This is a genomic window from Erwinia sp. V90_4 (assembly GCF_029967685.1).
GTDB lineage: Bacteria > Pseudomonadota > Gammaproteobacteria > Enterobacterales > Enterobacteriaceae > Erwinia > Erwinia aphidicola.
Map to the genome: position 1 here is coordinate 285,005 of NZ_JASCAQ010000001.1, position 56,550 is coordinate 341,554.

Genomic DNA, 56,550 nt, shown 5'->3' on the forward strand with positions numbered 1-56,550 from the left:
CGCTGTCGGTACTCGTACGCGCCTGCACGCTGCCGGTTGAGAACGAAGCGGATTTACAGGGGCGGATGGCGCTGATTGATGTACTGTACTCGCACGCCAGTGACGTAGAGCACTTTGCCGCTCAGTGCGCCGAACGGGTCAGCGACCGGGTGTATGAGTATGAGATGAAGCAGCTGCAGGTTCCCAATGTTACGCCCGGCGAAGCGCTCTCAATGCTGATGAAAGCACGCAAAATCCGCCAGGCTGACCTGCGCCAGATTGCCACGCAGAGCGTTATTTCAGAGGTGATCCACGGCAAACGATCTCTCACCGTTGAGCAGATTAAAGCACTGGCAAGATTCTTCCGCGTGCCGCTGGAAACCTTTATGGGGCAGCCCTGAAGCGGCGCGGTTTTTCACGGCGGAACCCCAGCCCGATGATCCAGCCAAACACGTAGGGCAGAAACGGGTAGCGTTTAATGATGCGCGGCAGCGGACTGGTTTGCCCCGCCGGGCGCTGCTTGCCGCTCATTTTTATCTGGATAAACTGCGTGGCGCTGGTTGGGAACTGACGGCGTTTTTGCACCTTATTGAGCTGGCGCAGGCTGACGCTGCCTTTCAGCAGGCTGGCGGTAAGCAGCCTGGCGCTGGCGACCGCGTCCTGAATCGCCAGGTTGACGCCGACCCCACCGATTGGCGACATCGCATGGGCGGCGTCGCCGATGCACAGCAGGCCCGGTTTGGCCCAGCTGTCCAGCCGGTCAATGCGAATGTCGAGCAGCCTGAACTGCTGCCAGTCGGTCAGATCGGACATTCGCGTGATGGGGAAGGGCGCGACGTCGGCAATCTGCTGCTTAAACGGCTCCAGACCGTTCTCCCGGATGGCAGCAAATTGCCCTTTGGTAATCGAGTAGCCGCACTGCCAGAAGCTGCCGCGATCGAGCATGATAAAGTTCTGTCGCGGCCCCTTGTGGCCGGTATTCCACTCCGGATCGTCCTCACGTTTATCAAGCTGGAACCACAGCACGTCGCGCGGTGAGCCGAACGATCGTCCGCTCAGGCCAGCCTGCTGCCGCACCGCAGAGTGCCGCCCGTCACAGCCCACCACCAGCTGCGCGCGAATTTCCAGCTTGCCGTCAGGTCCGCTGGCCGTGACGCCGCGCACGACGCCGTCCTCAGTGATTAATTCCTCAAGGGCAGTCGACTGGCGCAGCTGGAAGCCGGGCAGGGCAGAAGCTTTGCCGGCAAGAAAATTCAGAAAGTCCCACTGCGGCATAAACGCCATAAAACGGCACTTCACCGGCAGGCGGGTGAAATTCGCCAGCGTGACCTCTTCGCCGCCCAGCTCCGCCTGCAGGCGCGGCACGCGCTGGTGCGGCAGGCTCAGCAGCTCGTCCAGCAGGCCAAGGTGGTGCATGATTTGCAGCGTGGAGGGGTGGATAGTGTCACCGCGAAAATCACGCAAAAAATCCGCGTGCTTCTCAATCACTACCACCTGCACACCGGCACGCGCCAGCAGATAGCCGAGCATCAACCCGGCCGGGCCGCCGCCGACGATGCAGCAGTCGGTGGTTAATCGTTCAGGTGCCAAAGAGTGCATGAAAACCTCGCGCCAAAAAAACAGATGATAATAATTATCATTATCTGACCGTTTGCGCCAGCGCGGGAGGAATTAATGCACCTCGACCGCGTACTTTTCCACCGGGGTGATCTTCTTGATGAGCTGGTTATCAAACAGGAACTGCTCGTAGGCCTGATAGCGCTGGTCGTCGAGCTGCGCCGGATTTTTGGCAAACAGCGGCAGCGTTTTCTGCCATGCAACGTGGTTCAGCTCGGTGTTCAGTTCGGGATGCGCTTTGGCAAACGCCTGCCAGCTCTCTTCCGGATGCGCCAGCAGATAGTCGGTGCCTTTCTGCAGCGCGGCGAGGAATTTCTTCACCTTCGGCGCATTCACCGCGTCGCGATTGGCAACAATCACCAGCTCGTCATAGGCCGGAACGCCATAATCCTCAACGTTAAACACCACCGGATTTTTCCCCTGTAGCCTCAGCTCCTGCGCTTCAATATTGCGGTAGCCGCCAATCACCGCATCCACCTGGCCTGCCAGCAGCGCGCTGGTCAGCTGGAAGTTGACATTAATCAGCTTAATGTCCTGCGGATTAACGTTTTCATGCTTTAGCATAGTACCGAGCGTTGCCTGCTCTATGCCGCTGACCGAGTAGCCGATCTTCTTGCCTTTCAGCCCGGCGGGCGAGGTGATGTTTTCATCCAGGGTCATCACCGTGTTCAGCGGTGAGTCGATCAGCGTGCCGACGCGCACCAGCGGCAGGCCTTCATCGGCAAAGAAGTGTAATTGCGGCTGATAGGTGATGGCGAGATCGGCCTGTTTAGCCGCCACCAGGCGCGGCGGCAGTGACGGATCCGAAGGCGGGACGATCTTCACGTCCAGCCCCTCCGCTTTAAATGCGCCAATCTGTTCGGCCACCATAATCGGCGCGTGATCGGGGTTAATGTACCAGTCGAGGATCAGCGTCAGCTTTTCAGTAGCCTGGGCGCTGCACGCGGCGCCCAGCAGCAGTGCGCAGAGGGTTTTTTTGAACATGGTTATGACCTTTTATAGTGTGTTAGTGGTTTTCAGGTGCCCAGTTAATCAGGCGCTGCAGCAGCGCATCGACCGCCAGCCACAGCAGAACCGTCATCAGGACCAGGATAAACAGCGCGGCAAAGCACTGAGCGGTCTGCATGCGGGCATTGGCATTCAGCATCACGTAGCCCAGTCCTTCGGCGGAACCGACCCACTCACCGATAATGGCACCGATAGGGGCTACCGCCGCGGCCATGCGCAGGCCGGAAGCGAACGCGGGCAGCGCGGCCATCAGGCGGATGTGGCGCAGCTGTGCCCAGCGTGAAGCGCCCATGGTGCGGGCCAGGTCGAGCCAGTCACGGTTAACGCGCCGCAGCCCGTCATAAAATGCAGAGGTGACCGGGAAGAAGATCACCAGTACCGCCATCGCCACCTTGGCGCTGATGCCGAAGCCGAACCACAGCACCAGCAGCGGAGCAAGCGCAAAGACCGGGATTGCCTGGCTGGTCAGCACCAGCGGCATCATCCAGCGCTGTAAACGCGGCGAGAAGGTCATCGCCAGCGCCAGCAGTGAACCGAGTAGTACGCCGATCGCCAGCCCGCTGAGCACCTCCGACGCGGTGATCAGGCTGTGCCAGGCCAGAAACGCCCGGTCGTTCCACAGCGCGCTTGCCACCGCAACCGGCGACGGCAGCAGAAAGGCAGGGATGTCCGTCAGCGTCGCCAGCCACCACAGCAGCATCAGCCCGGCGAAGATCGTCAGCCCGCGCAGGCTGCGGGCGCGTTTTCCTGCGCTGCGCGCCCTCATACCACCGCCCTCAGCAGCTGTTGCAGCAGCTCACCCTGGCTTTTCAGCAGATTGGGATCGTCCGGCGCGCGCGGTGGCTGCCCGCCGATAGCGTGGCCGTCATCAATTCCCGCCGGGAAGCCGGAGAGGACAAGCAGCTGGTGGCTGAGGCGACAGGCTTCCATCGGATCGTGAGTGATCAGCAGCACGGTATGGTCGCTGAGCAGGTCGGCGGCCAGCGTCTGGATCCTGGCACGCGTCAGGGTGTCCAGCGCTGAAAACGGTTCATCCATCAGCACTACCGGGCGCCGCTCGTACAGCGTGCGGGCAATCGCCGCGCGCTGGCGCATGCCGCCGGAGAGCGCAGCCGGACGCTCGGTTGCCTGCTCAGCCAGCCCGACCCGCTCCAGCAGATGCTGCGCCCAGGGCAGGTCGGCTTTTTCGCCGCGCAGGCGCGCGCCGAGCGTGATGTTGTCTATCACCGACAGCCACGGAAGCAGCAGATCCTTCTGGCCCATATACGCAATGCGCCCCGCCAGCGGCAGGCCATCGCTGCCGCACACCTGGCCCGCATCGGCGGTAGCCAGACCGGCGATGATCTTCAGCAGGCTGGTTTTGCCACAGCCGCTGGCGCCCAGCAGCGCCGCAAAGCTGCCGCCTTTGATGTCAAAATTGAGGTGTTGAAAGATAGTGCGCCGGCCAAAACTCAGGCTGAGGTCGCGCACGGCAATACCAGGGGGCATCATGGTGCGGGCACCGCATTCAGCCCCATCTGCCAGAAGGCCGCTTCCAGCCGGGTGGCGGTGGTGAAGATCTCGCTGAGGCTGGCGATGCGGCTCTCTGCTGCGCGCTGCTGACCCACCGTTTCCAGCAGCCCAATCGCCGCCTGCACGCCGCGAAGATAATCGGCATCGCCGTAGTTACGGATCCACGAGGCATACGGGCTGCCGTCGAGCCGGGTTTGCGGGTCGTTGAGCAGGCGCAGGCCGATTTCGGCATAGCCCGCCACGCACGGTAGCAGAGCGGCCAGCAGCTCCAGCGCATCGCCGGAGTGGCCGATATCCAGCACGTAGCGGGTGTAGTTCATGGTCTCCGCCGCTTCCGGCTCGGCTGCCATCTGTGCTTCACTCAGCCCCCAGCTTGCGCAGTAGCCAACGTGCAGCGGCAGTTCATTGACGATAGCGTTGAGTGAGGCGGTGGCGGCGCGCATTTCCGGCAGGGTACGCAGCTTGGAGACCAGCAGGGCATAGGCGCGGGCGAAGTGGATCAGGAACAGATAGTCCTGGGTCAGGTAGCGGCGAAACGCACTGTCTGGCAGGGTGCCATCGGCCAGCTGCTGCAAAAAAGGGTGCCCGACGTAGTGCTGCCATTCAAGGCCCGCCTGCTGGCGTAAACGGCCGTACAAACCCTGGCTGAAATCGATGTGGGAAACGGGATGAGACACGGGACCTCCATAAATTCAGTGGAGATCCGGGCACGCAGAGGTATGAACAGGCATATGATCGATGCCAACCCGTCCCTTCGCTGGCATGACCCAGATCAGGTTCAAAGGGTTCGGCTTACGCCATCTCAGCCCATTACAGGACACCCCTCGGAGCAGCCTGTTATACGATATTTCATTTTTGATTACAATCCTTGCTTAGTCAGGTACGGCGAGTTAGGAATAGTATTATCCCCACGCAATTTCCACTCAGGAAAACCCTATGAAAAGTATTGGATTTCTGTCGTTTGGTCACTGGACACCTTCGCCGCAGTCCGGCACGCGTTCTGCTGCCGACGCGCTGTTACAATCCATCGATCTGGCGGTAGCTGCCGAAGAGCTTGGCGCAGACGGCGCTTACTTTCGCGTGCATCACTTCGCCCGCCAGCTCAGCTCTCCGTTCCCGCTGCTGGCCGCCGTTGGCGCGAAAACCCGTCGTATTGAGATCGGCACTGGCGTCATCGATATGCGCTATGAGAACCCGCTGTACATGGCTGAAGATGCCGGTTCCGCCGATCTGATCTCCGGCGGGCGCCTGCAGCTCGGCATCAGCCGCGGTTCGCCGGAGCAGGTGATCGACGGCTGGCGCTACTTTGGCTATCAGCCCGCCGAAGGTGAGAACGAGTCGGATATGGCGCGCCATCACACCGAGGTGCTGCTCGACGTGCTGCGCGGCGAAGGCTTCGCTAAACCGAACCCGCAACCGATGTTCCCTAATCCCCCCGGCATGCTGCGCGTGGAGCCTTACTCGGAGGGGCTGCGCGAGCGCATCTGGTGGGGCGCAGGCTCCAATGCCACAGCGGTGTGGGCAGCGAAGCTGGGAATGAATCTGCAAAGCTCAACGCTGAAGGATGATGAAACCGGTGAGCCGTTCCATATTCAACAGGCGAAGCAGATCCGCGCCTACCGTGAAGCCTGGAAAGCGGCTGGGCATACCCGTACGCCGCGGGTTTCCGTTAGCCGCAGTATTTTTGCGCTGGTAAACCAGCAGGACCGCATGTATTTCGGCAACAGCGGTAAGGAAGCGGATCAGGTCGGCTACCTCGACGAGAAAACCCGCGCCATCTTTGGCCGCAGCTACGCCGCCGAGCCGGATGTGCTGATTAAACAGCTGGCAGAAGATGAAGCCATCGCTGAAGCCGACACGCTGCTGCTGACCGTTCCGAATCAGCTGGGCGTGGATTACTGCGCGCACACCATCGAGGCGATACTGAAGCACGTTGCTCCAGGGCTGGGCTGGCGGGAGTAAGCGTTAAAAAAGCCCGCCTGGGGAAACAGGCGGGCTCAGGCGGAGGCTGAAATTGTGCAAGCGGTGCCTGCACAATTGTCGGTTATGACATACGGCAGCGTTATTTAGCCAGTAGCTCTTTACGGATGATCTCGGCACCCGCGCTCAAGGCATCGAGCTTGCCTCTTGCCACGCCACGCGGCAGCGGAATCATGCCGCAGTTGGTGCAAGGGTAAAGCTTGTCAGCGTCAACAAACTGCAGCGCTTTGCGCAGCGTCGCGGCGACCTCTTCAGGGGTTTCAATGTTATTGGTTGCCACATCAATGGCACCGACCATCACTTTCTTACCGCGGATCAGCTCCAGCAGCTCCATAGGAACATGCGAGTTCTGACATTCGAGTGAGATAATGTCGATATTCGATTTTTGCAGCTTCGGGAAAATCTCTTCGTACTGGCGCCACTCGGAGCCCAGCGTCTTTTTCCAGTCGGTATTCGCTTTGATGCCGTAGCCGTAGCAAATATGCACAGCCGTTTCGCACTTCAGCCCTTCGATGGCCCTTTCCAGAGTGGCGATACCCCAGTCATTCACCTCATCAAAGAAGACGTTAAACGCTGGCTCATCGAACTGGATAATATCCACACCCACCGCTTCCAGCTCTTTCGCTTCTTCATTCAGGATCTTAGCGAATTCCCACGCCAGTTTTTCACGGCTTTTATAGTGATTATCATACAGGGTATCGATCATCGTCATCGGACCCGGCAGGGCCCACTTAATTGGCTTGTCAGTCTGCTGACGCAGGAACTTAGCATCCTCGACAAAGACCGACTTTTTGCGGCTTACCGGACCCACGACGGTCGGCACGCTGGCGTCGTAACGATCGCGAATCTTAACGATTTCACGCTGCGCGAAATCCACGCCTTCGAGATGCTCAATAAAGGTGGTGACGAAATGTTGGCGTGTCTGTTCGCCATCGCTGACAATATCAATGCCCGCCTGCTGCTGGTCTTCCAGGCAGAGACGCAGAGCGTCTTTCTTGCCGTCAATCAGTTCCTGATCCTGCAATTTCCACGGCGACCATAAAACTTCAGGCTGTGCCAGCCAGGAGGGTTTAGGTAAGCTGCCAGCAGAGGAAGTGGGTAATAACTTTTTCATAATAGGTGACCTTGTAATTTCTGAATCAAAGAACGGTATCTGCAGACCATTGCTTAAGAACATTCTGGTAAGGCTTGATGAATTTCTCTTCAGTCAATTTGCCCTGCTCAACGGCCAGCTGGCTGCGTTCTTCGCGATCGTAAACAATTTTAGTTAATGCATAATCCTGACTGTTCAGGCTTGGCTGATACTCTTGTCCCGCGACTGAATTCGCGTTGTAAATTTCAGGACGGTAAATTCTCTGGAACGTTTCCATCGTACTGATGGTGCTGATCAGCTCAAGATCCGTATAGTCGTTAATTAAGTCACCGGAGAAATAGAAGGCCAGAGGCGCGACCGCATTTGGCGGCATAAAGTAGCGCGCCTCTAAACCCATTTTCTTGAAGTAGTGATCGGTCATGGACAGCGCATTCTGCCGATATTCAACGCCCAGTACCGGATGCTGATAGTCGGTGCGGTGATAGGTATTTTTGCTGGACACGCTCAGGCAGATAACCGGCTGCTTCTTGAAGTTTTCTTTGTAGGTGTTTGAGTTAACGAAAGATTTAAACAGATTCCCGTGCAGCGCACCAAAATTATCCGGCGTGCTGAAGCTGGACCGGTTTTTGTTATGCTCTAACAGCACCACGCTGAAGTCATAATCACGCACGTAAGAAGAGAAGTTATTGCCGACAATCCCCTCAATGCGCTGATTGTTTTTACGATCGACGATATGGGTTTTCAATATTTCAATCACCGGGAAGGGAACGCCTTTGCCTTCCACATCCATCTCAACAGAGACGATCTCAAGCTCCACGGCGTAACGATCGCCGTTGGGATTATCCTCGCGCGCCAGGCTATTAAAACGATCGTCAATCATCGTCAGGGCATTACGCAAGTTTTCCTGACGCATCTCACCGCGCGCTAAATTAGCGAAGTTGGTGGTAATACGAGTATTCTCAGAGGGGTTATAATTCTCATCGAAAGTGAGGCTTTTAAGCGTAAATTTTAATTTATTATTCATGGCGATGAAGTATCCTGATTTCTGATATAAAACCTGAATTATTTATTCAGTGCTTTCAAATTTTCTTTTCTGGTTTTATTATTCAGATGGTCTAAATAAAATAGCAGTAGGTACTTTATGCCAGAGTCACTGATTGAGGAAAAGTGATTTAATTTCATTGCTGCATGAGCCATCTTCATGATCGCACCAAGGGCAGGAGGGTCATGAGGTAACTGCATGAATTTATTGTTATTATGATAAAATCTGGCACAGGATCTGCGCCAGAAGCGGGTATCGCAGCGATTACTTCTTTTTATCCAGCCGCGACTTTAAATCGGCAAACGGATTATAGGTGGCTGCGCCTACATCATTCTGCGCATCTTCCCCGGCGACCACGCGGGTGCCGTACTGGTCGGCTTCCGTATATTTCTCATGTTCGTGGTCGTGGCAATAGAGGCACAGTAACTCCCAGTTACTGCCGTCTTCCGGATTATTGGTATGATCGTGGTCGATATGGTGAACCGTTAACTCACGCAGGTTTGAATACACAAACTCGCGCGCGCAGCGTCCACAAACCCAGGGATAGATTTTCAGGGCTTTTTCACGATAGCCGGGTTCCAGCCGCGCATAGTTTTTGGGGATCAGAGCCATTGCCGAGGTTACCTGCATAAAAAGGTGAATAATGAGAGTGCGGCTAATATATCCCACAATGCCACAGAACAAGAAACAGGAAATCAGTTTTGCGGGTTTAATCCCGCAAAGTGCGCGGGTATGTTCGGCCCCCCTGCCACAGCCTCAGAAGCCCTCTCACGAAATCCTATTCCATGGCATTTTTAACAAAATGGTCGCCATCCCACAAAAACCAGTTAAGCCTGCAAAAAGGAGTCCTGCACCGACAAAGCCTGATAAAAGGAATAGGCTGCTGTCAACGGCGTATCCTAAAACAACAGCGGTAAGAACAAGTGTGCCAGCAACAATCTGGACTTGCCTCATAACAGGCAGTGGTTGCTTTTTGTCTTCGATTGTCGGAAGGCCGACGCTCTTCCACGAGTTAATGCCACCTGACATAAGTAAAACTGGCGCAGGGCTTGCGAAATTGGTCAGCGCGTTAGCATTTTGAACCGTGCGTATTCCTGCCTGGCAGTGAAAAATGACAGGCTGTCGCGCCGCATTTTCCACAGTTTTACCTGCCGTAATCTCAGTGAGAGGAAGTGAGTTCGCATGTGGTATATGCTCACGCAAGTATTCAGCGCGTTCCCGGATATCAATGAGCACAGCGCCTGTTTCAATAAGCTTTTGGGCTTCTTGCGGTGAGACTGATTCTGGTGTCATTTTAACAATCCTCAGGACAGTAAATGTCTTTTAAGGTGGAGATAACTTTTTTCACCGCATCGTTTTTGATGAAGTAGTTTACTTTTTGCGCGACCCTTTTTGACTCAATCAAACCCTCGTCTTTCATTTTCGCAAGATGTTGAGAGGTTGCAGAAGGTGTTAAACCGGTCAGTTTCCCCAGTTCACCCGAAGAGGTGCCTGGTTTATCAATGAGAATACACAGGATTAACAGACGACTGCTGTTACTCATCGACTTAAGCAGCGTGGTTGCCCGCAAGGCACCTTCTTGTATTTGAAGTAGACTCGTTTCTTTCATTCTTATTTTAGTTTTTTCTAAATTTAGTAAAATCTAAATTAAATGATGCTCACGTGCAATCAAAGATTCTAAGTGCAGCAGGAAATCTGCCGTTCGTTGATTGCAGGCGGTGTTCAACTTAGCTGTCCGCTTTGTGCCAGAAGCAGACATTTACTTTCGCATCTAAACAGGCCGGAGATTACCTACGCCGCTCAGCTTCCTGATGATATGTAACGCCAGCTGGCGTCAACATGCTGCTGATAAGGCATGTTTGACTGCCTTATTTACTGGTTTTGTTCACCAGAACAGCTTATCCGGGATCACGCAGCTCGTGAAAAATGCGACTTTGGTTGCTTTAGTCTCTTTTGTAGGTAGACTGGTCTACCTACAAAAGATGTAAAAGAGGCTGATCATGAGATCTTTATCTGCAGGTTCTGAAACCGCCTACGAAAAACTGCTCGGCGCTGCGCGCGTGCTTTTTTACAACCACGGCATTAACGGCACGGGAGTTGACGCCATTGTAAAGAGGGCCGGCGTTGCTAAAAAAAGCCTGTACAACAATTTTGCATCCAAAGACGAACTGGTGGCGACCTACCTCAGGGTAAGGCATGAAGAATGGCTTTCGTTGTATAAAAACCGGCTGGAAGTGTCCATGACGCCCAGAGAGAGGGTTATGGCCGTTTTCTCTGCCTATGAAGACCATGCTGAATATGCCTATGAGAACGGTTTTCGCGGCTGCGGCCTGCTGAACGCAGCGGCAGAACTTCCCGCCGGGGCACCTGGCCGTCAGGCCGTTCGTGAGCACAAAGAGGAAGTGGAAGCGATTCTGGCTGCGCATCTGACTGAGCTGATGAAGGGAAAGGCTGAAAGCGCACGCAGTCTGGCAAGACACTTTGCCTTTCTGCTGGAAGGCAGCATCTCACGGGCCGGACTTGAAGGTAACAGTGACTGCGTGACGCAGGCCGGCAACATTGCCGAGCAGATGATGGAGGCGTACTGATGCTTTCTTCGGGACCACGCCTTGGAGGCATGGCGGGTGTGTTAATCGCAGCCGTTCTCTGGGGAACGACAGGCACGGCGGCGACCTATGCCCCCGGGCTCAGCCCGCTGGCCGTAGGGGCGGTGGCGATGGGTATTGGTGGCCTGCTGCAGGGGCTTATAGCTACGGCAACCATAATCCGTCAGCGCGTGCTGATAACCAGGAACTGGCATTTCCTGCTGACCGGAGCAGTAGCGGTGGCGGTTTACCCTCTCGCTTTTTATGCCTCCATGCGTTACGCCGGTGTTACGGTCGGCACGGTTATTTCCATAGGCTCTGCGCCAATCCTGTCGGCCCTGATTGAATACCGACTTGACGGTCTTCGACTGACCAGGCAGTGGATGTGCGGAGCAGGCGTTGGCGTTGCGGGCATGGTGCTGCTCTGTCTGGCAGAAAGCAGCGGAAACAGTACAGCAAATGACCATGCTACGACAGGGATTTTTCTGGGCCTGCTGGCTGGCTTCACCTATGCCTTTTACTCGTGGTCAGCGCGACGGTTAATGCAGGCAGGGATGGCCTCCCGCGCCGCCATGGGCGTTACCTTTGGTGCAGGCGGTATTCTGCTTATACCTGTACTTCTCATGACGGGAGCACCGCTTCTGATGGCATGGAACAACGCCGCCGTCGGTATTTATATGGCGCTGGTTCCGATGTTTCTGGGTTATGTCTGCTATGGCTACGGGCTTGCCCGCATTCCGGCCAGTATGGCAACCACGATTACTCTGCTGGAGCCGGTTATAGCCGCGGTGCTGGCAGTTGTGCTCGTTGGCGAAAGGCTGCCGCCTTCCGGATGGGCAGGCGTCGGTATGATAGTTGCGTGTCTGGGGATCATTACCGTTCCGGCAGAAAAGTTACGTTTCAGTCTGCTCCGGCAACGGAAAGAAAATTTTGAAATCGCAGAAAGGAAAGAATCATGAAAGATAAAGCGTCATTTGACTCATTTTCGGCACTCGATATGCGTGCCGGTACCATCATCAGGGTTGAGGGGAGTAAAACATCAAAGCCCACCTGGCGGATGACGATTGACCTGGGACCCGAACTGGGAACCCGCGTGTCATGCGGTGCGTATACAAACTATGCAGCCGGGGAATTGCAGGGAAAACAGGTAATCTGCATCATCAATCTGGGTACCATGAAGATGGGACCTGAAAAGTCAGAGGTTCTGGTACTTGGTGTGTCTGACGGTTCAGGCGGGACCATCCCGCTGACGACAGAAAAGCGCGTCAGTAACGGTGAATGCGTTTTCTGAAACCTGGCAACATTATATGGCGTCGCGCTGCAGGTATACCCCCCTCTGTCCGTCAAGTTCACAGCCAGATAAAGCCAGACAGGGGCAAAAAAAGGCTTCCGATAGCTTTCAGTAAACATGTCCGCTTCGTGCCAAGAGCGGAATCTGAAGCGCCAGAGGTCCTCTAAAAATTGATGGTTCGTTTTGCAGGGATACTTACAGTAGAGCATCTAGCTTTTCAGCAGGAATTATATGTCCTAAGATTGATGAAATTTTTAACTCGAGCAAACGTTATGACAAAAACGCTAGAGCAATGGAAAATACACTTACCGTTGAGAAAATTGTAGAAGGCATGAATGCTGCATCATCTAACGCACGAAGGCTTCTGAACGATGCCTCTGCTTTGTTTGATTTAGAACGCTATCCCTCTGCTACCTCTCTAGCAATCTTGGCTATAGAAGAAGCAGGAAAGGTGTCAATACTTCGAGAGATGTCGCTGTTGAAAGATGGCAAAGATATCAAACAGATTTGGCACAGGTATCGCTCACATACTGCAAAAAATATGATGTGGGTGTTTCTTGATGCAGTTAAAAAAGGCGCTAGGAATCTCAACGATTTTGCACCAATTTTCAGCGATGAATCAGAACATCCCTTTGCATTGGATCAATTAAAGCAAATATCATTTTATACGGATTGTCTTGGTAAGGCACATTGGTCGATACCAGACAATGTAATCGATAGAGATACAGCTTAAAAAAACAGACGTGGTGTGATTTTAAAAGTGGATCCCTTAAACTACATCGTGCCGTTCACCGCCTCTGAGCTATGCCTTCAGCGGGACCGGAAAGGGTGATTAGCCGTTAATGCCAGGGAAGTAAAAATGCTTTTGTCAGAGTGGAGTTTTACCAAAACAGTATGCCAACCGTTGTTTCAGCGATGAGCCGTCAGCTGTTTGTCTCTCTGGATGGCCCCAAGGGCGCGGGTAAAACCACCTTGCTGGAAGCCATGACCACCGTACTCAGGGCGGACAACAAGAAGGTGATCCGGCTTTGCGAGAAAAAAAGCGATCCCTGCAGAGGGGAAACCATGGCTCTGGTCAACAAGCTGGCCAGAAATCCCAGCCTGGATTTGGAACGGGAAGTTTGTCAGCGACTGGCGGATAGCCGGGCATGGATTTCCCGGCATGTACTGACGAAACAGCCAGCGGACTGCATTATCCTGATGGATCGCTGGTACCCCTCTGATGCGGCTTTTCGCCGCATGATGCCATTCGACGACATTCTGAAGCTTAATCTTGAGCGAAACGTACGCGCGCCAGACCTGCATGTCGGCGTTGTTACCGCGCCAGAAATTTCATGGGCGAGAGCCGCGGCCCGGGCGCGTGGGTTGAGCAGTACGGTGATTTCTAAGCTGGCAGAGCATGTCTCCTGTACCGAGGCGTTCGAGCGGGAAATTGCCGATCGCGGCTGGATTTTATGCCGTAATGAAGGAACGATAGAGGAGGCAACGATGCAGCTGATTGCTGAGATTAACAACGTGCTGAGATTTCCAAGATGACCACCTTTTATCAACATAGTGCCATCAGCCTGGGCGGCCAGCTCAACTCGATGGCCGACTACGCTGGCAAGCTGGTTCTGGTGGTGAACACCGCCAGCCATTGTGGATTCACGCCACAATACGCAGGCCTGGAAGCGCTTTACAGGAAATACGCCACCCAGGGGCTGGTGGTGCTGGGTTTCCCCTGTAACCAGTTTGGTAAGCAGGAACCCGGCGGTACAGACGAAATTATGCAGACCTGCCATATCAACTACGGTGTGAGTTTCCCGATGTTCGAGAAAGTAGAGGTCAACGGCGCTGCCGCCCATCCGCTGTTTCGATACCTGAAGGATGAATTGCCCGGCGTACTGGGCGGGCGCATCAAATGGAACTTCACTAAGTTCCTGATTGGACGGGATGGCAAGCCGCTTAAGCGTTTTGCACCGATCGCTACGCCGGAGAAAATAGAAGCCGCAATCCTGACAGCACTTGAAATCGAAGTGTCCCTGTAATGTGATCCATCCACTTTTGGATATCTTCCTAAAAATTGATCCGGATATGTAACAGACGATGCCGATAACTACATTGTGGTTTTCATGATTAAAAAATTAATCAGTGCTTTCACTCGCTTTGCTTTACCGGTGCTTTTCAAGTAGTAGAGATAAACCGGTGGGTAAGTTTTCCAGTAAGGCATCATCACTGGAATAAATTGCGCTTTATCGGGCTGCAATTCATACACCGGTTCAAACAATCTGCCAATTCCAAGACCGCTACGTATTCCATCTGCCATGACATCAATATCATTGCTGATGATCTGCCCTGGCATCTCAACGGTTAATTGCTCACCGTTATCTTCCAGCATCAAAGGGAGGATGCGGTTGTTGGTGATAAAGCGATAGCCAATGAGTTGATGCTGATGCAAATCCGTCGGCAGTTCTGGTGTACCGTATTCTGCGAGATAGGCCGCAGAAGCATACAAACCCTCGCGAAACGGTTTCATCAACTGACGAGCCACAACACTCTCTTCCACAATATCGCCAAAACGTATGCCCAAATCAAAGCGCTCATCGATCAAGTTCACGGTTCCGTCATATACGGATATCTCAAGCTGAATTGCGGGGTAGCTCTGGCAAAACTCCGCCATCAAGGGCTTTAGAATAAGCAGGTAGGCAAAGCGTGACAGCGTAATTCTGACCAGCCCGGAGGGGTCCTGATTCAGTTCTTTAATGCTTTCCACCGCACTTTCCAGTGATGCCACAGCGCGCGACGTCTGTTGCAACAGCTGGTCCCCGGCATCCGTCAGCTCAATGCGGCGCGTGGTGCGTACAAAAAGCGGGTGGCCAATATGTTGCTCAAGCAGTTTTAGCGCTTTGCTCACGGAAGGTGGCGTTATCTCAAGTTTCCTGGCCGCAGCAGTAATGCTGCCTTCGCGGGCGATGCTATGGAAAATACGGATTTGGTTGTAAATGACATTGTTCATGGCGTCATCCTGAAGAGAAAACACAGTCAGATTGTTAGCTTATGGCTAAGAGTCTATAAGCTATTGCTGCCCTAAAAAACAGAATCAGGGTGACTTATACTCACTTCGAGTTGAACAATCCACTGTTATGGAAGCCAAATTCTGTATCCTGATGACCCAATTAACGTGGCGAGGAGATGATTATGCACTATGTAAACCTGGGGCGAAGTGGCCTGAAAGTATCGCGCCTGTGTCTGGGATGCATGAGTTATGGCGAACCACAACGTCTTCCTCAGCCGTGGTCGCTTGATGAAAACGCTTCGCGGCCGTTGATACGTCAGGCACTTGAGTCGGGAATTAATTTTTTTGATACGGCTAATATTTATTCAGGTGGAAGCTCTGAAGAGATTGTCGGTCGGGCGCTACGCGATATGGCATATCGGGATGAAATCGTCGTCGCCACCAAGGCTTTTTTCCCATGGCGTAACTCGCCCAACACAGGTTTTCTCTCGCGAAAATCGCTGTTTCAGTCCATCGATGACAGCCTTACCCGGTTGGGTATGGATTATGTGGATCTGTATCAGATTCATCGTTTTGATCACGGCACACCTGTTGAAGAAACTATGGAAACACTTCACGATTTGGTGAAAGCCGGGAAAGTTCGCTATATCGGTGCATCCTCAATGGAAGCCTGGCGTTTTGCTAAGATGCAGCATGTCGCCGAGCGTTACGGCTGGACGCGCTTTGTCTCTATGCAACCGCAATACAATTTACTGTATCGGGAAGAAGAGCGCGAAATGCTGCCGCTATGTGAAGATCAGGATGTGGGAGTTATTCCCTGGAGCCCGATGGCGCGCGGCAGACTGACACGCGACTGGAATGAAACCACTCCCCGAACGCAGAACGACGCCTTTGCGCTGAAAATGTATGAAAATGCCGCACAGCAGGACCGGAAAGTGGTTGAGGTTGTGGCGCAGATTGCCGCTGGGAAGGGCGTACCTCGTGCACATATTGCGCTTGCATGGCTGCTGTCTAAATCTGTAATTACCGCACCTGTCATCGGTGCAACAAAAGCTGAACATCTTTCAACCGCGGTGGACGCGCTGACACTGACATTATCGCCAGAAGAAATTGCGGCGCTGGAGGCACCCTACGTTCCTCATATTGTTGATGGCATTGTCCCACCGCTGTCTGAACAAGCGCCACGGCTCTCACTCTTGTGAAGCAACCAGGGAGTGTAGCGCAATGAAAATGGATTGTGATGCTGGCGCGGTTAATACGCCTTATCAATAATAGTGGCACAAAATTTTAACGCAGCCGAAAAGAGGGACATTTATGAAAGCCGGGATTTCTATATCACTTTTGTTGGCTCTGAGCTGTTCCGCTGTTGCTCAGGGACAAAAAGGAACTGTTCCACCGGTGTTCAATATGTTTGAGTTCGTCATCCAGCATCATAAAGATAATGCATACGACAGCCTGGCTGAAAAGAATATTACTGCCTCGGTAACCGGCGAATCTGGAACCCTTGCGATCTATTCAGCCAGACAAAAAATGAACCCGTCAGTTGTTTATGTCTTTGAAATCTACGCTGATAGCGATGCCTATGAAAAACACCTGAATTCATTGAGCTATAAAGAATTTTTGCGCAATTCACCTGATATTCTGGTGGCGAACCAAAAGCGTAGAATTGAGGTGATACCGCAACTCCTGGCAGATAAACCGATTTTGCAAAGCGATAACACCATAAACAACCTTGTCATCGTTGATGTCAAACCAGAGTTCGGTTCAGATTTTCGCCATATCGTTTTGCCCGAAATGACACAGTCCATTGAGCTGGAAGAGGGCGTTCTGGCCATGTACGCCGCTATCGATAAAGCGAATCCTGGCCGCTGGTATTTCTATGAAATATATGCCAGCGAAGATGCTTATCAGGCCCATCGTATGACGCCCCATTTTAAGAAATACATAGAGCAGACTGCAGAAATGACGACTTATAAAGAAGCTATCCCAATCAAACCAGGCAAGCTGATGAATAAAGGTGGCCTGAGATATCAAGTTGAGTGATTAACTGCCGCGCTCGGCAAGTTGGACTGAAAAAATAATTCAATTCTAAGTCTGGATATTGCATCTATGCAGAAGAAGAATTGCCTGAGCGTTATTAGGATTGTCAATCCAGATACGCATTCCCCCGTCACTGCGTTTCACCGAGCTGTCTGGGACATGTTGGCAGCACCATCATCGCTGCCCTGGAAAGCTAAGTGGTGCTTTAATCTGACCAGTAAATGCAAAAAGCCCGCTCGGGTTTCCCCGAGCGGGCTTCTCTAAATATGGCTCCTCTGACTGGACTCGAACCAGTGACATACGGATTAACAGTCCGCCGTTCTACCGACTGAACTACAGAGGAATCGTGTGAACGGGGCGGATAATAAACATGCCCTGGCGATGTGTCAACGCTAAAAATCATCCTCTGCGGTTCGGTTGCTGATGTTTGCAACAACCTGATGATTTGTTCAGCATTTCATGATGTTTTCTCCGGCACACGGACGTTTTCTTTGATGAAGATAAACCCCTACGCTTTGGCTGGCTACTCTATACTCAGTAATCTCTGGCACCACACAACCGGGCGTGCCGACTGCAGTTCCCCAAGAGAAAGCCTATCAAATGCATAGGGTGAGACAGGTTTGTGCGGGTGAGTTCCGCGTATAGAGTGTCTGTAATCAAGCGAAAAGGAGAAAGACCGTGAGCAATTCTGTTGATAACGAAGCGAATAGTGCCGAGCCCATTGTTGAAGCGGACAGGGAAGCCTCTGCCGGTAAGTGCCCATTCCATGCGGGCAAGTCAAATGACGTCTCTGGCGGTGGCACCAGCAACCGCGAATGGTGGCCGCAGCAGCTGCGAGTCGACCTGCTGAACCAGCACTCAAACCGTTCTAACCCGCTGGGAGAATCTTTTGACTACCGTCAGGAGTTCGCCAAGCTTGATTATTCCGCACTGAAAGGCGACCTGCGCGCGCTGCTGACTGAATCACAGGCCTGGTGGCCCGCCGACTGGGGCAGCTATATTGGTCTGTTTATCCGTATGGCGTGGCACAGCGCCGGCACTTATCGCTCTGTTGACGGGCGCGGCGGTTCCGGTCGTGGTCAGCAGCGTTTTGCTCCGCTTAACTCCTGGCCGGATAACGTCAGCCTGGATAAAGCCCGTCGCCTGCTGTGGCCGGTGAAGCAAAAGTACGGTCAGAAAATTTCCTGGGCCGACCTCTATATTCTGGCGGGCAACGTCGCGCTGGAAAACTCCGGCTTCCGCACCTTTGGTTTTGGTGCCGGGCGTGAAGACGTCTGGGAACCGGATCTTGACGTCAACTGGGGCGATGAGACCACCTGGCTGGAGCACCGTCACCCGGAATCACTGGCTAATTCACCGCTCGGCGCCACTGAAATGGGGCTGATTTACGTTAACCCGGAAGGCCCGGAACACAGCGGTGATCCGGCTTCTGCTGCCCCGGCTATTCGTGCCACCTTTGGCAACATGGGCATGAACGACGAGGAGATCGTAGCGCTGATCGCGGGTGGACACACTCTGGGTAAAACTCACGGTGCCGCCGATGCCAAACATGTCGGCGTCGACCCGGAAACCGCTCCGATTGAAGCGCAGGGCCTGGGCTGGGCCAGCAGTCACGGCACCGGCGTCGGCGCCGATGCCATTACTTCCGGTCTGGAAGTGATCTGGTCGCAGACGCCAACCCAGTGGAGCCACTACTTCTTCGAGAACCTGTTTAAGTACGAGTGGGTGCAGACGCGCAGCCCGGCAGGGGCGATTCAGTTTGAAGCATCGAATGCAGAAGAGATTATCCCCGATGCCTTTGACAGCGCGAAGAAGCATAAGCCGACCATGCTGGTCACCGACCTGACGCTGCGCTTCGACCCGGAGTTTGAGAAGATCTCGCGCCGCTTCCTGAACGATCCGCAGGCGTTTAACGAGGCGTTTGCCCGTGCCTGGTACAAGCTGACCCACCGCGATATGGGGCCAAAAGCACGCTATATCGGGCCGGAAGTGCCGAAAGAAGATCTGATCTGGCAGGATCCGCTGCCGCAGCCGAGCTATCATCCAACCCCCTATGACATCGCGCTGCTGAAAGAGAAAATTGCCGCGTCGGGCCTGTCGGTGGCAGAGCTGACCTCGGTAGCCTGGGCTTCTGCCTCAACCTTCCGCGGCGGTGACAAGCGCGGAGGGGCCAACGGTGCCCGCCTGGCGCTGCTGCCGCAGCGCGAATGGGAAGTCAATGCCGTAGCTGCACGCGTGCTGCCGGTGCTGGAAGCGATTCAGAAGACCGAACAGAAGGCCTCGCTGGCGGATATTATTGTGCTGGCCGGTGTCGTCGGTGTTGAACAGGCGGCGAAAGCGGTTAACGTCGACATCGAAGTGCCATTCACCCCGGGCCGCGTGGATGCGCGTCAGGATCAGACGGATATTGAGTCGTTTGAGCTGCTGAAGCCGAAAGCGGATGGTTTCCGTAACTATCGCGCGGCACCGGGGCGCACCTCGACCGAGAATCTGCTGATCGACAAGGCGCAGCAGCTGACGCTGACCGTGCCGGAGTTAACGGTGCTGGTGGGTGGCCTGCGTGCGCTGGGGGCCAACTTCGACGGCAGCCAGCATGGGGTCTTCAGCGATAAAGTCGGCGAACTTAACACCGACTTCTTCAGCAATCTGCTGGATATGCGTACCGAGTGGAAAGCCACCGATGCCAGCGGTGAACGCTTTGAAGGGCGCGACCGTCTGAGCGGCCAGGTGCGCTTCAGCGCGACCCGTGCCGACCTGGTGTTTGGTTCCAACGCGATTTTACGCGCGTCAGCCGAGGTTTACGCCAGCAGCGATGCTAAGCAGAAGTTTGTCAAAGACTTCGTTGCCGCGTGGACCAAAGTGATGAACCTCGACCGTTTCGATATCTGAAACTAGCCTGAGTCTGCAACCAGCCCGCCCGGCAAACCGGTGCGGGCTTTTTTTTATTCTCAGCGGGCAGTGATAGCGTGGCGATCGCGCCTGGCCGAGAAGATAAACGCGGCGATAAACAGCACCGCGAACAGCAGCACAATGGTCGGGCCGGGCGCGCTGTCGAGGAAGAATGACAGGTAAGTGCCGCTAAAACAGACCACCACCGACAGCAGCACCGAGCAGATCATCACCGAAGAGAAGCGGCGCATCAGCAGAATGGCAATGGCCCCGGGCGCGATCAGCAGCGCAATCGACAGCACAATGCCGACCGCCTTCAGTGTGGCAACGATAGTCAGGGCAATCATACTTAGCAGCCCATAATGCAGCAGCGCGGTATTCAGCCCGCAGGCTTTGGCCTGCTGCGCGTCAAACGCGTGCAGGACCAGATCGCGCCACTTGATGCCGATAATCATGGCAATCACACCGGCAATTGCGCCGCTCTGCCAGATATCAGCAGGCGAGATGCCGAGCATGTCGCCAAACAGGATGTGGTCGAGGTGCACCTCTGACTTGACGGAGATATAGATAATCAGGCCGACGGCAAACATCCCCGAGAAGACGATCCCCATCACCGTATCCTGCTTGATGCGGCTGTTCTCCTTCAGGTAGCCCGTCGCCAGCGCGCAGAACAGCCCGGCGCAGAATGCGCCAATCGCCAGCGGGATGCCGACGATCCACGCAATAACTACCCCGGGGAATACCGCGTGGCTCATCGCATCGCCCATCAGCGACCAGCCTTTGATCACCATAAAGCTGGAGAGCAGGGCGCAGGGAATAGCGACAATCACCGAGATGGTCAGCGCGGCATGCATGAAATCAAACTCAAACGGACTAAGCAGCAGCTCTGTCAGACTCATCGTACCTCCTCCCCCTGGCTGACCCGACGGCGGCGCGCAAGCAGCCCGTGTTTCGGGGCGAAGACAAAGGCGATAAGAAACACCAGCGTCTGCGCCACCACGATAATGCCGCCGGTTGCGCCGTCGAGATAGTAGCTAACCCAGGCGCCAAAGAAGCTGGTGACGCTGCCTATCACCACCGCAATCAGCAGCAGCCGCTGGAAGCGGTCGGTCAGCAGATACGCCGTCGCCCCCGGCGTGACCACCAGGCAGATCACCAGAAAGGCACCGACGGTTTGCAGCGCGGCGATGGTGCAGGCCGCCAGCAGGGTGAAGAACAGCAGCTTCAGGCGGGTGGGATTGAGGCCGACCGAGCGCGCGTGGTTCTCGTCGAAGAAGGTCACCATCAGGTCTTTCCACTTCACCAGCAAAATCAGCAGTGAGGTAAAGCCGATTATCGCCAGCTGCAGGATATCTTCCGGGGCAATCGCCAGAATATTGCCCAGTACGATGGTCTGAATATTTACCGAGGTGGGGTTAAGCGACACCATAAACAGCCCGAGGCCGAAGAAAGAGGAGAAGATCAGCCCGATAATCGCATCCTCCTTCAGCCGGGTGCGCTGGTTGAGAAACAGCATGCTGCCCGCCGCCAGCCCGCCGGAGAGAAAGGCACCCAGCGCGAACGGCAGGCCCAGCATATAGGCTCCCGCCACGCCGGGCACAATCGAGTGCGACAGCGCATCACCAATCAGCGACCAGCCCTTAAGCATCAGATAGCAGGAGAGAAAGGCGCACACGCCGCCGACCAGCGCCGAAACCCACATGGCGTTCAGCATATATTGGTAGTGAAAGGGTTCCGCCAGCCACGCCATCAGCGCTGCCCCCCAACCACCGTCAGGCCCGGCTGCGGCAGCGCATCGCTAAACTCGACGCCGCGCAGCGCGCCGCTGAAGGCATTTTCCAGATTCTCCCGCGTGAAGGTGGTGGCAGTTGGCCCGCAGGCCAGCACCGTGCCTTTGACGATGGCGGTATGATCGCAGTAGTCGCTGACGGTGGCGAGATTATGGGTAGAGACCAGCATGGTGCGGCCCTCGGCGCGCAGCTCATGCAGCAGGCTGATAATTTGCCTTTCAGTGTTAACGTCCACCCCGGTAAAGGGTTCATCCAGCAGGATCACCTGCCCGCGCTGAGCAATGGCGCGGGCGAGGAACACGCGTTTTTTCTGCCCGCCGGAGAGTTCGCCAATCTGACGCTGGCGAAAATCCGTCATGCCGACGCGCTCCAGCGCCGCAGCGACCAGCCGTTTGTCCTCCGCCCGCGCTATGCGCAGCATCCCCATGTGCCCGTAGCGGCCCATCATCACCACATCCTCCACCAGCACCGGGAACGACCAGTCGACGTCTTCGGACTGCGGTACGTAGGCGACCAGGTTACTTTTCAGGGCGCGTTTTTCGCTCATGCCAAGCAGGGTGATTGACCCGCTGGAGAGCGGCACAAAGCCCATAATCGCCTTAAACAGCGTGGACTTCCCGGAGCCATTGATGCCGAGCAGCGCGGCAATGCTGCCGGCCGGGATCTGTAAGGTAGCGTCGCGCAGGGCCGTGTGCCCGTTACGGTAAGTGACCGTCAGCTGGCTGACGTCGATACCGGGCTGCTGGTTCATTTTGCTAACCCCTCGTTGATGCCGTTGACCACGGTTTCGCTGGTGACGCGCAGCAGGTCGAGATAGGTCGGCACCGGGCCGTCTGCCGCACTCAGCGAGTCGACATACAGCACGCCGCCATAGTGGCTGCCGGTTTCCCGCGCCACCTGGCGCGCGGCTTTATCCGACACGGTGCTCTCACTGAACACCGCCGGGATCTGCTGCTGCTTCACCGTGTCGATCACTTTACGCACCTGCTGCGGCGTGCCCTGCTGGTCGGCGTTAATCGGCCACAGGTACAGCTCCTTCAGTCCGAAGTCGCGCGTCAGGTAGGAGAATGCGCCCTCGCTGGTCACCAGCCAGCGCTTGTCGGCGGGGATCTGCGCCAGCGCCTGCTCGACCGGGGCAACGGCAGCGCTGATTTTGGTTTTGTAGGCTTCAGCGTTCTGGCGATAGGTTGCCGCGTTGTCCGGGTCATACTTCACCAGCGCATCGCGGATATTATCGACGTAGATCAGCGCATTTTTCGGCGACATCCACGCGTGTGGATTGGGTTTGCCGCTGTACGGCCCTTCGCTGATGCCCATCGGCGCGATCCCGTCAGAGACCACGACCTCCGGCACCCCGGAGAGATGACGGTAAAAGCGCTGGAACCAGAGCTCGAGATTGAGGCCGTTGGCAAGGATCAGCTGCGCCCCCTGAGCGCGCTTGATATCGCCCGGCGTCGGCTGATATTCATGGATCTCTGCCCCCGGTTTGGTGATCGAGGCGACATCGGCGGCATCCCCGGCAACGTTTTTCGCCATATCGGCGATCACGGTGAAGGTGGTGATCACCTTGAATTTTTCAGCGGCGCTGGCCGGGGCCAGCGGTAACAGAGCAACCAGCAGGGCGCACAGCCCGCGTTTAATCCAAAGCCGTTCAGGCATCACAACCCCCATAAAAGTTTAAAAAAGCGGCATAGTTAGCTATTGCTATAAGGTATAGCACAGGCTATATCGCTGAGTGAATGATTTTTACAGGGGATGACAATTCGATATTCGCGACTCTGAGAATTTCATCAACTATTGTTGATCCAGAGCCATAAGCGGACTGAGAAAAGATGTGACTATTAACGCGAGCGCGGTGAATCGGCCCGCTGCTTAATAAAGCAAAAAGCCCGCTCAGGTTTCCCTGAGCGGGCTTCTTAAATATGGCTCCTCTGACTGGACTCGAACCAGTGACATACGGATTAACAGTCCGCCGTTCTACCGACTGAACTACAGAGGAATCGTGTGAACGAGGCGAATATTAGCGGTCCGCCCCGTGGCTGTCAACTGCAAAAAAAAGTTTAGCTTTCAACTGGCTGCGTTTAAATCAACCCGGGCGATTAGTGTACAGTTCCGCCGGGATTGTGGTGTAACTGCTGCTGCTCAAGTCGCTGATTGGGATCCTGACGATAGAACTGGCGAAATCGCTGGTAGAGTGACGGGAAGCGGGCAATCAGCAGCTCCGGCGCGCTGAAGAAATACTCCGACAGCACGGCGAAGCACTCGGCCGGTTCGCTGGCAGCATAGGCATCAATACTGGCGGCGTTTTCACCCACCAGGTCAATCTCATCCTGAATGTGGTTCATTGCCGCCATCAGCTCGCGTTCCCAGCTTGCGACGTCGCGCATGGCCATGGCCGGTACGCCGTTCGCTTCGCCGCTGCCGCGTGCGTCCAGCTTGTGCGCCACTTCATGGATCACCAGGTTGTAGCCGGAGCAGTCAAAGGAGTCCTGAATATCCAGCCAGTTCAGCACAATCGGCCCCTGTTGCCAGCTCTGCCCGGCGTGGACCATGCGTTCACGATGCACCAGGCCAAATTCATCCTGCCACTCGTCGTCCACCGTAAACGGAGAAGGGTAGAGCAGCACCTCATGAAAGCCGTCCAGCCAGTCATAGCCCAGGCTCAGCACCGGCAGGCAGAATAGCAGCGCAATGCGGCAGCTTTTCAGCTCATCCAGCTCAAAGCCCTGTAACGCCACCAGCCGCTTCTGGCGCAGAAAGCGGTCGGCAAGCTGGATCAGGGTTTTGCGTTCGTCACTGCTCAGCGCAGACAGTAATGGAATGTCCAGCGCCTGTTGCCAGGGAAGCCCGCTATTTATCGCGTCGTCATCGCTTTTCCATGGCCACTTGATCATGCAGTTGACACTCCACAAAAGTAAATAAAGGGAATATTCAATCAGTTATCGGGAAGTCTGTCTGTGACTGAACGCAAACAGCGCCGAAAAAAATCAGCGCTGCGAAGGTACCTGCTGGCCTCAGATGCGGTCGAAATCGATTACCCACACCCAGGGGTTCACTTCCCAACTGGTGCCGCCGTACTGAATAGCCCACTGCTTGCGGTAGGCATCCTTCGCCGAAACGGCTTCGCTGTGCATGGTGAAAAAATTATTGAGGAAGTGCGAATCAACCTGCACCCCTTCGGCCATAACGTCGTCGTCGCTGATATCCTGGATTCTCTCCACGCGTACGCCGGTGACAAGCAGGTTAATACGGCTGGCCCAGCGCGGCATATGAATTCCTGCCTGCCAACCGAACTGGTCGTCCTCTTCATCGGTACTGTAAATGCTGGAGTCAGCGCGGTACTGGCAGTAATCGATATTTTTGAACTGTAATGGGGAGTGCTGGTACTGAGCCATTTCCTGCGGGGGCACGACCGGCCCACGCCAGGTTTCTCGCACCCACAGACGGTCGCCGGGTTGACCATACGGGCAGTGGTAGCTGAGATTTTCCATTCCCAGTACGCGGTTTCCCTGCAGGTTGTTACTCAGTACATCAATGCCGTAGCAGCCTTCGTGGTTATCCTGAACCGACCCAAACAGCTGGGACTTCATGATGCGCCTTGTCTGCCGTTGCTGACCGGAGAGCAGGGCGCGCACCCGTTGATCGCTAAATAAAATCGGGCGTTCTTTCATGGCTTGACCTCTAATATGACTTTCTTGACCAGTGCCTGGCTCATAAGCAAAGTAAAAATACAATACAGACAATTCCTAACTTTAGCTTAAAAAAACAAACAGGTGGGTATTTTCACTAATCATCAGCAAGTCTTATAAAAAAAATGGCGCGAAAAATTTGCACCGGGAAAGTGTGCCGCCTTCCGTCTTTGCGGTGTGGCTTAAACCTGGCTGTCGTGCGGTAACACAAATGACATTTTACCATAATACAATATGTTACTGCGACTAAAGCTTGTACGATCGCGGCCATTGATAATGGGTATCAGTTCACTTCACTGGCGGGTCAAAGGCCGTTTAAACCGTGCCAGCGTAAAATTTATTGCGCAGCGCATGACTTCGGATCATAACATTTATTTATCTTTTGATCGAAAATTAGTCACACGCTAACGCATTGGTAAAAAGCTGAAAATGCAAAAAATGTTGTGAGAAGGTCAAAACAACCGCTATAAGTTTGATGTGGATCTCATTTATGCTGATATGGCCGTCCCGTTACAGTGGGCAACCACCACTGACATCTCAAAAAGTCCAAAAAATAAGGAGAAGTCTATGAACCTGACCCATTGGCAATCCCGCTTTGACGCTTTTCTTTTCGAAACCTGGCAGCATGGCGATAAAGCCCATGATATCGCGCACCTTAAGCGCGTCTGGCAAAGCGCGCAGCGCATCATGCAGGGGACAGAGGCTGACGAACTGGTGGTGCTCACCGGTTGCTACTTCCACGACATCGTAAACCTGCCAAAAAACCATCCCGAGCGTCATCTGGCCTCGAAACAGGCCGCAGATGAAACCCGGCGCATTTTGCGTGAGGTGTTTCCTGATTTTCCCGCAGACAAAATCGAGGCGGTGGCGCATGCGGTGCACGCCCACAGCTTCAGCGCTGGCGTGACGGCAGAAACGCTGGAGGCGAAAATTGTGCAGGATGCTGACCGCCTTGAATCGCTGGGGGCGATTGGCCTGGCGCGCGTGTTCTACGTTTCGGGCGCGCTGGGGCGTTCGCTATTTGACAGTAATGACCCGCTGGGGCGCGACCGTTCGCTGGATGATGCCGAATGGGCGCTGGACCATTTCCAGAAAAAATTGTTGAAGCTGCCTGAAACCATGCAGACCGCTGAAGGAAAAAGAGTGGCCGAATTTAACGCCAGCTTCCTGGTAACCTATATGGCGAAGCTATGCGCTGAATTAAAAGGGGATTTCTGTGCCCTCGATCAAAGCGTGCTGGAGGAGTTCAGCCCGCTAGCAGAGAAATATTAAATTTTTGTGACAGTATGGTTAAGTCGCACATTACGGGTTAGCTTGTTGAGACAATTCTCAGGAGAATCAGGTATGACCGACAAAGTCAGTTTAACTATCAAGATCGATCCTTCCCTTAAGGAAACGATCAAAGCCGTTGCTCTGGAAAACCAGCTTTCGTTGAGTGACGTTGTGACGACTCACCTGGTGAAAAGCCTCTCTGCGCAGCCGGCGGCTGTTGACAGTCTCGATACTGAAGAAGCCGTCACTGAACAGCTCAGCGCTGCAGAACTCAAGCAGATCCGCAGCCTGCTGAAGAAATCAAAAAAGAAAAAATAAACCGCTTCTCAGCGTCCCTTATTTCAGGGACGCCATTTAATCCTCTACAACACAAACTGACTGACGCTATGCGACAGCCGTTGCGCATGATCGACCAGCGCTTCTGAGGTGTCAGCACTGCGGCGCGTCAGCTGCTCGCTCTCTTTTACCTGCTGATTCAGGCGACCAATCTCCATGGCGATGCTGTTTACACGCTTACTCTGCGCGTCGGCGTTGTGCTGCAGCTCGCTCAGCAGCGTCACCACGCCGGAGACGGCAGAGGCGATCTCCTGATACAGGCCGTCCAGCGCCTGTACCTGGTTGAAGCCGCTGTCGATGTGCTGGTGGGTGCTACCGATCAGCCCGTCGATGGTGCGGGTGGAGGCGCTGCTTTTCTCCGACAGCAGGCCGATCTCCTTCGCCACGATAGAGAAGCTGCGGCCATACACGCCCGCATGAGCCGATTCAATGGCGGCATTGAGCGCCACCAGTTTGGTTTGCAGGGATATCCCCTCCAGCAGCGTCACGATCCCGGCAATCTCGCCGGAGGCATCGACGATCTGGCGCATCTGCGACTCGACGGCAATCACCACTTCGCCGCAGCGCTGGGTCAGGCTGTCGGTAGCCTGGACCTGCTGCGTGGCGTGGCGGGTGAACGCTACGCTGTGGCCGACCTCTTCCGCCACGCGGTTGAGGCGCTGGCTGATATGATCAAACGCAGCCGTCTGCTGCTGATTGTGGGCGCTAAACTCGTCGCTCTGCTGCGCCATGCGGTCAGCGCTGTCGCGCACTGCGCTGGAGATGGCATTGATCTCACCAACGATATGCTGCAAGCCGTGCTGCATCGCGCTGATGCTATCGGTCAGCTGGCGTATCTCTGCCGACTGAAAAGCGCTGAGCTGCGGCTGTCGGGAGATGTCCCCGGTGGCGATCTGCGCCAGCCAGCTGGATACGCGGTCTAAGGGTTGGATCACCCCGCGCAGCAGCAGGCCACCGCCGAGCAGCAGCAGCCCGCCCAGCAGTGCGGAGATTGCCAGCGACAGGTTGCGGCTATTGGTCAGGGAGGAGAGCGTGGACTGATTCAGTTCGCCGGACCGCTGGTTTTCCTGCGTCAGCACCTGATAGTAAGCGTCATTGAACTGCTGCTGAAACGCCTGCATCGGTACCATAAAGAAGGTATCGATATCTCTGGCATTCAGTCCTTTCAACTGCTCCTGAAGCCCGTCGGCCAGCAAAGTGAAATTCTGCCGCAGCGGGCTCTCTTTGCTGGCGGGGTACTGCCCGAACAGCTTACGCGCCTCATCCAGCGAGGCCTGGGCGGTCTCTGCCAGGCTTTTCCAGCTGTCGACCGATCCGGTCTGGTTATCCTGCATCAGATAGATGCCGGCGCGGTGGCTGTTATCACTGGCGGTCAGCAGCTCCATGCGCGCTTTGTCCAGCAGTGCCTGGCGGCTGGAGAGGGCGTGGGTTGCCGCCACGTTATCGCCAGTGCTGCTCACCAGCCGGGTCAGCAGCAGCACGCCAGCGCACTGCAGCAGCGAAAAAATGATTAAAAACAGGATAAAGCTGCCGCGCAGGCTTTTTAGCCAGCCGGGTAGCGCGATAAAGGAAAAACGAGGGCGACGTAACAGGCGCAGCGGTAGAACGGTCAGCAGTGACATAGTGGGTCCCGTAAAATAAAACGGAGTATTCGCCGCATTTATGTCACCCGTGTTACAGCGCACCCGCCGCGGCAGCAAACAGAAAGCTGTGCGTTACAAAGGCAAATTAGTACCGGTAAAAACTGCTGGCGCGATACTGCCCTGAGCGAGTTTTGTACATCCCCATGCAGTGTTAACGATTTGCGCCTGGCGCTGGGTCAATGAGGTGATAGACTGGCACCCGTTTATCCCTTTTATTGAGTGATTATGAGCGATTTTGACCGCGTGGCAGCTGAACTGGCCGAACAGGCACGCGCACAGGCGCAGCAGAAAGAGGACCAGGACCGTCAGCTGCTGCTGCGCGTGCTGGAAATTTACGATCAGAAAACCGTTGCGGCAACGCTGCGTAAGGTCAGCCAGCAGGAGTGGACGCGCGAGTCGGTGAATCGCTGGGTGAAAGGCAACAGCCGTAAAATGCTGAGCGAAGCCGAAGTCAGCATGCTGCACGGCATGTTGCCCGCGCCACCCGCCCATCATCCTCACTATGCGTTTCGCTTTGTCGATCTGTTTGCCGGGATTGGCGGCATCCGCAGCGGCTTTGAAGCGATAGGCGGCCAGTGCGTGTTTACCAGCGAATGGAATAAGCACGCGGTGCGCACTTACAAAGCTAACTGGTACTGCGATGAACAGCAGCATCGCTTTAATCAGGATATCCGCGATGTGACGCTGAGCGGCAAGCCGGAGATTAACGAACAGCAGGCCTATCAGCACATCAGCCAGCAGGTGCCCGACCACGATGTGCTGCTGGCCGGTTTCCCCTGTCAGCCGTTTTCGCTGGCGGGCGTATCGAAGAAAAATGCGCTCGGGCGCGCGCACGGTTTTGAGTGCGAAGCCCAGGGTACGCTGTTTTTTGACGTGGCGCGGATTATCACCGCCAAAAAGCCGGCGATATTCGTGCTGGAAAACGTTAAAAACTTAAAAAGCCACGATAAGGGCAATACCTTCCGCATCATCATGCAGACCCTCGACGAGCTGGGCTATGACGTTGCCGATGCCGATACTTCCGGCCCGCAGGACCCGAAGATTGTTGATGGTCAGCACTTCCTGCCGCAGCACCGCGAGCGTATTGTGCTGGTCGGCCTGCGCCGTGACCTGAAGCTGCCGACCTTCAGCCTGAGTCACCTCTCTTCTCTCTACCCGCCTAAACGCACGCCGCTAAAAGCGCTGCTCGACCCGGTGGTAGAGGCGAAATATATCCTGACCCCGACGCTGTGGAAATACCTGTATCAGTATGCGAAAAAGCACCAGGCACGCGGCAATGGCTTTGGCTATGGGCTGGTGGACCCGGAGCGCGAGCAGGGCGTGGTGCGCACGCTGTCGGCGCGCTACTACAAGGACGGCTCGGAGATCCTTATCGATCGCGGCTGGGATAAAGCGCTGGGTGAGCAGGATTTCGATAATGCCAGTAACCAGAACAACCGGCCGCGCCGCCTGACGCCGCGCGAGTGTGCGCGCCTGATGGGCTTTGAGCAGCCGGGCAGCGCTGATTTTCGCATACCGGTTTCGGATACTCAGGCCTATCGCCAGTTTGGCAACTCGGTGGTGGTACCGGCGTTTGCCGCCGTGGCACGGCTGCTGCTGCCGTGGATCGAGCAGGCGGTGCGTCAGCGCCAGATTTAGCTAAACTTAAGGTCTTGATGAAAGGAATATCACCATGGCCGACGTTCACACCTCCGAGGTGCGCAGTAAGAATATGCGCGCCATCCGCACCCGCGATACCGCGATTGAAAAGCGGCTGGCCGAGCTGTTGGTTGAGCTTGGCCTGAGCTACCGGGTACAGGATAAATCCCTGCCCGGGCGCCCCGACTTTGTGCTGCCCGATCATCACGCCATTATTTTCGTTCACGGCTGTTTCTGGCACCGCCATCACTGCCACCTGTTTAAGCTGCCCGCCACGCGCACCGCGTTCTGGATGGGTAAAATCGACAGCAATGTGGCGCGCGATAAGCGCTACGTTGAGGAGCTGACGGCCAGCGGCTGGCGCGTTTTGCTGGTGTGGGAGTGCGCACTGCGCGGTAAAACGCGCCTGCAGGAGCAGGAGTTAAGCGCGCGTCTGGAAGAGTGGGTGTGCGCCGCCGAAAGAAACGCGGAAATTGACGAGAACGGCATTCGCCAGCTATAGGGGCCGATCCTCTTTTTCGATCGGCCCGCACCCCCGATTAAGGCTCGCAGGATTTTACGATCGGCTTTGCCGGGAACAGATATTTCCCCAACGTCACCAGAATCACCGCCAGCACGATAATCGCCAGCGCCAGCCATTCGCGGGCTGACAGGCTCTCCCCTGCGAAGGCTATACCTAGCAGCACCGCCACCACCGGATTGACGTAGGCATAGCTGGTGGCGATAGCCGGGGTGACGTTGCGGATCAGGAACATATAGGCGTTAATCGCAATCACCGATCCAAACAGGCTGAGATAGCCGAGCGAGAAGAAGCCCGCCAACGAGGGTTTCTGCACCAGGTGTTCGCCGCTCAGCGTGCTGGCAATCAGCAATACTGCGCCTGCTGCCAGCATCTCCACTGCGCCCGCCATCATGCCGTTGGGCAGCGTAATGCGCGAACCCCATACCGAACCAAAGGCCCAGCTCAGAGAGCCGCCGAGGATCATCAGCGCACCCCACGGGTTGCCCGCCAGATGGCCGCCGCTGTTCAGCAGGATAATCCCCACCAGCCCAACGGCGATGCCCAGCCACTCGATCCAGCGCGTAGGAATGCCAAACAGGCGGCTGAAACACATGGCAAACAGCGGCACGGTCGCTACCATTACCGCCGCCAGCCCGGACGGCACCTGCTGATGCTCCGCCACGGTGACAGCGCCGTTGCCGAGCGCCAGCAGCATAATGCCAACCAGCGCGGCATTACCGGCCGCGCGCAGCGACGGCAGCTTTTCACCTCTCAACAGCAGAAAAGTCAGCAGCACCACGCCAGCCAGCAAAAAGCGCAGCCCGGCCAGCATCATTGGCGGCCAGCTCTCGACGCCAATGCGGATCACCAGATAGGTGGAGCCCCAGATAAAATAGAGGCAGAACAGCGCGGCCAGCAGCGGCAGCAGGGCGGGGGCACGGCGTAACGTCATGTTAAAGTCGTCCTGGTTATATCAAGTTATTAAAATGTTATAAGTGGCTAATTCTGCCACTAATTATCACGGTCGGAAGGATTTTTTTTACAAAATTTGCACTCTTTGCGCATAATTGTTTAGATCATCCTCCTCTTAAATACAGCAAAGCCAGGTGGGCCATGGCCAGTGTCAAACTGACGGTAAGACGGTTGTATAAACTTAGCGGCGAACGCATGGTCAATACCCAGGCAACGGCGCGTATTTTTGTCGGCGATCGTCTGATCGCCACGGAAGAGATTAGCGGGATGACCGAAAGCCCGGTGAGTAAATATCTGCACCACGCTGAGCCGCAGGGCCAGCCGGTGCGCGTTGAGTGGGACTGTGATGGCATTGCCGATATGGCGGTGGCCGAAATGGAGCTGTGCCCCTGTTGTCAACATGACGAACATGAATAAGGAATACGACTTTGGCAGGAACCAGCTTACTAACCTTACTGGATGATATTGCGACACTGCTTGATGATATAGCCGTGATGGGCAAAGTGGCAGCGAAAAAAACCGCCGGGGTGTTAGGCGACGATCTCTCCCTTAACGCTCAGCAGGTCAGCGGGGTAAAAGCCAATCGTGAACTGCCGGTGGTGTGGAGCGTGGCAAAAGGCTCCTTCCTCAACAAGTTGATCCTGGTGCCGCTGGCGCTGCTGATCAGTGCGTTTGCGCCATGGGCAATCACGCCGCTGCTGATGGTGGGCGGGGCTTACCTGAGCTATGAAGGCGTGGAGAAGGTGCTGCACAGCCTGCATAAAAACAAAAGTGAGGAGACGCCGGAAGCGCGCGAAAAGCGCCTGCTGAAGGCGGCGCAGCAGGATGCCGGTGAGTTTGAGAAGAAGAAAGTAAAAGGGGCGGTGCGCACCGACTTTATCCTGTCGGCCGAAATTGTGGCGATTACCCTCGGCATCGTCTCTGAATCCCCGCTGCTGAATCAGGTACTGATCCTCTCCGGGATTGCCATTCTGGTGACGATTGGCGTGTACGGCATTGTGGCGGGCATCGTCAAAATTGACGATCTCGGCTTCTGGCTGCAGAAGAAAACCTCGGCGCTGGCTAAAGGGCTGGGTAATGTGCTGGTGGCGGCCGCGCCATGGCTGATGAAGATCCTGACCCTGGTTGGCACCATTGCGATGTTCCTGGTGGGGGGCGGCATTATCGTGCACGGCATTCCGCAGCTGCATCATCTGGTGACGGAATACAGCAGCGAGATGAGCGGCCTGATGAGTAGCGTTGTCAGCAATCTGGCCAACCTGGTGGTCGGGTTCATCGTGGGGTCGATTGTGCTGTTGGTGGTCAATGGGGTTGCCAAAATGCGTCAAAAATCAGTATAAAGACGCCTGAAGTTAGTGAGTAAAACGGGAGTAATGATGAAAGACGATATTTTTGAGTTCGATATTGATGCGCAGTTAGAGCAGGCAGAAGCGAACGCCGAGAAAAAAGCCGCCGAAGTTCCGGCTGATTTAGGTGACGAAGCCGACTGCGAAGGCTGTAAAATCTAAGCGCAAACTGCGACGGATTTCACATAAAAAGCGAGTAATAAGTTTACTCGCTTTTTTTATATCCAGCGTTTTTAACTGCTTATTTGTATTTAACAAATGTTTTACCTGTCGTTAACAGCGGTGATAAGGCTCAGATGCTATAACTATTTGGTGATTTTAACCGGATAGGGAGGTGCTTTATGAGCTTTATAATCAGTGATGAAGTGCAGCATAAGGACGGTGGGCCTGCGATGATTGTCACAGGTGTTGCCAGTGGAATGGTGGAGTGCCGCTGGTATGACGGTTTTAGCGTGCGGCGTGAAGCGTTTAGTGAGCAAGAGCTTTGCGTTCTGGCTGATGCAACGCCTTTGGCGGGTTAATCTTCGGTGATGTTTATCGGGCCGACCGAAAAAAAGGGTCGGCCCCTACATTGTTCATGCGCATCGTAGGGGCCGATCTTCTTTTTCGATCGGCCCGCAGCGTCTATTTTACAGCTCGTTCTTAATACAGAACTCTTCCCAGCTCATGCCCAGCGCTTCGGCGTGGCTATGCAGATAGGCCTCAATCGCATCGACCATCACCGCTTTATCCGGCTCTGCCAGCTGAATAGCAAACAGCACGCCGTCCAGTTTCTTTTCGCGCACATATGCCGCATAAGCCCGCTCTTTCTGCAACTCGCGCAGCTGCTCAACGCTCATGCTCATGGTGGACGCTTGCTCAGCGGTCAGATTTTCAATGCCGGCCTTCAAATCCGGGTGCGCCTCAAGAAACAGATCTTTGGCGATGGCGTAATACTCTTCAACGGTTTTCATAACGGTCCTGCGGGGTGACGGTCTGGATAATGGCGGCTAGTGTACACAAGGTGCAGGGCAGGTGAAAGCCGGGCGAGATGCGGGCCGGCGGCTGCTGATCTCAGCGTTTAATCTATCATTTTAGCTGCAGGCTGCGCTTGGTGCTTGCGGCGGGGCAGGTAAAAATTATAACGTAGCGCGTAATTGATTAGCTCAGGATGAAAAAATGAATAAGTGGATGATGGCGGCAGTGACGGCCGTTACGCTCAGCGGCTGTGCGCAGCTACCAAATTATGAAGCGGCGGTCAAAACCGCCCCTCCGGCAGCGCTGGTCGGTAACTGGCAGACGGTTGGCCCGCAGAGTGGGCTGGTGAGTGACCAGGCGATGGCCAGCCTGATTATCAGCCAGGAAGGGGATACCCTGGACTGCCGTCAGTGGCAGCGCGTTATTGCCAAGCCGGGCAAAGTCACCTTTTTCGATGACGAGTGGGTTAACGTGAACAAGCAGATGCGCGTGATGACGCTGGATCTGGAAGGTAACGAGCTGCATTACGATAAGCTGAAGATGCGTAAAGTGGATAAACCGACCGTCGAGTGCCAGCAGGCGCTGGATAAGCAGGCGCAGCCTGACGCCACCCCGCAGCCGCAGCCGTCAACCGTGCCAGCAGCCAGCACCACCTTTACCGCGCCTCAGCCGTAATTCGCAGGTCGTGGCCGCCCGGCCACGACCTGATATCTAACTAATAATCCACACGCTAACCGATCCTGGCGCACAGCGGAACGTGGCAGTGCCCTGCTCGTCGCTGCTCACCGTCTCGCCGATATGGCCCAGCAGGTCGCGCCAGTTTTTCCCGCCGTAGTTTTCCCCCAGCGCCAGGGTTTTCTCACCCGCTTCACCGTTCGACATAATCACCACGCAACCGGAGTGATGATCGGTGCCGCTGCGCGCAAAGGCGATGCAGTTAGGGTGATCGAACCATTCGGTCTGCACTCCGTGGGCATACAGCTGGCGTGCCCGGATCAGCGCTTCCAGTTCGGGGATCACCGGCATCTCTATCTGATACTGCCCGCCGTCGTCACCCTCATCCTCATAGCTGGCGCCGAACAGGTCCGGGTAGAACACCGCCGGAACACCGTTTTCACGCAGCAGGATCAGCGCATACGCCAGTGGTTTGAACCAGGGGTCCACCGGGGCTTCCAGCGCCTGCAGCGGCTGGGTGTCGTGGTTGGCGACAATGGTCACCGCGTGCCACGGATCGGTGGTGACCAGCGTGTCGTTGAAGATCTGGCTAAGGTCGTAGTCAGCCCCCTGTTTCGACGCGTTATGGAAGTTCATCTGCAGTGGGGCGTCAAACAGCATGGTTTTACCGTCCACCTGCTGGATATACTGCTGGAGTTTATCAACCTCATGCGACCAGTATTCGGCGACGATAAACAGCGGCTGCTCCGCCACCTCCTGCACGTGTTCGATCCACTCTTTGTAGAACCAGGCGGGAATATGCTTCACCGCGTCGAGGCGAAAGCCGCTACAGTGCACTTCATCCATCACCCAGCGCGCCCAGTATTTCAGCTCTTCGGTTACCGCGCGGTTGCGGAAGTCGATATTGGCGCCCATCAGATAGTCGAAATTGCCCAGCTCGTTATCGACCTGATCGTTCCAGCCTTCGCCGGTGTAGTCGTTAACGATTTTGAACACGCCGTTCTCATCGGGGTTTTCAATGTGGTCGACGCCGCTGAAGCACTTGTGGTCCCAGATAAACTGCGAATACTGCCCGGCGCGCACCGGGAAGGTGAAGCGGGTCCAGGCTTCGACCTCAATCACTTCCTCGTCGATCTCCTCGCGGTTATCCGGGTTGACGCGGTTAACCTGAATGCGCTCTTTCTCGTCGGCACCCATTTTGTGGTTGAGCACCACGTCAAGGATCACGCCAACGCCGTTAGCCTTTAGCGCCTCCACTGCTGCTAGCAGCTGCTGCTTATCGCCGTATTTGGTGGCGCGTGAGCCTTTCTGCTCAAATTCGCCAAGGTCAAACAGGTCATAGCTATCGTAACCGACCGAATAGCCGCCGGATTCACCCTTATAAACCGGCGGTAGCCAGACGTCGCTGATGCCAATTTCAGCCAGCCATGCGGCACGTTCGGCCGCTTCCGGCCACAGTTTGCCGCCTGTGGGGTAGTACCAGTGAAAGAACTGCAAAAGGGTGGGATTGTGCATATCCGTGCTCCATTTTTCGCCAGACGGGAAAATGAAGTATGGAGTAAGCGCAGCGAAAGGGTGGGCCAGGACGAAATTAATTATTCCGCGCTGGCCCCGGAAAGGTGTTGTATAAAGTCATACTGAGTAAACGTGAGGTTTATCCGTTCGATCCGGTAGGGAACAGCACCACGCCGGCGACATTGGTATAGGCACGATTGACGGACTTCTGGCGGCCGGCCTGCTGGATCAGCAAGGAGATTTCATCCTGGCGTGACTTCAGCAGCTTTTTGACTTCGGCTTCATTATCAAGAATGTGGCGCAGTATCGGGCGCAGCTGCTCCTGAGTACGAGCCGGAACCGGCTCATTCTGCGTAGCCTTAGCCAGCTTTTCCACGGCGCTGAGGTAGTCAACTTCCATATCGATCAGGTCGTCCCACTGGCCTTCACCCGCAAGACGCAGCATCGACTGGCTGTGGGTCAAAATTTCCTGATATATCGCGAGCAGATGTGGGGCAATGTTCATTTATACAGAGTCCTAAACCAGAGCGGTTGTGCCGGAAACCTCTTTCCAGGCATCGGCGATATTGCGCAACAGCGCTTCAACTTCTTCAATTCCGTCGGCATCGTTATCGATATTCGCGCGCAGCAGGCGGTGCACCATATAGCGGTACAAACCCAGCAGATTTTGCGTTAACTCGTCTTCAGAGGACTCATCCAGACCCTGCTTCAGACCGTTGTCGATAATGTTAATGGCTTTGGAGAGCGACTCCCCTTTTTTTACCGTATTGCCGTCCTGCAAAAACAGGCGTGCGCGAACCAGGGCGCTGAGCGCCCCGTCGAACAGCAGAGTGATCAGCTGGTCATTGCTGGCACTCATCACTGCACTTTCCACGCCGACTTTTGCATAGGCCTGGGTACCGCTTGCGCTATACATCATGGCTCCTTACTTGGTTGTACTGCTTGAAGTCTCAAACTGCGACGTCAGATAGCTACTGGTGTTGTTGAGCTTGCTGATCGTCACGTCCAGCGCGGTGAACTGGGTTTTTAAGCGCGCAATAGTGGCATCGATATTGTCGCTGACCTTGTTGTACTGTTGGGTCAGATTGTTCAGCGTTTTGCTGACGCCGTCGGTGGCCGCCTGCACCATGCCGGTGCTGGAGAGCCAGCTGGTCAGGTTGTTAGAGAGCTTAGTCGCGATGCCGGTGGTTTTACCGTCGCCAACGATCATTGCCTTAATGCCGTCCGGATCTTTCGCCAGGGCCGCATCCAGTTTAGTCTGGTCGGTATTCAGCTTGCCGCTGGTTGGATCGGTCGTAATGCCAATCTGTGACAGGGTTTTGTAAGTCGAGGTGCTGCTGGTATTGGTCAGCATATCTTTCATCTGCGACTGTATAGTACGCAGAGTGCTGTCGCCCAGCAGGGCACCATTGGTGGTGTCCTGCGCATCTGTCCCGGCATCCACTTTGGTGTATTTGGTCAGGGAGGCAAAGGCATCCTGCAGGGTGTTATAGGCTGTCACCCAGGCGGCAATCGTGCTGGACGCGCTGCTGGTATCTTTAGTCACGGTCAGCGTCTGGGTGCCGGTGGTTTCCCCGCTCAGGTTCAGCGTGATCCCTTCCAGCGCATCGCTGATAGTGTTGCTGCTGTTCTCAATCTCGACATTGTTAACTGACAGCTTGGCATTCTGCGCCGCGATGCTCTGCGTCATATTACTGCTGCTGGTGCCGTCATAATTGAGCATGCTTTGCAGCGCGCTGTCACCGCTGACGTTGATCGTGGCCGCATTGTCTACGCCGGTTTCGTTCGACGTCATGGAGAGACGATAGCTGCCATCGCCCGTTTTAATAATGCTGGCGGTGACGCCGGCATCGGATTTATTGATCGCGTCACGAATGCCGGTCAGCGAAGAGTTCGCGGCGCTTACCGTCACGTCTACTGCTTTATCACTGCCCGCCAGCTTAATTGAGATAGTGCTGTCAGCCGTCGCCAGCGCGGTGCTGTTACTGCTCTGGGTTGCCGAGGTCAGCGTCTGGGCTGACGCCAGCTGCGTGACGGCAATGGTATATTTACCTGCTACCGCCCCCGTAGTGCTGGTGGCGCTGAAAGCGGTAGAGCTGCTGACTATTTTATTGGCGCTGAACAGCGTGGCGTCATTCAGCTTGGTATTGGCCGTTTGAAAGGTGGTCAGCGCGCTTTTCATGGTGCTGTAGGCGCTCAGCTTTGAGGTGTAAGCCGTCTGCTGTGTTGAGATCGGCTTTAGCGCTGCTTTTTCCGCCGCCTGCATGCTGTCGAGAATCGAGCTTAAATCCAGGCCGGAGCCGATACCCAGGGTAGAGATGCTAGCCATGATATTTCCTTTATAGAGTCAACACGGAGAGTGAATACCGTGGTTATCGGCCATTGATGCACAAAGTTTACGATTAATTATCCGGCGGCAATAAAACGAATAGCGGTAATAAAGAGGGGTATTTCAGCGAGTAGGGGGAAGTGAAAAAAAATCGGCGCGGAACTAAAAAAATTCTAAAGGTTACCGTGGGGCAGACGATAACAACTTTGACGGCGATGAAGCCGGGGGGCAAACAAGCCCAACCACTTAACCCGAAATGATTTAACAGGAAACTTTATCATGGCACAAGTAATCAATACCAACAGCCTCTCGCTGATCACTCAGAACAACATCAACAAAAACCAGAATGCTCTGTCTACCTCTATCGAGCGTCTGTCTTCTGGCCTGCGTATCAATAGCGCGAAAGATGACGCTGCGGGCCAGGCGATTGCTAACCGCTTCACCTCTAACATCAAGGGCCTGACTCAGGCTGCGCGTAACGCTAACGACGGTATCTCTGTTGCACAGACTACTGAAGGCGCACTGTCAGAAATCAACAACAACTTACAGCGCGTTCGTGAACTGACCGTTCAGGCTTCTACCGGTACTAACTCATCTTCCGACCTGTCTTCCATCCAGGACGAAATCAAATCCCGCCTGTCTGAAATTGACCGCGTATCGGGTCAGACTCAGTTCAACGGCGTGAACGTTCTGGCTAAAGACGGCAAAATGTCTATCCAGGTTGGCGCCAACGATGGCGAAACTATCGATATCGACCTGAAGAAAATCGACTCTAAGACTCTGGGTCTGGACAGCTTCAACGTGAACGGTCCTAAAGGTACTCTGACTGCAGCAACTGGTACCGCGGCCTTCAGCGGTTACTACGGTGCGACTACTGCAGTGTCTGGTGCAACTGTTGCTGAATCTGGCGCAACTGACGACCTGTCTACCCGTCTGGGTCTGGCATCTGGCGGCGCAGCTGTTGATGCAACCAACGTCTACAAAGATGAGAACGGTAACCTGTTTGCTAAAGTGACTATTAAGTCAACTTCGGCTGCTGAGACCAACAACCTGAAAGCGAATGGCTTTGATATCGCCAGCGGTGCAAGCCAGGACTTCTACGTAGCGGTTGATCCACAGTCTGCGGACAGCACCTCCACTACCGGTACTGCCCAGTTCAAAATTGATACCAAATCACTGAGCCTGTCTAGCCTGACTACCGGTTCAACTTCTGGCCCTCTGGATAAACTGGACCAGGCGATTGCCAGCGTCGACAAGTTCCGTTCATCACTGGGTGCGATTCAGAACCGTCTGGGTTCTGCGGTGACTAACCTGAACAACACCACCACCAACCTGTCAGAAGCACAGTCACGTATTCAGGATGCTGACTACGCGGTTGAAGTGTCTAACCTGTCTAAAGCGCAGATCGTACAGCAGGCGGGTAACTCTGTGTTGGCTAAATCCAACCAGGTTCCACAGCAGGTTCTTTCTCTGCTGCAGGGCTAATTATCTCCACGATAACCTGGCTAATCAACCCCGCTTCGGCGGGGTTTTTTTTTGCCGGAACATAGTCATTAACGCTGGGATTAGCCGTGTAATTAACGCTTTTTTTCTCAATTGATTCTAAGTGCGCTGGCTATTATGACCAGAATCATTTTCCTCTGCGCAATACGTTGACAGCAAGCAGGAGCCGGGAGAGCCACAGGTCATGACCCAGACAGCCCAAGTTAGCATTATTATTTTTACTCAGTATCCCCTCTGGCTTGATGTTGCGCTTGAAAGCGCACTGGCACAGGATTATCCCCATTGTGAAATTGTGGTTGCCGATTACAGTGGTGATAAGCTTGTAACGCAGCAGCTTGCAGGACGGCTGGATCTGCCGGCAGAGACTGTTCGGCATCTGGTTTTAGAAAAAAACCAGCCTGACAGTTTAGAAAAAAGCATCCGGGCCGCTCGCGGCCGATATGTCAAATGCATGAGCAGCGCTGAGGGGCTGGCACCAGACTGTATCAGCCGTCTGATAAGTGGATTACAGCGTTTCCCGCAGTGCCGGGTTGCCTCATCCAAACGCCAGCGTTTCGACCCGCAAGGTGTGGCGCTGCCAGACGTGCTCTCCACCGCACCATTACACTCAGCGGCCTGTATTATTAATGGTAGAGATTTCCTGCGCTGCCAGATTCGCACAAACTACAGCCTGTTGGGCGGACTTACGGGGTCACTGTTTTACCGTGACGATCTGCTAAAGCTGATGGATGATGGCCACGGTCTGTTAACGCTTGACGGTGAGCAGATGCCGGGTATTGAAGCGCTGATGATTTACAGTAAGCTGCTGGCGCACACCGATCTGCTGTGGTACCCACAAGTGTTAAGCAATATACGCTTCTCGGCCGTTTACAGGCAGCCACACCAGCTGGAAAGTGATGAAAATATTAGCAACGTACGCGATAAGCTGTTTGCTTCACTGAAGTCCCAACCCTGGCTTGCAGAAGGAGGCCTGTCCGAAACGGTGCGTTTGGCTGAACTGACATATCCGGATACTTTTGTTACCAGTAATCTACTCACTACCCAGCAGCGTCATATTGCGAGTGAGGCGATGAAAGAATGGAATAGTCACCGCTCTCTGCAACCCTTCCAGCGCCAACGCCTGCAGCAGCTGTCAGCGGAGTTTCCGCAGCCAGTTAACGTGGCCGTGGTAATAACCGTAACTGCAGAAAACCGGGAAAAGTTACCTGAAACGTTGGCTTCGCTCGAGCATCAGGGAGTTGCGACACTCAAACTGAATCCACTGATTGTAGGGGTGATTGACGAGCCTGTATCAAACCCGCCCTGCTATAAAGCGGATGACGATAGCCGCATTGAGGTAATTAATCGTCTTATTCATCAGCATGACAATGCGTGGTATATCTTTGTTGAGGCGGGCGCCTGTTTTCAGCCATCGGGGTTGATTGCGCTCTCCACTACATTGCTGCAGGCTGACGGCATGTTGGCTATTTTTGCCGACGAGTACTTTTATCTCGGCGATGATCCATCAGGGGTGATTTTCCGCCCGGATTTCAACCTCGATTTGTTCCTCAGTGCCCCAAAAATGATGGCGCAGCACTGGCTTTTTCGTCGTGAACTTTTGTTGGCAGCTGAAGGATTTGACCTGAATTATCCGCAAGCGGCCGAATTTGATTTGATTGTGAAAATGATTGAATCACAGGGGCTTAATGTGGCGGGGCATCTGTCGGAGCCACTGCTGACTGCACAGTTGCCGAGCCGTTCGATTATTGAAGATGCTGCCGTTATTGAACGCCATTTACATAATCGTGGCTATCCTCAGGCGCAGATTGCACTGGACAAATTTTATAACTACCGGCTTCGCTATCAGCATCCTGAGCAGCCTAAAGTATCAATCGTAATTCTGGCCAACTGGCACCTGCCGTCGCTGGTCAGCTGTGTGACAACGCTGTTAGAGAAAACCCGCTATCTCAATTATGAACTGCTCATCGTTGCTGATGGTCAGGCGAGTAGCGGGCGCGATAGCTGGCTGGAAACGATAGCCGGTGTCGATCCGCAACGCATTCGCGTGCTGCCATACCACGGCAACTATCACCACGGCGCAATGGCAAACCTTGCAGCAGAGCAGGCTGCGGGGGAGTACTTGATGCTGATGCACTGCGAGCTGGCGGTGATCGACGGTGAGTGGCTGGATAATCTGCTTAATCATGGACAGCGTCCTGAAGTCGCTGTCGTTGGCGGCAAGCAGTTAACCTCTGAAAATAAGGTTCGTCACGCCGGCTATATACTGGGTATGAACGGTGCGGCAGGTGATGCGTTTCGCGGTATGGACGATAATCATCCTAGCCAGCAGGGACGCCTGCACCTGGACCAGAATTACACGGCCGTCTCGGGTGATTTTATGCTGGTGCGCAAAGCAGTATTTTTCGAGCTGGGTGGGTTTGACTGCGATATCCAGCTTTATGATGATGTCGATTTCTGCCTGCGCGCACGCAATGCAGGCTATATGACGGTATGGACGCCCTATGCACGTATTCTGCGGCCCGCTGCACGTAATAACCCTTTCCCCGGTGAGACGGTGCACTCCTCCAGCAAGCTTAAGCAAATGGAAGAAGATAAGTTATTTGCCCGCTGGATGCCTGTTATCGCCAGCGACCCGGCATTCAACGCCAATCTGTCGTTAAGAAGCCGTCATTTCGATATTGAGGGCGACAGTACATTGAACTGGCGCCCCGCACCGCGCCAGAATCTGCCAGTGTTTCTGGCCCACAATGCAGATCTTACCGGTTGTGGTCACTACCGGATGATGAAGCCCTTTGAGGCAATGCAAAATGAAGGCCTGGCTGAAGGCAAGGTTAGCATGACGCTGCTGAATATCAGTGAGCTTGGACAGTTTAAACCCGACAGTCTGATTATTCAGCGCCGCTACTCTCCCGCTTTTCAGAACTGGATAGAGCGCATCGGTAAACTGCATAACGTATTTAAAGTGTTTGAACTGGATGATTACATCCTGAACGTGCCGATTAAGCACAATAACCGTCAGCATTTTAAACAGGAAATTACCGGACAGCTGCGTAAAAGCCTAAGTTTCTTCGATCGTTTTATTGTCTCAACTGCACCGCTGGCTGAGGCGATGAGCAATATGCATCCGCATATCCAGGTAGTGAAAAACCGCTTGCCTGATGATATATGGGCTCCACTGCAAAGTCTGCGTAACCAGGGGCGTAAACCTCGCGTGGGCTGGGCTGGAGGGGCAAGCCATCGTGGCGATCTGGAGATGATCGTCGATATTGTTAAAGAGTTTGCTAATGAGGTTGAGTGGGTGTTCTTCGGCATGTGTCCCGATAAGCTCAAACCCTTCGTGCATGAATATCACCAAGGGGTGGACATAGCCCTCTACCCTCAAAAACTCGCTTCTTTAAACCTTGACCTGGCGCTGGCTCCGGTTGAGGACAACATTTTTAATATCTGTAAGAGCAATCTGCGCCTGCTCGAGTATGGCGTGTGCGGTATTCCGGTAATTTGCAGCAATGTTGCCTGCTATATGGATGATGACTTGCCCGTCACCCGCGTCAATAACCGATTTATCGACTGGCGCGACGCTATCCGTATGCATCTTGCCGACCCGGATTCCAGCGCACGGATGGGCGCAGAACTTCAGGCGTCAGTGCGTCGTGACTGGATGCTGACTGGAGTTAACGTGGTCGAGTGGGCACGCGCATGGAGTGCAAACTAATCTATGACCCAAACTCCCGTCAGCACGCCGATGCCCTATATTATCTTGGCACCTGGTTACAAAGAGTCCTCACTAGGCATACAGGTGATACATCGCCTGTGTCATCTGCTAAACGAGTCGGGTCAGAGTGCCCGACTTATTGAATGCGATGTGAATCCTGCATGGAATACGCCTGTAATCTCTTTCGAGAATTATCTGGCCTATTCTGAGGGCGGTGAATCCTGCATCGCCATCTATCCGGAAGTGGTTCAGGGTAATCCGCTCAATGCGCCGGTTGTGGTGCGCTATATGCTTAACCGTGAAGGCGTGATTGAAAAAAAAGCGATGAATGCCAAAGGGGAGGATCTCTTCTTTTGGTACCGTTCAGAATTTGCTGGCAAGGCTTTTGCACCCGATATGCTTGAGTTGGAGGCGTATGACACCACGCTATTCTGCGATGATTCGTCAGTAAAAGATCTCGATCTTCTCTATATCAACCGAGTTCCCCGGCAAAAAATTGATTTCACCACGCTGCCTGCAGGCATTCGCGTTCTCTCCATGGAGCAGCCGCTGTCGTTGTCTGAACTGGCTGCCGTTCTGAAGCGCGGGCGCGTGCTTTATACCTATGAATCCTCAGGAACCTGTTTCCTTGCAAACCTTTGCGGCTGTCCGGTAGTGGCGCGTTCCATGCCCGGTTTTGAAACCCTGGCAGTAAATGAAGACACGGTCAGGGATGTGGGCGGTGGGGTAAGCTGGAGTGACGCGCCAGAAGAAATTGCACGCACGCGTCAGGCACTGCCTGCGGTAAGACAGTGGCTGTTTGCTAAACGTGAGAAATTAGCAGATCAGCTTCAGAGATTTATTGTGCAAACACAGCAGCGTGCAGCGGAAATCCGTCAATGGTTGCCTCAATATAGCGTGCAATCCTGGTTAACAGAGCGTGAGCTGACGGCGCAGCAGCAGCAGCAAGTAGTCGATAACATCGCCCGACTGCCGCAGTCGTCAACGCTATTGATTGTGGTGCGCAACGATGGACACAGCCGGGCCAGTCTCGACAGGACGCTCGCCAGTCTGGCCGCATGCCATGCCCACTATCCACATTTTCGGGTAGCGCTGACCACTCCGCTTAACGTGCGAGAAGAAGAGCTGCAGTCGGTAAGCATACTTAGTGACAGTCATACCTTACAGCACGCCGAAGAACAGTGGTTACAGGTGGTGGATGCTGGCGTCACTTTCTGTACTCAAGCTTTCTGCAATCTTGGATTAAGTTTGAGCAACGCTCCAGAGTGTTTCGCGCTGTTTGCCGACGAACTGAAAGAAGAACAGAACGGCGAGCTGGTTGACGCACTGCGGCCAGACTTTAATCTTGATTTGGTATTGAGCACGCCTTGGCTCTATGCGCGGCGCTGGCTGTTCCGACGTGATGCAGTAAACAGCATTGCCCTTGAACTCGACGTCAGCCTGGTCGCCTGGGAGCTGGAGGCGATTACCCGTTTGATTGAACAGCATGACATTACAGGTATCGGCCATCTTAGTGAACCGCTGCTGGTTGTTCCTGAGAGATTGCTGGCGCCCGACCAGATCGATATAGCGGTGATTCAACGTCACCTGCAACAGCGCGGGTATCCCGACAGCTGGGTGCAGTGCGATGGCGACAAGCCTTGGCAGCTTTGCTATGGCGATACGCAGGCCTGTGTCGTATCGATAATTCTTCCTGCCTGCAATAGTTTGCACAATTTGCAGGTCGGTATAGAGCTGATGCTGGCAAAAACCGCGCATGAACAGTATGAAATCATCATTGTGCGCGACGCAGCGACTGACGCAGCAGTGAGTCAATGGCTTGACTCTATTATTCAATCGCAAACTCGCAAAATTCAGGTCGTGAGTGTTGCAGGAAAAGTGAACCAGGCGGCGTTATATAACGCCGGAGCTGTCGCTGCTCAGGGAGACTTCATCCTGCTCATCAATCCACATTTAATTGTCATTCAGCAACAGTGGCTGACGTGTTTACTTAATCATGCCCAGCGACCTGAAGTCGGCTATGTGGGTGGCAAGATTGTTTCGCTCAATCGCAACCTCATTTTATCAGCCGGTGAGATGCTGGGTGGTGAGGAGATGTGTATACCCGTTGGTTATGGTGCATCAATGGACGAAGCGGGATACATGCAGAGGCTGCAAAGTGACCAGAATTATACGGTGCTGAATTACGCTTGCCTGTTGATTAAGAAAGAGGCCTGGATCTGTGTGGCGGGCCTGGACGAGGAGCTAAAGACCCTTAAGCAGCAGAATATTGACCTGTGCCTGAAACTACGTAGGGCCGGTTATATGGCGGTCTGGACACCGCACTCTGTGATTGCCTGCGATGACTTTTATCTTTATCCCTCAGGAAAAGCGGTCACCACTGAAGAACAGCAGGCTGATTCTGTGCTCCATGCACGATGGTTCCCACTGCTACTACGCGATCCAGCCTATAACGACAACTTTTCCCCGCTGCGTAAATTGTTCAGACTGGAATGTCGCCCGGGAGTTATTGCCCCAGCGTTTGCAGATCGAGCGCTGCCACTGGTACTGGGCGTGGTCCCATCGGGTAATACATTGGCACCCGACTATCATGTGACGGCCATCCAAACGCTGGCGCGTAAGAGGGTGATCGACGCCATCATCATGGAAAGCGCGTTGGATTATGCCTCTATTTACCGCGCTAATGCCGATGCATTGGTGATAAGCAGCGAGCTGCAAGAAAGTACACGGGCCGTTCTTGTATCACTAAAAAAACGACCTGAAACCTTGATTAGTCTGATGACGTCGCCATCGTGGATTGCGGATAAGGGAAGACAAGGCACCGATCTGACAGGGATTGATCGGCTGGTTGTGCAGAACGATGCACAGGCTAAGGCATTGCGCCACCTTGGCCGACCTGTAGTGATCCAGCCGCGTAGTCTTAGCCTTTTCACTTCACAGGTGAAAGCGCTGCATTTTGAGGGAATGAAACCTCGCATACTCTGCAACACATGCGAACTGAGCAGTGTTGATATTGAGCTGGTACAGAATCTGGTGCGCGAGCTAGCCTCAGAGGTTAGCTGGCAGGTACTTGGCCCGCTGCCCGCAGGTTGGGAAGCGTGGATTGAACAGCATTACCGCTATCCGGGCAGTGAATATTATCTGCCGCTGCTGGCCAGTATTGAGACTGACCTGGCGATCATCCCACGTGCTGACAACAAACTGAATCGACTTAAAGATCATTTTAGTCTGATGGAATTTGCCGCCTGTACTATCCCGGCACTGGTTAGTGATGTGGAGAGCTTGCGCTGTCATATTCCTGCCTTGCGGGTGCGTAATCGCAAGGCTGACTGGCAGGATGCCATATGGAGGGCTGCAGCCGACCGTACCGCTTTAAAAGCTTTAGCCCTCAGCGCACAACAATCGCTGCGGAAAACGGACTGGTTAACTGATGAAACAGTGAACGAGCATCTGCGTATATGGTTATCCTAAAAAAGGTTAACGACATGAAAAATAATGTTTTTGTTACCAGTCCCTTACTGCCACCTTTGGAAGAATTTATTCCTTACCTTGAGCAGATCTGGGATAACAAGCAGTTGACCAACGGGGGGCCATTCCACCAGGCGTTGGAGCAGGCGCTAGCTCAATATCTGGGTGTTGAGCATATCTGCCTGTTTGCCAATGGTACACTGGCGCTGGTGACAGCCCTTCAGGCACTGAGGGTGACGGGGGAGGTGATTACTACGCCGTACTCCTTTGTCGCCACGTCTCATTCTCTGCTGTGGAATGGTATCAAGCCAGTATTCGTCGATATTGATCCCGTTACGTGTAATCTTGATCCAGCGAAAATTGAAGCGGCGATCACTTCAAACACCAGCGCCATTCTTCCAGTACACTGTTACGGCATTCCCTGTGATGTTGATCGTATTCAACACATTGCTGACAATTACGGCCTTAAAGTAATCTACGATGCTGCCCATTGCTTTGCCGTAAAACAGCAGGGTCTAAGTCTACTGAATCATGGTGATTTATCGATCCTTAGTTTTCATGCCACTAAAGTGTTTAACACTTTTGAAGGGGGAGCCATTATCTGCCCGGATGCTAAGATAAAACGTCGCATTGATTATCTCAAAAACTTCGGTTTTGCAGATGAAACAACCGTCGTGGCTCCTGGTATTAATGGCAAAATGAATGAATTTCAGGCTGCCTTCGGCATGTTGCAACTCAAGCATATTGACGCAGCATTAGCCGTGCGGAAAACGGTTTACGAAACCTATCGACTTTCACTGGCGCATATTCATGGCCTGACTTTCCTTGACGCACAGGAAAGCACGCAGTGGAACTATGCTTACTGTCCAATATTCATTCATGAGGAATTATTCCCCATTAGCCGCGATCAGCTTTATCAGCTGCTTAAAGATCAGGGGATTTTTGTCAGGCGTTATTTTTATCCGTTGATCTCCGAGTTCCCGATGTACAAGGGCTACGCCTCTTCAGCCGCAGATAATCTTCCAGTAGCAAGTAAAATGGCTCAGTGTGTGTTGTGCTTACCAATTCATCCCACGCTTACTGCTGCAGAGCAAAGTAGGATTATTAATATTGTTCTGGAGGCAAGCGGGGCAAGAGCGGCATGACACAATTAGGGAGTGCCAATACAGGCGCTTCCTCAATACTGAGACTTTAATTGTTGAGAAAGAAATTCACGCTCCAGATCTAGCAGCTTCTTTTTACGGTCTTTTATTTTTTTTGCCGGAGCACCAAAATATACTCCCCATTCTGGAAGACTTTTCGTCACCAAGGAAAGAGCACCAACGCTGGAACCCTCGCCAATCGTGACGCGGGGAAGAATAACAGTCCCTGAGCCAACTATTACATGACGGTCTAATACAACTTCACCTGCTGATACGCTGGTAAATTTTTCGTCAACTGTAGGGTTGGTCAAAAAATTACCTGAGTAATCATCAGTTTTGCTATAAATTTTCACGCCCTGAGAAATACCACTAAAATCATTAAGTGTAATGCCAGCACCTGCGGATAAGAGTGCATAGCCGCCGATATGAATAAAAGAACCTAATGATAAAAATCCTGCTCCACTGGCTACAATTGTGGAATAGCCATCAATTCTGACGTGGTCACCAATCGATATATTTTGTACGCCAATGATGGTACAGTTTTTCGCAATAGCGATATTTTTTCCGAGACGATTGAAGCCGAACTCTTTTAATTCGTCCTCATTATAATAACCCACGTCAAAAGGATTCATGCGTCACCTGCTTATGCAATGTAAAGTTGAGCCATCATCGCCCCGCGCAGAGATAGCCAGGAGTGATGAGATCCTATGTTGAGAGCCATCACGGCTACTCAAACCCTGTCTATCTCAGTTTTAGTGTAAATGAGTCGCTGATCTCTAATGACGGAAATAGCGGCTTTAAAGCGTGCTAATCATAGGGATAGTGATAAAAATTTGCTAAATACACTCCTGAGCAACAAAACCTTCTTACAGATTCGTCACATCCTGCCGATAACTAAGGTCATTGTTATTTAACTTTTGCCACCTGCGTACAGCGACTGTGCGAGGTGAATTTCAGCTTGCTGGAGTGTACTATGCGCTTCAATTATGACTTGTTACCCGGGGAACTGCTGCCGTTTGAGGAGATAAACGACCGCTACAGCAAAAAGTACCCTGACGATAAATCGTTGACTACCCGGGGGTTGCTTAGCCCGTCGACCTCCAGCAAGAACTGGACTATCCGCGCGATATTCGCCAGCAAAGATAGCCATATTCCGCTGGAAGACCTGCTGTTTATCAGCAACGATAACGAACGCAAAAACTACCTGCAGCGCTTCGAACACTATTTGCAGCGCCAGGAGAGCTTCCTCTATTTCCGTCGTCCGCTGGAACCCGCGCCGTGGAATAGCTGGAAGGTGATGGGTGAGAGCAGGGTGCTGGCAATGCTGGATCCGGCATCCATTATGGCGCAAAGCCTGCTGCAACAGCGTGGCTATACCTTAACCCTGCTGCGCAGTGATGAAGAGGATGAGTACTGGCAGCTGTACGACCGCCAGTCGCAGCCGTGCTTCGAATACTCGCGCCAGCTGCAGTTTATTGTGGTGCTGACCTCGCCGCTGCTGCCGCCGCCTGCCGGGGTGATCCAGGGGACGCAGGTCGGGCGGCGTGTAAAAGCCCGGCTGTGGCATCGTGCCAGCCATCATGAGTTCAGCAATGCGGTACGCGCGCGCTACGGCGCCTGCGTCATCACCGGCACGCTGCTAACCGACGAGCAGGCGTGGCCGTGGGTGGAAGCCTGCCACATCGATACGCGGGAAAATGAGCAGGGCTTCCTGCTGGATAACAGCGCGGATAACGGCCTGTTTCTGCGCAGCGACCTGCAACGGCTGTTTGCCAGTAAACGGCTGTCGATTGACCCGTTGAGTGGTTCGGTGCATTTTCGCCGCACGTTACAGGAAGATAACACCCTGCTGCCGTTTTATCAGCAGCTGGAAGGGAAAGTCTGCGCCCTGTGGTCACAGGTGCCGGAGAGCACGCGTCAGCGTTTATCACTGAAAGCCTGATTACGGGGATCCCCGCGTCCTCTTTTTGTGACGCCGGGGATCTTTCAGGGCGACAAAAATGAAATAACCCGCCTTTTTTACCGCTATTCCCCCAATCAAAATGCCCTACAGAAACAGATAATCGTGCCGATAACTTAATTAACGCAGGGTAGGTCAGAGTGAACGATCTATATACCGCCGATGGCGTGATGGACAAACATTCGCTGTGGCAGCGATACATACCGCTGGTTCGCCATGAAGCGTTGCGCCTGCAGGTCCGTCTGCCGGCCAGCGTGGAGCTGGACGATCTGCTTCAGGCTGGGGGTATCGGGCTGCTGAATGCCGTAGAGCGCTACGACGCCCTTCAGGGCACCGCATTTACCACCTACGCCGTTCAACGCATTCGTGGCGCGATGCTCGACGAATTACGCAGCCGCGACTGGGCACCACGCAGCGTGCGCCGCAATGCGCGCGAGGTGGCGGGTGCCATGCATCGGGTTGAACAGGCGCTGGGGCGCACGGCATCCGAGCAGGAAGTGGCTGCGCAGCTTGATGTGTCGCTGGAGGAGTACCGGCAGATCTTGCTGGATACCAATAACAGCCAGCTGTTCTCTTACGACGAATATCGTGAGGAACACGGTGACAGCGCCGAGCTGGTGACGGATGGCCACGAAGAGGCTAATCCACTGCACCAGCTAATGGAAGGGAATCTGCGCGAACGCGTCATTGAAGCGATCGAAGCGTTACCCGATCGCGAAAAAATGGTGCTGACGCTCTATTACCAGGAAGAACTGAATTTGAAAGAGATTGGCGCCGTGCTGGAAGTGGGGGAATCCCGCGTCAGCCAGCTGCACAGTCAGGCGATCAAACGCCTGCGCGCCCGGTTATCGGGAGCGCGCTGACAAAGTCAGTTTTGCACTCTCAACACCAACCGGGGAATCTCGCATGGGATCCAAAATTAAAATGAGGCCGTTGAGCCGTTATTTGAAAGACTACAAACACAGCCAGAGTAACTGTTCCCACTGCGGTAAGGTACTGGACAGAATGGCGCTGGTTTTTCGTGGTCAGATCATTAACAAAGAGGCCATCGCCCGGATGGATCAGCTGATCGACGATCAGGTCTGGTTAAAATTACAGAATGAGCTTACGGCACTGTGCCGTTTTTGTAGCGATATCTTTTGCAACACGCATCCGACTTACTTTGACATCATGGCGTTCAAGCAGTACCTGTTTGAGCAGACCGAAATGAGCCACAGCACCATTCGCGAATACGTTGTTCGCCTGCGTCGCCTCGACGATATGCTGTCAGCGCGTAATTTTCCGGCGGAAAAACTCAAAGGCCCGAGCTGGCATGAGTGCCTGGAAAATGACCTGCCGGATGCCGGCAACAATAACTACCGTATTGCCCTGCGGAAATACGATCAGTTTCTCGGCTGGCAGCGTAATTAATACCCTTCATCCTTGAAGCTGCAACTGCGTTGGCTGCATGCGCTCACCCCAGTCACTTACTCGTGTAAGCTCCTGGGGACTTATGCACTTGCCGCCTTGTTGCAACGCCAATTATTTTGGGTATAGGTAAGTACGAATTCGAAGGTGACCAACCGGTCATCTTCTGTAACACTGTAGGGATAATATTAAACGCCTGCTGCGGAGGCTGCGTTGTCCTTACTGAATATCAATAATTTCCCCCGTCTCGAACTACTGGGTGCGCCCACGCCGTTAGAGCATCTTCCCCGCCTGTCCGAATATCTGGGCCGCGATATCTTTATCAAACGTGACGATGTCACGCCGGTTGCCCTGGGCGGCAACAAGCTGCGTAAGCTTGAATTCCTCGCAGCGGATGCCCTGCGTAACGGTGCCGACGTGCTGCTGACGGCAGGGGCGATCCAGTCTAACCACGTGCGCCAGACGGCGGCGGTGGCGGCGAAGCTTGGCCTGAAGTGCGTGGCGCTGCTGGAAAACCCGATTGGAACCCACTCTGCCAACTATCTCAGCAACGGTAACCGCCTGCTGCTGGAGCTGATGGGCACCGAGATCATTATGGTCGATGCGCTGCACGCGCCGGATGCGCAGTTAGAAGAGCAGGCCACGCTGCTGGAAGCCCAGGGCTTTCGCCCGTATGTGGTGCCGGTCGGCGGGTCGAACGCGCTGGGTGCGCTGGGCTACGTTGAGTGCGCGCAGGAGATCGCCCATCAGAGCGAAGGCGTGGTCGATTTTGCCGCAGTGGTGGTTGCCTCCGGCAGTGCCGGGACGCATGCCGGGCTGGCGGTGGGGCTGGAGCTGCTGCTGCCGGACACCGAACTGGTGGGCGTCACCGTGTCGCGCAAAGTGGCGGATCAGCTGCCAAAGGTGGAGAAGATCCGCGCCGAGCTGGCGCACTCATTAGCCGTGACCAGCAGCGCGCCAATTACGCTGTGGGATGACTATTTCGCGCCGCGCTACGGCGAGCCGAATGAAGAAGGCATGGAAGCGATTAAACTGCTGGCGCGTCTGGAAGGTATCTTCCTTGATCCGGTCTACACCGGCAAGGCGATGGCCGGGCTGATCGACGGTATTGCGCAACAGCGCTTCCGTCGTGAAGGGCCGATTGTGTTTGTTCATACCGGTGGTTCACCGGCGTTGTTTGCATATCATCAATAATAATGGGGTTGCTATGAAATTTTCGAAAGTTCGTCGCCAGTTGGTGATGGGAACCATGGCGCTGGCGCTGGTCGGCGGTATGACTATGCAGGCACAGGCAGCGGATGAAAACCTGCTGGCGAAAGTCAAAGAGCGCGGTTCGCTGCAGGTGGGGCTGGAAGGCACTTATCCGCCGTTCAGCTTCCAGGATGAGAATGGCAAGCTGGCCGGCTTTGAAGTCGACTTCGCCGAGGCGCTGGCGCAGCACCTGGGCGTTAAGGCCAGCCTGAAGCCGACCAAGTGGGACGGTATGCTGGCGTCCCTTGACTCTAAGCGCATCGATGTGGTGATCAACCAGGTCACTATCTCCGACGAGCGTAAGAAGAAGTATGACTTCTCTACGCCTTATACCATCTCCGGTATCCAGGCGCTGACCAAAAAGGCCAACGCGGGCAGCATCACCAAGCCGGAAGATCTGAGCGGCAAGAAAGTCGGCGTGGGTCTTGGCTCAAACTACGAGCAGTGGCTGCGCGAGAACGTGAAGGGCGTGGACATCCGTACTTATGATGATGACCCAACGAAATACCAGGATCTGCGCGTAGGCCGTACCGATGCCATCCTGGTCGATCGCCTGGCGGCGCTGGATCTGGTGAAGAAAACCGGCGATACCATGGCGGCAGCAGGCCCGGCATTCTCCCGTCAGGAATCAGGCGTGGCGCTGCGTAAAGGCAACGCTCAGCTGCTGGATGCTATCAACAAAGCGATTGCTGATATGCAGAAAGATGGCACCATGAAGAAGATTTCTGAAAAATGGTTTGGTACGGACGTAACTAAATAATGCACGAAAGTCTGCAACTGGTGCTGGATTCAGCACCATTTTTACTTAAGGGCGCACTGTTCACGCTGCAGCTGAGTATTGGCGGGATGTTCTTCGGCCTGCTGCTCGGCTTTTTGCTGGCGATGATGCGCCTTTCCCATTTCTGGCCGATTGCCTGGCTGTCGCGTTTTTACGTTTCAATTTTTCGCGGCACGCCGCTGATCGCCCAACTGTTTATGATCTACTACGGCCTGCCGCAGTTCGGCATTGAGCTGGACCCGATCCCGTCGGCGATGATTGGCCTGTCGCTGAATACGGCGGCGTATGCTTCTGAATCCCTGCGCGGGGCGATTGCCGCCATTGAGCGCGGGCAGTGGGAAGCGGCGGCCAGTATCGGCATGTCGCGCTGGCAGACGATGAAGCGGGTGATCCTGCCGCAGGCGGCACGCACCGCGCTGCCGCCGCTCGGCAACAGCTTTATCAGCCTGGTTAAAGATACCTCGCTGGCGGCCACCATTCAGGTGCCGGAGCTGTTCCGTCAGGCGCAGCTGGTCACCTCGCGCACGCTGGAAGTGTTCACCATGTATCTGGCGGCATCGCTGATTTACTGGGTGATGGCGACGCTCCTCTCCTTCCTGCAAAGCCGGCTGGAAGATCGTGTCAACCGCCAGGATCGGGAGTCGAAATGAGTACCATTGAAGTCAGTCAGCTGGTAAAGAAATTTAACGGCCAGACGGTGCTGCACGGCATCGATCTGACGGTAAATGCCGGGGAAGTGGTGGCGATTATCGGGCCAAGCGGCTCCGGGAAAACCACGCTGCTGCGCAGTATTAACCTGCTGGAAGTGCCGGATAGCGGCACCATTCAGGTCGGGGCGATCCGCGTGGACGCCGCACAGTCGATGTCGAAGCAGAAAGAGCGCGTGCGCCAGCTGCGCCAGCAGGTCGGCTTTGTCTTCCAGAACTTCAATCTGTTTCCGCACCGTACGGTGCTGGAGAATATCATTGAAGGGCCAACCATTGTTAAAGGGGAGCCAAAGGCAGAAGCGATAGCGCGCGCCCGTCAGCTGCTCGAACGGGTGGGGTTGCAGGGCAAGGAAGAGAGTTATCCGCGCAAGCTTTCCGGCGGCCAGCAGCAGCGCGTGGCGATTGCCCGTGCACTGGCGATGCGCCCGGAGGTGATCCTGTTTGATGAGCCGACCTCGGCACTGGATCCGGAGCTGGTGGGAGAAGTACTGAACACCATCCGTTCGCTGGCGCAGGAGAAGCGCACCATGGTGATCGTCACTCATGAGATGAGCTTCGCCCGCGATGTGGCCGACCGCGCCATCTTTATGGACCAGGGTAAAATTGTGGAGCAGGGTGCCGCCCGCGAGTTGTTCTCTAATCCGCAGCAGCCGCGCACGCGCCAGTTCCTCGATAAATTCCTCAATCATTAAGTCTTCAGCGGGTCGACCAGAAAAGAAGGTCGACCCCTGAGGTATTCCCATAAAAATTAATCCCAATATTATCGCGGAACGTCAGGCGTCAGGTTTCAGGAGGGAGCATCAGCGTCGCGGTTTGAAAATCCACAGCGAGCACGAGGATAGTGGGGGATGAGCCTGGCCCGCAGGGACCGCCCACTGAAAGTCATTAAGGTTATTCTTAAAAGCCCACGGCAAACACCCGGAATAACCGTGGCTTGTTCCAGCAACGGCTGGGATAACGGTCAATTAGGACGATCCTCATAGTGATTAGCAGGCTAACGAGAGATACTTATCCAGTTAAAATAATTTTACTGGATTTTGATTATGTCTGTCTCTGGCAAGCAAGAAGTATTATGGATTAATACATTAAAAGGTGGCTGTATACTGCTGGTGGTTTTACATCACACCATCATCACGACGTTTATTCCATCATTGCAGTATTTAACGGCGGGGTTGTTACCGGCTGATATGTGGGTAGTGTTTAATAAATATCTCTCGCCGCTGCGTATGCCAGCGTTCTTTTTTGTTTCAGGCTTGCTGGCGGCTAGTGCCATCAGCAAAAAGAGCTGGAGCGAGGTATTTACTAAAAAATTCACCAACATCATTTATCTTTACATTCTGTGGGGCATTATCCAGTGGGTCAGTATTTATAATATCTCGACCAATTTAATTGGTCAGAAGCTCTCCTCTTCGGTCAATGCCGCCTATGCAGGATCGCCACTGGAATTTATTAAATTACTGACGCTGTCGATGACCAGCCTGTGGTATCTGTACGCGCTGGCGGGTTATTTCCTCGTGGCGAAACTGTTCCACAGCCAGAAAGTGGCACTACTGGTGGTGGCAATTTTAGTTAATTACGCCACCCAGTTTAATCTGGTTCCTGGCTGGGGGCCGAACAGCGTGGCGCAGAACTTTGTCTACTTCCTGCTGGGCGCCTTCTTTAGCCATACCCTGATTGAGATCAGTCAGCTGTCGCGCCGTCATCTGGCGCTGCTGGCCGGGATGCTGGTGATTGGCGTGGCGCACCACGCCGCCGGCATGATGAAGAACCCGTTCTACTGCATGGTCGCAATTGTGTTTGGCATCGTGCTGTGCCGGGCGCTGAACAACCGCTTCAATATGGGGTGGCTGAACTGGATTGGCCGCAATACGCTGCAGATCTACGTGCTGCACCGTATCTTTATTGAACTGCTGGGATTGACCATGCT

Annotated in this window: 57 protein-coding genes, 2 tRNA genes and 1 riboswitch (2 of these 60 only partly in view); of the genes, 32 read left to right on the forward strand and 27 right to left on the reverse strand. The window is 54.4% G+C overall.

What is annotated here, in order from left to right:
• Positions 1-380, forward strand: partial view of a helix-turn-helix domain-containing protein gene (locus tag QLG07_RS01340; RefSeq protein ID WP_282468272.1) — the 3' portion only. Its footprint begins 91 nt before the window's first position; 380 of the gene's 471 nt are visible here — the last part of the coding sequence; its start codon lies off the left edge, out of view; it ends in the stop codon at positions 378-380.
• Here the strand turns inward: QLG07_RS01340 and QLG07_RS01345 are convergent.
• The 5 genes from QLG07_RS01345 to tenA all read right to left on the reverse strand — a co-directional run bounded on the left by QLG07_RS01345 (position 364) and on the right by tenA (position 4,772).
• Positions 364-1,578, reverse strand: a complete 1,215-nt coding sequence (locus QLG07_RS01345; protein ID WP_282468273.1) for an FAD-dependent oxidoreductase — start codon at positions 1,576-1,578, stop codon at positions 364-366. The genes QLG07_RS01340 and QLG07_RS01345 overlap by 17 nt on opposite strands.
• Before the next feature lie 72 nt (positions 1,579-1,650).
• The gene (locus QLG07_RS01350) at positions 1,651-2,580 is read right to left on the reverse strand and encodes an ABC transporter substrate-binding protein (RefSeq protein ID WP_282468274.1); all 930 of its coding nucleotides are present in this window, start codon (positions 2,578-2,580) and stop codon (positions 1,651-1,653) included.
• Between the two features lie 22 nt (positions 2,581-2,602).
• Entirely contained in the window at positions 2,603-3,370 is a 768-nt protein-coding gene (locus QLG07_RS01355) for an ABC transporter permease (protein ID WP_191149305.1), read from the reverse strand.
• Positions 3,367-4,095, reverse strand: coding sequence for an ABC transporter ATP-binding protein (locus QLG07_RS01360; protein WP_282468275.1), 729 nt, complete (start codon positions 4,093-4,095; stop codon positions 3,367-3,369). The genes QLG07_RS01355 and QLG07_RS01360 overlap by 4 nt, the downstream gene beginning before the upstream one ends.
• The gene (tenA, locus tag QLG07_RS01365) at positions 4,092-4,772 is read right to left on the reverse strand and encodes a thiaminase II (protein ID WP_048915688.1); all 681 of its coding nucleotides are present in this window, start codon (positions 4,770-4,772) and stop codon (positions 4,092-4,094) included. The genes QLG07_RS01360 and tenA overlap by 4 nt, the downstream gene beginning before the upstream one ends.
• Positions 4,773-4,848: 76 nt before the next feature.
• Positions 4,849-4,951, reverse strand: a riboswitch (TPP riboswitch).
• A 101-nt stretch (positions 4,952-5,052) separates the two neighbouring features.
• Here tenA and QLG07_RS01370 point away from each other — a divergent pair.
• Complete coding sequence (locus tag QLG07_RS01370; RefSeq protein WP_191149307.1) at positions 5,053-6,078, forward strand: LLM class flavin-dependent oxidoreductase; 1,026 nt, start codon at positions 5,053-5,055, stop codon at positions 6,076-6,078.
• A gap of 100 nt (positions 6,079-6,178) precedes the next feature.
• Here the strand turns inward: QLG07_RS01370 and QLG07_RS01375 are convergent, their stop codons facing one another.
• From QLG07_RS01375 to QLG07_RS01395, 5 genes are all read right to left on the reverse strand, one after another.
• Positions 6,179-7,210, reverse strand: coding sequence for a methionine synthase (locus QLG07_RS01375; protein WP_048915684.1), 1,032 nt, complete (start codon positions 7,208-7,210; stop codon positions 6,179-6,181).
• 25 nt (positions 7,211-7,235) lie between these two features.
• Positions 7,236-8,213: a DUF1852 domain-containing protein gene (locus QLG07_RS01380; RefSeq protein WP_282468276.1), complete on the reverse strand. Its 978-nt coding sequence runs from the start codon at positions 8,211-8,213 to the stop codon at positions 7,236-7,238.
• A 282-nt stretch (positions 8,214-8,495) separates the two neighbouring features.
• Complete coding sequence (gene yajD, locus QLG07_RS01385; RefSeq protein ID WP_048915689.1) at positions 8,496-8,843, reverse strand: HNH nuclease YajD; 348 nt, start codon at positions 8,841-8,843, stop codon at positions 8,496-8,498.
• A 156-nt stretch (positions 8,844-8,999) separates the two neighbouring features.
• Positions 9,000-9,524, reverse strand: a complete 525-nt coding sequence (locus tag QLG07_RS01390; RefSeq protein ID WP_282468277.1) for a rhodanese family protein — start codon at positions 9,522-9,524, stop codon at positions 9,000-9,002.
• 1 nt (position 9,525) lies between these two features.
• Entirely contained in the window at positions 9,526-9,840 is a 315-nt protein-coding gene (locus QLG07_RS01395; RefSeq protein ID WP_282468278.1) for a metalloregulator ArsR/SmtB family transcription factor, read from the reverse strand.
• A gap of 391 nt (positions 9,841-10,231) precedes the next feature.
• On the opposite strand from QLG07_RS01395, the gene QLG07_RS01400 reads away from it, so the two are divergent.
• The 6 genes from QLG07_RS01400 (at position 10,232) to QLG07_RS01425 (ending at position 14,134) form a co-directional block, all read left to right on the forward strand.
• Positions 10,232-10,819 (forward strand): TetR/AcrR family transcriptional regulator, encoded by a 588-nt coding sequence (locus tag QLG07_RS01400; RefSeq protein WP_282468279.1) that lies wholly within the window; start codon positions 10,232-10,234, stop codon positions 10,817-10,819.
• Positions 10,819-11,775 carry an EamA family transporter gene (locus tag QLG07_RS01405; RefSeq protein WP_282468280.1) on the forward strand — a complete coding sequence of 319 codons (957 nt, stop codon included), beginning with the start codon at positions 10,819-10,821 and terminating at the stop codon, positions 11,773-11,775. Before QLG07_RS01400 ends, QLG07_RS01405 begins: the two co-directional genes overlap by 1 nt.
• Positions 11,772-12,107 carry a protein secretion chaperonin CsaA gene (locus tag QLG07_RS01410; protein WP_282468281.1) on the forward strand — a complete coding sequence of 112 codons (336 nt, stop codon included), beginning with the start codon at positions 11,772-11,774 and terminating at the stop codon, positions 12,105-12,107. The genes QLG07_RS01405 and QLG07_RS01410 overlap by 4 nt, the downstream gene beginning before the upstream one ends.
• Positions 12,108-12,399: 292 nt before the next feature.
• Positions 12,400-12,840 (forward strand): AbiV family abortive infection protein, encoded by a 441-nt coding sequence (locus QLG07_RS01415; RefSeq protein WP_282468282.1) that lies wholly within the window; start codon positions 12,400-12,402, stop codon positions 12,838-12,840.
• A 182-nt stretch (positions 12,841-13,022) separates the two neighbouring features.
• Entirely contained in the window at positions 13,023-13,643 is a 621-nt protein-coding gene (locus QLG07_RS01420; RefSeq protein ID WP_282468332.1) for a dTMP kinase, read from the forward strand.
• Positions 13,640-14,134: a glutathione peroxidase gene (locus QLG07_RS01425; protein WP_282468283.1), complete on the forward strand. Its 495-nt coding sequence runs from the start codon at positions 13,640-13,642 to the stop codon at positions 14,132-14,134. Before QLG07_RS01420 ends, QLG07_RS01425 begins: the two co-directional genes overlap by 4 nt.
• Positions 14,135-14,202: 68 nt before the next feature.
• On the opposite strand, the gene QLG07_RS01430 is transcribed toward QLG07_RS01425, so the two are convergent.
• Positions 14,203-15,102 carry a LysR family transcriptional regulator gene (locus QLG07_RS01430; protein ID WP_282468284.1) on the reverse strand — a complete coding sequence of 300 codons (900 nt, stop codon included), beginning with the start codon at positions 15,100-15,102 and terminating at the stop codon, positions 14,203-14,205.
• A gap of 182 nt (positions 15,103-15,284) precedes the next feature.
• Here QLG07_RS01430 and QLG07_RS01435 point away from each other — a divergent pair, with 182 nt between their 5' ends.
• Complete coding sequence (locus QLG07_RS01435) at positions 15,285-16,304, forward strand: aldo/keto reductase (RefSeq protein WP_282468285.1); 1,020 nt, start codon at positions 15,285-15,287, stop codon at positions 16,302-16,304.
• Between the two features lie 112 nt (positions 16,305-16,416).
• Positions 16,417-17,145, forward strand: a complete 729-nt coding sequence (locus QLG07_RS01440) for an antibiotic biosynthesis monooxygenase (RefSeq protein WP_282468286.1) — start codon at positions 16,417-16,419, stop codon at positions 17,143-17,145.
• Positions 17,146-17,409: 264 nt separating this feature from the next.
• Here the strand turns inward: QLG07_RS01440 and QLG07_RS01445 are convergent.
• Positions 17,410-17,485: transfer RNA gene (locus QLG07_RS01445), tRNA-Asn, on the reverse strand.
• Between the two features lie 377 nt (positions 17,486-17,862).
• Here QLG07_RS01445 and katG point away from each other — a divergent pair.
• Positions 17,863-20,031: a catalase/peroxidase HPI gene (katG, locus tag QLG07_RS01450; protein WP_230049209.1), complete on the forward strand. Its 2,169-nt coding sequence runs from the start codon at positions 17,863-17,865 to the stop codon at positions 20,029-20,031.
• Between the two features lie 59 nt (positions 20,032-20,090).
• On the opposite strand, the gene QLG07_RS01455 is transcribed toward katG, so the two are convergent.
• The 7 genes from QLG07_RS01455 to QLG07_RS01485 all read right to left on the reverse strand — a co-directional run bounded on the left by QLG07_RS01455 (position 20,091) and on the right by QLG07_RS01485 (position 25,492).
• On the reverse strand, positions 20,091-20,930 hold the full coding sequence (locus QLG07_RS01455) for a metal ABC transporter permease (protein WP_191149311.1): 840 nt from the start codon (positions 20,928-20,930) through the stop codon (positions 20,091-20,093).
• Complete coding sequence (gene sitC / locus QLG07_RS01460) at positions 20,927-21,781, reverse strand: iron/manganese ABC transporter permease subunit SitC (protein ID WP_282468287.1); 855 nt, start codon at positions 21,779-21,781, stop codon at positions 20,927-20,929. Before sitC ends, QLG07_RS01455 begins: the two co-directional genes overlap by 4 nt.
• On the reverse strand, positions 21,781-22,572 hold the full coding sequence (locus QLG07_RS01465) for a manganese/iron ABC transporter ATP-binding protein (RefSeq protein WP_099754821.1): 792 nt from the start codon (positions 22,570-22,572) through the stop codon (positions 21,781-21,783). Before QLG07_RS01465 ends, sitC begins: the two co-directional genes overlap by 1 nt.
• The gene (locus QLG07_RS01470) at positions 22,569-23,480 is read right to left on the reverse strand and encodes a metal ABC transporter substrate-binding protein (RefSeq protein WP_048915693.1); all 912 of its coding nucleotides are present in this window, start codon (positions 23,478-23,480) and stop codon (positions 22,569-22,571) included. The genes QLG07_RS01465 and QLG07_RS01470 overlap by 4 nt, the downstream gene beginning before the upstream one ends.
• Positions 23,481-23,744: 264 nt before the next feature.
• Positions 23,745-23,820: transfer RNA gene (locus QLG07_RS01475), tRNA-Asn, on the reverse strand.
• 100 nt (positions 23,821-23,920) lie between these two features.
• Complete coding sequence (mtfA, locus tag QLG07_RS01480; RefSeq protein ID WP_099754819.1) at positions 23,921-24,715, reverse strand: DgsA anti-repressor MtfA; 795 nt, start codon at positions 24,713-24,715, stop codon at positions 23,921-23,923.
• Between the two features lie 120 nt (positions 24,716-24,835).
• A complete protein-coding gene (locus QLG07_RS01485; RefSeq protein WP_062818142.1) occupies positions 24,836-25,492 on the reverse strand; it encodes a hypothetical protein in 657 nt (218 codons plus the stop codon).
• 585 nt (positions 25,493-26,077) lie between these two features.
• Between QLG07_RS01485 and QLG07_RS01490 the strand changes: the two genes are divergently transcribed.
• Positions 26,078-26,782 (forward strand): phosphohydrolase, encoded by a 705-nt coding sequence (locus QLG07_RS01490; RefSeq protein ID WP_048915759.1) that lies wholly within the window; start codon positions 26,078-26,080, stop codon positions 26,780-26,782.
• Positions 26,783-26,854: 72 nt separating this feature from the next.
• On the forward strand, positions 26,855-27,100 hold the full coding sequence (locus QLG07_RS01495) for a hypothetical protein (RefSeq protein WP_282468288.1): 246 nt from the start codon (positions 26,855-26,857) through the stop codon (positions 27,098-27,100).
• Between the two features lie 44 nt (positions 27,101-27,144).
• On the opposite strand, the gene QLG07_RS01500 is transcribed toward QLG07_RS01495, so the two are convergent.
• Positions 27,145-28,740 carry a methyl-accepting chemotaxis protein gene (locus QLG07_RS01500; protein ID WP_282468289.1) on the reverse strand — a complete coding sequence of 532 codons (1,596 nt, stop codon included), beginning with the start codon at positions 28,738-28,740 and terminating at the stop codon, positions 27,145-27,147.
• Between the two features lie 246 nt (positions 28,741-28,986).
• Here QLG07_RS01500 and QLG07_RS01505 point away from each other — a divergent pair, with 246 nt between their 5' ends.
• Positions 28,987-30,399 (forward strand): DNA cytosine methyltransferase, encoded by a 1,413-nt coding sequence (locus QLG07_RS01505; RefSeq protein WP_048915710.1) that lies wholly within the window; start codon positions 28,987-28,989, stop codon positions 30,397-30,399.
• A gap of 34 nt (positions 30,400-30,433) precedes the next feature.
• Positions 30,434-30,901 (forward strand): DNA mismatch endonuclease Vsr, encoded by a 468-nt coding sequence (gene vsr / locus QLG07_RS01510; protein ID WP_048915711.1) that lies wholly within the window; start codon positions 30,434-30,436, stop codon positions 30,899-30,901.
• A 37-nt stretch (positions 30,902-30,938) separates the two neighbouring features.
• On the opposite strand, the gene yedA is transcribed toward vsr, so the two are convergent.
• Positions 30,939-31,853 (reverse strand): drug/metabolite exporter YedA, encoded by a 915-nt coding sequence (gene yedA / locus QLG07_RS01515; RefSeq protein WP_048915712.1) that lies wholly within the window; start codon positions 31,851-31,853, stop codon positions 30,939-30,941.
• Between the two features lie 161 nt (positions 31,854-32,014).
• Between yedA and QLG07_RS01520 the strand changes: the two genes are divergently transcribed.
• The 4 genes from QLG07_RS01520 to QLG07_RS01535 all read left to right on the forward strand — a co-directional run bounded on the left by QLG07_RS01520 (position 32,015) and on the right by QLG07_RS01535 (position 33,740).
• Complete coding sequence (locus tag QLG07_RS01520) at positions 32,015-32,290, forward strand: hypothetical protein (protein WP_099753920.1); 276 nt, start codon at positions 32,015-32,017, stop codon at positions 32,288-32,290.
• 11 nt (positions 32,291-32,301) lie between these two features.
• Entirely contained in the window at positions 32,302-33,213 is a 912-nt protein-coding gene (locus QLG07_RS01525) for a DUF808 domain-containing protein (protein ID WP_048915714.1), read from the forward strand.
• Between the two features lie 36 nt (positions 33,214-33,249).
• Positions 33,250-33,381 (forward strand): hypothetical protein, encoded by a 132-nt coding sequence (locus QLG07_RS01530; protein WP_263575950.1) that lies wholly within the window; start codon positions 33,250-33,252, stop codon positions 33,379-33,381.
• Between the two features lie 179 nt (positions 33,382-33,560).
• Positions 33,561-33,740, forward strand: coding sequence for a DUF2158 domain-containing protein (locus QLG07_RS01535; protein ID WP_048915715.1), 180 nt, complete (start codon positions 33,561-33,563; stop codon positions 33,738-33,740).
• Between the two features lie 108 nt (positions 33,741-33,848).
• Here QLG07_RS01535 and QLG07_RS01540 read toward each other — a convergent pair whose 3' ends face one another.
• The gene (locus QLG07_RS01540; protein ID WP_282468290.1) at positions 33,849-34,172 is read right to left on the reverse strand and encodes a DUF6388 family protein; all 324 of its coding nucleotides are present in this window, start codon (positions 34,170-34,172) and stop codon (positions 33,849-33,851) included.
• A gap of 205 nt (positions 34,173-34,377) precedes the next feature.
• Between QLG07_RS01540 and yedD the strand changes: the two genes are divergently transcribed.
• Positions 34,378-34,851, forward strand: coding sequence for a lipoprotein YedD (gene yedD / locus QLG07_RS01545; RefSeq protein ID WP_282468291.1), 474 nt, complete (start codon positions 34,378-34,380; stop codon positions 34,849-34,851).
• A gap of 36 nt (positions 34,852-34,887) precedes the next feature.
• Here the strand turns inward: yedD and amyA are convergent, their stop codons facing one another.
• The 4 genes from amyA to fliD form a co-directional block, all read right to left on the reverse strand.
• The gene (gene amyA / locus QLG07_RS01550; protein WP_282468292.1) at positions 34,888-36,366 is read right to left on the reverse strand and encodes an alpha-amylase; all 1,479 of its coding nucleotides are present in this window, start codon (positions 36,364-36,366) and stop codon (positions 34,888-34,890) included.
• A gap of 139 nt (positions 36,367-36,505) precedes the next feature.
• Positions 36,506-36,871 carry a flagella biosynthesis regulatory protein FliT gene (fliT, locus tag QLG07_RS01555; RefSeq protein ID WP_048915719.1) on the reverse strand — a complete coding sequence of 122 codons (366 nt, stop codon included), beginning with the start codon at positions 36,869-36,871 and terminating at the stop codon, positions 36,506-36,508.
• Positions 36,872-36,883: 12 nt separating this feature from the next.
• A complete protein-coding gene (gene fliS / locus QLG07_RS01560) occupies positions 36,884-37,282 on the reverse strand; it encodes a flagellar export chaperone FliS (protein ID WP_048915720.1) in 399 nt (132 codons plus the stop codon).
• Between the two features lie 9 nt (positions 37,283-37,291).
• A complete protein-coding gene (fliD, locus tag QLG07_RS01565; protein ID WP_282468293.1) occupies positions 37,292-38,695 on the reverse strand; it encodes a flagellar filament capping protein FliD in 1,404 nt (467 codons plus the stop codon).
• Between the two features lie 279 nt (positions 38,696-38,974).
• Between fliD and QLG07_RS01570 the strand changes: the two genes are divergently transcribed.
• The 4 genes from QLG07_RS01570 to QLG07_RS01585 all read left to right on the forward strand — a co-directional run bounded on the left by QLG07_RS01570 (position 38,975) and on the right by QLG07_RS01585 (position 48,523).
• Positions 38,975-40,180: a FliC/FljB family flagellin gene (locus QLG07_RS01570; protein WP_048915722.1), complete on the forward strand. Its 1,206-nt coding sequence runs from the start codon at positions 38,975-38,977 to the stop codon at positions 40,178-40,180.
• 469 nt (positions 40,181-40,649) lie between these two features.
• Complete coding sequence (locus QLG07_RS01575; RefSeq protein ID WP_348994600.1) at positions 40,650-43,910, forward strand: glycosyltransferase; 3,261 nt, start codon at positions 40,650-40,652, stop codon at positions 43,908-43,910.
• A 3-nt stretch (positions 43,911-43,913) separates the two neighbouring features.
• Positions 43,914-47,381, forward strand: coding sequence for a glycosyltransferase (locus QLG07_RS01580; protein WP_282468295.1), 3,468 nt, complete (start codon positions 43,914-43,916; stop codon positions 47,379-47,381).
• A gap of 14 nt (positions 47,382-47,395) precedes the next feature.
• Entirely contained in the window at positions 47,396-48,523 is a 1,128-nt protein-coding gene (locus QLG07_RS01585; protein WP_282468296.1) for a DegT/DnrJ/EryC1/StrS family aminotransferase, read from the forward strand.
• 32 nt (positions 48,524-48,555) lie between these two features.
• Here the strand turns inward: QLG07_RS01585 and QLG07_RS01590 are convergent, their stop codons facing one another.
• Positions 48,556-49,152 (reverse strand): acyltransferase, encoded by a 597-nt coding sequence (locus QLG07_RS01590; RefSeq protein ID WP_282468297.1) that lies wholly within the window; start codon positions 49,150-49,152, stop codon positions 48,556-48,558.
• A gap of 341 nt (positions 49,153-49,493) precedes the next feature.
• Between QLG07_RS01590 and QLG07_RS01595 the strand changes: the two genes are divergently transcribed.
• From QLG07_RS01595 to QLG07_RS01630, 8 genes are all read left to right on the forward strand, one after another.
• Positions 49,494-50,462, forward strand: a complete 969-nt coding sequence (locus tag QLG07_RS01595; RefSeq protein ID WP_048915727.1) for an HNH endonuclease signature motif containing protein — start codon at positions 49,494-49,496, stop codon at positions 50,460-50,462.
• 158 nt (positions 50,463-50,620) lie between these two features.
• A complete protein-coding gene (locus QLG07_RS01600) occupies positions 50,621-51,343 on the forward strand; it encodes an RNA polymerase sigma factor FliA (RefSeq protein ID WP_048915728.1) in 723 nt (240 codons plus the stop codon).
• A gap of 43 nt (positions 51,344-51,386) precedes the next feature.
• The gene (gene fliZ / locus QLG07_RS01605; protein WP_099753916.1) at positions 51,387-51,890 is read left to right on the forward strand and encodes a flagella biosynthesis regulatory protein FliZ; all 504 of its coding nucleotides are present in this window, start codon (positions 51,387-51,389) and stop codon (positions 51,888-51,890) included.
• 210 nt (positions 51,891-52,100) lie between these two features.
• Positions 52,101-53,081, forward strand: a complete 981-nt coding sequence (locus tag QLG07_RS01610; RefSeq protein ID WP_048915730.1) for a D-cysteine desulfhydrase — start codon at positions 52,101-52,103, stop codon at positions 53,079-53,081.
• A 13-nt stretch (positions 53,082-53,094) separates the two neighbouring features.
• Positions 53,095-53,898 carry a cystine ABC transporter substrate-binding protein gene (tcyJ, locus tag QLG07_RS01615; RefSeq protein WP_048915731.1) on the forward strand — a complete coding sequence of 268 codons (804 nt, stop codon included), beginning with the start codon at positions 53,095-53,097 and terminating at the stop codon, positions 53,896-53,898.
• Positions 53,898-54,566, forward strand: a complete 669-nt coding sequence (gene tcyL, locus QLG07_RS01620) for a cystine ABC transporter permease (protein WP_048915732.1) — start codon at positions 53,898-53,900, stop codon at positions 54,564-54,566. Before tcyJ ends, tcyL begins: the two co-directional genes overlap by 1 nt.
• A complete protein-coding gene (gene tcyN, locus QLG07_RS01625; RefSeq protein ID WP_048915733.1) occupies positions 54,563-55,315 on the forward strand; it encodes an L-cystine ABC transporter ATP-binding protein TcyN in 753 nt (250 codons plus the stop codon). Before tcyL ends, tcyN begins: the two co-directional genes overlap by 4 nt.
• A gap of 351 nt (positions 55,316-55,666) precedes the next feature.
• Positions 55,667-56,550, forward strand: the 5' portion of a protein-coding gene (locus tag QLG07_RS01630) for an acyltransferase family protein (protein WP_048915734.1). The gene runs 211 nt beyond the window's last position; the window shows 884 of its 1,095 coding nt (coding positions 1-884); its start codon is at positions 55,667-55,669; its stop codon lies off the right edge, out of view.

Coding starts and splice junctions, on each gene's coding strand:
- QLG07_RS01345 (WP_282468273.1), bottom strand. CDS start 1,578: ATGCACTCTTTGGCACCTGAACGATTAACCACCGACTGCTGCATCGTC.
- QLG07_RS01350 (WP_282468274.1), bottom strand. CDS start 2,580: ATGTTCAAAAAAACCCTCTGCGCACTGCTGCTGGGCGCCGCGTGCAGC.
- QLG07_RS01355 (WP_191149305.1), bottom strand. CDS start 3,370: ATGAGGGCGCGCAGCGCAGGAAAACGCGCCCGCAGCCTGCGCGGGCTG.
- QLG07_RS01360 (WP_282468275.1), bottom strand. CDS start 4,095: ATGATGCCCCCTGGTATTGCCGTGCGCGACCTCAGCCTGAGTTTTGGC.
- QLG07_RS01370 (WP_191149307.1), top strand. CDS start 5,053: ATGAAAAGTATTGGATTTCTGTCGTTTGGTCACTGGACACCTTCGCCG.
- QLG07_RS01375 (WP_048915684.1), bottom strand. CDS start 7,210: ATGAAAAAGTTATTACCCACTTCCTCTGCTGGCAGCTTACCTAAACCC.
- QLG07_RS01380 (WP_282468276.1), bottom strand. CDS start 8,213: ATGAATAATAAATTAAAATTTACGCTTAAAAGCCTCACTTTCGATGAG.
- yajD (WP_048915689.1), bottom strand. CDS start 8,843: ATGGCTCTGATCCCCAAAAACTATGCGCGGCTGGAACCCGGCTATCGT.
- QLG07_RS01390 (WP_282468277.1), bottom strand. CDS start 9,524: ATGACACCAGAATCAGTCTCACCGCAAGAAGCCCAAAAGCTTATTGAA.
- QLG07_RS01395 (WP_282468278.1), bottom strand. CDS start 9,840: ATGAAAGAAACGAGTCTACTTCAAATACAAGAAGGTGCCTTGCGGGCA.
- QLG07_RS01400 (WP_282468279.1), top strand. CDS start 10,232: ATGAGATCTTTATCTGCAGGTTCTGAAACCGCCTACGAAAAACTGCTC.
- QLG07_RS01405 (WP_282468280.1), top strand. CDS start 10,819: ATGCTTTCTTCGGGACCACGCCTTGGAGGCATGGCGGGTGTGTTAATC.
- QLG07_RS01410 (WP_282468281.1), top strand. CDS start 11,772: ATGAAAGATAAAGCGTCATTTGACTCATTTTCGGCACTCGATATGCGT.
- QLG07_RS01415 (WP_282468282.1), top strand. CDS start 12,400: ATGGAAAATACACTTACCGTTGAGAAAATTGTAGAAGGCATGAATGCT.
- QLG07_RS01420 (WP_282468332.1), top strand. CDS start 13,023: ATGAGCCGTCAGCTGTTTGTCTCTCTGGATGGCCCCAAGGGCGCGGGT.
- QLG07_RS01425 (WP_282468283.1), top strand. CDS start 13,640: ATGACCACCTTTTATCAACATAGTGCCATCAGCCTGGGCGGCCAGCTC.
- QLG07_RS01430 (WP_282468284.1), bottom strand. CDS start 15,102: ATGAACAATGTCATTTACAACCAAATCCGTATTTTCCATAGCATCGCC.
- QLG07_RS01435 (WP_282468285.1), top strand. CDS start 15,285: ATGCACTATGTAAACCTGGGGCGAAGTGGCCTGAAAGTATCGCGCCTG.
- QLG07_RS01440 (WP_282468286.1), top strand. CDS start 16,417: ATGAAAGCCGGGATTTCTATATCACTTTTGTTGGCTCTGAGCTGTTCC.
- QLG07_RS01455 (WP_191149311.1), bottom strand. CDS start 20,930: ATGAGTCTGACAGAGCTGCTGCTTAGTCCGTTTGAGTTTGATTTCATG.
- sitC (WP_282468287.1), bottom strand. CDS start 21,781: ATGGCGTGGCTGGCGGAACCCTTTCACTACCAATATATGCTGAACGCC.
- QLG07_RS01465 (WP_099754821.1), bottom strand. CDS start 22,572: ATGAACCAGCAGCCCGGTATCGACGTCAGCCAGCTGACGGTCACTTAC.
- QLG07_RS01470 (WP_048915693.1), bottom strand. CDS start 23,480: ATGCCTGAACGGCTTTGGATTAAACGCGGGCTGTGCGCCCTGCTGGTT.
- mtfA (WP_099754819.1), bottom strand. CDS start 24,715: ATGATCAAGTGGCCATGGAAAAGCGATGACGACGCGATAAATAGCGGG.
- QLG07_RS01485 (WP_062818142.1), bottom strand. CDS start 25,492: ATGAAAGAACGCCCGATTTTATTTAGCGATCAACGGGTGCGCGCCCTG.
- QLG07_RS01490 (WP_048915759.1), top strand. CDS start 26,078: ATGAACCTGACCCATTGGCAATCCCGCTTTGACGCTTTTCTTTTCGAA.
- QLG07_RS01495 (WP_282468288.1), top strand. CDS start 26,855: ATGACCGACAAAGTCAGTTTAACTATCAAGATCGATCCTTCCCTTAAG.
- QLG07_RS01500 (WP_282468289.1), bottom strand. CDS start 28,740: ATGTCACTGCTGACCGTTCTACCGCTGCGCCTGTTACGTCGCCCTCGT.
- QLG07_RS01505 (WP_048915710.1), top strand. CDS start 28,987: ATGAGCGATTTTGACCGCGTGGCAGCTGAACTGGCCGAACAGGCACGC.
- vsr (WP_048915711.1), top strand. CDS start 30,434: ATGGCCGACGTTCACACCTCCGAGGTGCGCAGTAAGAATATGCGCGCC.
- yedA (WP_048915712.1), bottom strand. CDS start 31,853: ATGACGTTACGCCGTGCCCCCGCCCTGCTGCCGCTGCTGGCCGCGCTG.
- QLG07_RS01520 (WP_099753920.1), top strand. CDS start 32,015: ATGGCCAGTGTCAAACTGACGGTAAGACGGTTGTATAAACTTAGCGGC.
- QLG07_RS01530 (WP_263575950.1), top strand. CDS start 33,250: ATGAAAGACGATATTTTTGAGTTCGATATTGATGCGCAGTTAGAGCAG.
- QLG07_RS01535 (WP_048915715.1), top strand. CDS start 33,561: ATGAGCTTTATAATCAGTGATGAAGTGCAGCATAAGGACGGTGGGCCT.
- QLG07_RS01540 (WP_282468290.1), bottom strand. CDS start 34,172: ATGAAAACCGTTGAAGAGTATTACGCCATCGCCAAAGATCTGTTTCTT.
- yedD (WP_282468291.1), top strand. CDS start 34,378: ATGAATAAGTGGATGATGGCGGCAGTGACGGCCGTTACGCTCAGCGGC.
- amyA (WP_282468292.1), bottom strand. CDS start 36,366: ATGCACAATCCCACCCTTTTGCAGTTCTTTCACTGGTACTACCCCACA.
- fliT (WP_048915719.1), bottom strand. CDS start 36,871: ATGAACATTGCCCCACATCTGCTCGCGATATATCAGGAAATTTTGACC.
- fliS (WP_048915720.1), bottom strand. CDS start 37,282: ATGTATAGCGCAAGCGGTACCCAGGCCTATGCAAAAGTCGGCGTGGAA.
- fliD (WP_282468293.1), bottom strand. CDS start 38,695: ATGGCTAGCATCTCTACCCTGGGTATCGGCTCCGGCCTGGATTTAAGC.
- QLG07_RS01570 (WP_048915722.1), top strand. CDS start 38,975: ATGGCACAAGTAATCAATACCAACAGCCTCTCGCTGATCACTCAGAAC.
- QLG07_RS01575 (WP_348994600.1), top strand. CDS start 40,650: ATGAGCAGCGCTGAGGGGCTGGCACCAGACTGTATCAGCCGTCTGATA.
- QLG07_RS01580 (WP_282468295.1), top strand. CDS start 43,914: ATGACCCAAACTCCCGTCAGCACGCCGATGCCCTATATTATCTTGGCA.
- QLG07_RS01585 (WP_282468296.1), top strand. CDS start 47,396: ATGAAAAATAATGTTTTTGTTACCAGTCCCTTACTGCCACCTTTGGAA.
- QLG07_RS01590 (WP_282468297.1), bottom strand. CDS start 49,152: ATGAATCCTTTTGACGTGGGTTATTATAATGAGGACGAATTAAAAGAG.
- QLG07_RS01595 (WP_048915727.1), top strand. CDS start 49,494: ATGCGCTTCAATTATGACTTGTTACCCGGGGAACTGCTGCCGTTTGAG.
- fliZ (WP_099753916.1), top strand. CDS start 51,387: ATGGGATCCAAAATTAAAATGAGGCCGTTGAGCCGTTATTTGAAAGAC.
- tcyJ (WP_048915731.1), top strand. CDS start 53,095: ATGAAATTTTCGAAAGTTCGTCGCCAGTTGGTGATGGGAACCATGGCG.
- tcyL (WP_048915732.1), top strand. CDS start 53,898: ATGCACGAAAGTCTGCAACTGGTGCTGGATTCAGCACCATTTTTACTT.
- tcyN (WP_048915733.1), top strand. CDS start 54,563: ATGAGTACCATTGAAGTCAGTCAGCTGGTAAAGAAATTTAACGGCCAG.